Below are 57671 nucleotides of genomic sequence, written 5' to 3'. Positions count from 1 at the left end.
CGACCCCCGCGTGGGCCGCGGGCTACTGCCTACCTTCCACGCCGACTACCGCCTCATGCGCTGGCCCCTCGACCACGTGTTTGTGTCGCCGCACTTCAAAGTAGACGATATGGAACGCCTGCCTTACGTGGGCTCCGACCATTTTCCCATCTACATCAAGCTCAGCTACGAGCCCGACCACAAGGTTATCCAGGAGGAAAACGCGGAGGAAGCTGATGCCAGTGACCACGAAGAAGCCCTGGAGAAAATTCAGGAAGGCTTCGAGGAAGAAAACGAGGAGGAGGAAGATGAAGCCAGCAGCCCCCAGCCCAAGAAGGAACTGACGACGTAGGAAGTGGAGTTGTCATCCTGAGCAAAGCGAAGGATCTTGGTATTGTAGTAAATGATTCTACCACATTACCAAGATCCTTCGCTTTGCTCAGGATGACAGTTCTGGCTCGGCATGACGGATAGTTTGTCCCGGTACCCGCTACTTCAAGGGAAACTTCCATATTGCCTGAACTACTTCGGCTACCTGCGCTTCCGTCATGCCGGGCCAAAGTGGAAGGCTGAGGCTGGTAGAAGCTAGCTGCTCGGCAACAGGGAACAGACCTTGGGAGAAATCCAGATGCTGGTAAGCCGGCTGCAGATGCGGCGGTACCGGGTAATGAACAGCCGTGCCGATTCCGTGGGCCGTGAGGTGCTGCTGCAGGGCATCACGATGCGGCGTTTGCACCACATATAGGTGATAAACGTGCGTGGAATAAGGCAGGCAATACGGCCGCTGCAGCCAGGCAATATCGGCCAGCCCGACATCGTACCAGGCCGCCAACTGCTGGCGCTGTTGCGTCCAGAAAGGCAGTTGGGGTAGCTTCACGCGCAGGACGGCGGCCTGCAGCTCATCCAGCCGGGCGTTCTGGCCAATGACTTCGTTCTGGTATTTCTGGCGGGAGCCGTAGTTACGCAGCACCTGCAGCTGCTCGGCCAGCGCGGCATCGTTCGTGGTAAGGGCGCCGGCGTCGCCGAGGGCACCCAGGTTTTTGGTGGGGTAGAAGCTGGTGACGTTCAGGTGCCCAAAGGAACCGGTAAGCTGGCCGTGGCTGGTGGCACCATGCGCCTGGGCATTGTCTTCCACCACCCAAAGGTTGTGTGCTTGTGCTACCTGCATAATAGCCGCCATATCACAGGCCTGCCCGTAGAGATGCACCGGCATAATAGCGCGGGTCTGCGGCGTAATAGCGGCTGCCAACAACGCCGGGTCAAGGTTGCCGGTAGCTGCGTCGGGTTCTACTGGCACGATGGTGGCCCCCACATACGACACGGCCAGCCAGGTAGCTACGTAAGCGTTGCTGGGTACGAGTACTTCGTCGCCGGGGCCGATGCCCAGGGCCAGCAGTGCCAGGTGCAGGGCCGCAAGGCCACTACTCACGCCCACGCAATGCGCCGTGTGGCTGAAGGCGGCGTACTCCGCTTCAAATGCCCGCACTTCCTCGCCCAGCACGTACCACTCCGAGTCAAACACCCGCGTCATGGCCTCCAGCGTGGCCTCGCGGATGCGGGCATTCTGGGCGGTAAAAGACTGGAAGGGAATACGCATCGGGAAAGGGTAAGACATAGTGCCAGGTAAAGAAACGCGTTGCGGCACGAATAGCTACTCGCCCTCCTCGTAGAGGAAAGCCATCTGCTGCTCGTTCAGGCGGCTGGGCAGGGCGCGCATCACGGCGTTGCGCAGCTTCACCAGCACCGGATTGGTAAGCTGGGCGGCTTTCCCCAGCTGCCACGACTGCGTGACGATGCGCGTGGTACGCGGCCGGCGGCGCTGGTCGAACAGCTGAAAGGCAGCTTCAACCGAAATGGCCGCAGCCAAGCATGACGCCAGCGCAGCGGCATCTTCCACGGCCTGGCCGGCACCCTGGCCCATGTTGGGCGTGGTGGCGTGGGCCGCGTCACCGATAAGCAGCACCCGGCCAAAATGGAACTGGCGGAGCGGTTTCAGGTCCAGAATGTCACCCCAGAGCAGCTGCTCATCAGTAGTCAGGGCCAGTAACTGCGGAATGGGGGCGTGGTAGCGGGCAAACTGCCGCTGCAGATCAGCCACGCGAAAGGCGCGAAAGTGGGCGTTGCGCGCCTCGGGGCTGTTGACGCAGGCAAACCAGTACACCTGCCCGTTCCCCAGCGGTACCATGCCGAAGCGGCCGGCGCGGCCCCAGGTTTCGGTGGTGCGCCCCGCCGGCAGCTGCAACACCGAGGCATCTACCACACCCCGCCAGCAGGTATAGCCCGCGTAGCGCGGCTGACTCCCGGGCAGTAGCTGCCGCCGCACCCGGGAGTTGATGCCGTCGGCGGCCAGCAGCGCATCGGTGGTCAGGTGGCTGCCATCTTCAAAATAGGCGGTGACCTGCGTGGCCGTTTGCTCGAATCTAGCTAGGCGCTTACCCAGCTGCACGGTACCAGCCGGTAATGCCTCCAGCAGCAGGCGCTGTAGCTCGGCGCGGTGAATGGCCAGGTTATCGTAGCCGACCCGCTCGGTAAATGGGCGGGTGTCGATGGCGTTGAGGTCACGGCCGAACTCATCCAGCAGCCCGATGCCCGTTACCGTAAACCCCTGTTGGTGTACTATATCGTGCATTCCCAACCGGTCGAGGGCGCGCATGGCGTTGGCGCCCAGCACCACGCCCGCGCCCACTTCTCGCAGTTCGGTAGCCGCTTCAAATACCTGAACCTGATGATTCTGCTGAAGCAAGGCCTGCGCCGTGGCTAGCCCGGCAATGCCGCCCCCGATGATAAGAAAGTGAGCCATGTAAATCCTGAGAACTGATGCGGCCCAAAGGTAGCGGCGCAGTCCTATTTAGTAAACCGTCATGCTGAGCTTGTCGAAGCATCTCTACCGCTTCGTCTGAATAGAATTGCAACGAAGCGGTAGAGATGCTTCGACTCCGCTCAGCATGGCGTTCTGGAATAAGCAGCTAAACGCAAAAAGGCCCCAACTCTGCAGTCGGGACCTTTTTTAACTTAGATCAGCCGATTACTTCTGGCCGTCTACTTCTTCGTAGTCCACGTCGGTCACGTTGTCGTGGCCGGCGCCTTGCTGGCCGTTGCCGCCAGGTTGGCCGGCACCGCCGAAGGGGTTGCCACCTTCCGCGCCGGGCTGGCCAGCGGGGCCGCTCTGAGCGTACATTTCCTGCGAGGCAGCCTGCCACGCCGCGTTGATGGCGGCCATAGCCGTATCAATCTGACCGAGGCCTTTGCTCTCGTGGGCTTTCTTGAGGTCGGCAAGGGCGCTTTCCACAGCTGTTTTGTTGCCGCCGCTCAGCTTGTCGCCGTACTCCTGCAGCTGCTTTTCGGTCTGGAAGATCATCGAGTCAGCCTGGTTCACCTTCTCGATTTTCTCGCGCTCGGCCTTGTCGGCTTCGGCGTTGGCCTGGGCTTCCTGGCGCATCCGCTCAATGTCGGCATCCGACAGGCCCGAGGAGGCCTCAATGCGGATTTTCTGCTCCTTGCCGGTGCCTTTGTCCTTGGCCGTTACGTGCAGAATGCCGTTGGCATCAATGTCGAAGATTACTTCGATCTGCGGAACGCCGCGGGGGGCTGGCGGAATAGAGTCGAGGTGGAACTTGCCGATGGTGCGGTTCTGCGAAGCCATGGGCCGCTCGCCCTGCAGCACGTGGATTTCGACGGAAGGCTGGTTGTCGGAAGCCGTCGAGAACGTCTCGGACTTCTTGGTTGGGATGGTGGTGTTCGACTCGATGAGCTTGGTCATCACGCCGCCCATCGTTTCGATACCCAGCGAAAGCGGGGTTACGTCGAGCAGGAGCACGTCTTTTACCTCACCGGTCAGTACACCGCCCTGGATGGCAGCGCCCACGGCTACTACTTCGTCGGGGTTCACACCTTTGGAAGGCTTCTTGCCGAAGAACTTCTCTACCTCTTCCTGGATGCGCGGAATGCGGGTAGAGCCACCTACCAGAATCACGTCGTTGATATCGGAAGTGCTCAGGCCGGCGTCCTGCAGAGCCTTTTTCACCGGCTCCATCGACCGGCGGATCAGCGAATCGGCCAGCTGCTCGAACTTGGCGCGGCTCAGCTTCACCACCAGGTGCTTGGGGCCGGAGGCCGTAGCCGTTACGTAGGGCAGGTTGATTTCCGTTTCCGTCGACGACGACAGCTCCACTTTGGCTTTTTCCGCAGCTTCTTTCAGGCGCTGCAGAGCCATAGCATCCTTGCGCAGGTCGAGGCCTTCGTTTTCCGAGGCGAAAGTTTCCGCCAGGAAGTTGATGATAACCTGGTCGAAGTCGTCGCCACCGAGGTGGGTGTCACCGTTGGTGCTCAGTACTTCGAATACGCCGTTGTCAAGCTCCAGAATCGAAATATCAAACGTACCACCGCCGAGGTCATACACGGCTACTTTGTGGTTCGAGTGGTCTTTGTCGAGGCCATAGGCCAGGGCAGCCGCCGTGGGCTCGTTGATGATGCGCTTCACATCAAGGCCAGCAATGGCACCGGCTTCTTTGGTAGCCTGGCGCTGGGCGTCGTTGAAGTAGGCGGGCACCGTAATCACGGCTTCCGTCACGGGCTGGCCGAGGTAATCTTCGGCGGTCTGCTTCATCTTCTGCAGCACCATCGCCGAAATCTCCTGAGGCGTGTACTGCCGGTCGCCGATTTTCACGCCCACCGTGTTGTTGGAGCCACTGCCCAGCGCGTAGGACACGTTCTTGGCTTCTTCGGTTACCTCCGAGAAGTTACGGCCCATGAAACGCTTGATCGACTGGATGGTGTTGTGCGGGTTGGTAATGGCCTGACGCTTAGCCGGGTCACCTACTTTACGCTCGCCTTTACCGTTGTCGAGGAAGGCCACAATCGACGGAGTCGTGCGGCGGCCTTCGCTATTTGGAATCACCACCGGCTCGTTGCCTTCCATTACGGCCACGCAGGAGTTGGTGGTGCCGAGGTCAATACCAATTATTTTTCCCATTGTTCAGGAGTATCGTTAGGGTGTTGAGGTGTCAGGTTCAGGAGCGCCGAAGCACTCACGCCGGGGAATTACAAGACGCGTACCAGCCCGGTTGAGGCCGGTTTTCCGTGACAGATTGTCATTTCTGGATGCTTAATGACGCGGAAACCCGACGGTCTGACTTTTACGGGCGTAAGTGGCTTTGGATACCCTGCCAGGTGGGCAGACCTCAAGCTTAGCCTGAGTAAAGGAAGCAATAGTTACTTTGAGGTCGGTCGTTTCTACAATAGCTGGAAGCATGCTATATTGGGATGCTTTAAGCTATGAATGTTGGTTGGGGTATCGATTATCTTGACATTGGGTGGTAGTTTACAAAGGCGATAAATGGTGAAAGATCAGTTTATAAATGTCACAATTCGTGGGCGATTTTTGTTTGGAGTTTGTTCATTGCAAAAAGCAATTTATCATTTTAATTTTGAAAAATTAGACTGGCAAATGTTGTTTGACTTCCTTTTGGAATATCCAAAAGGAGATGCGGTTAAAGACTTATGCTTATGGTCCGACAAGCAATCTGAATGTATTCCTTTTTGTATTATGGACGACAAGCCATATGAAGAATGCTTATTTGAATTTATAACCAAGCAGCAGTACAACTATTTCAAAAGTATTTATAAACAGGTAAATCAAGAAATTTGTGAAATAATAGATTTAATTGATCAAATTGGCACTTGTTCTTTGTATGGAGGAGTAAGGGACGGTTCACCGATGTCTTTAGAATATTTGAATAGAATAACAAAAATTCTTGATAGTAACAGAATAGAAAAGCCTGAATTAGAAAATTTTAATAATTTTACTTATAAATACGCTAATAATGACAGGGCTGTTTGGGGTGAAAAAATAGATATTAATATAATTGAGCTTATATTAAATAATAATAAAGAAAGTGCGAAACAGCCCATTTGGCGATATAATGCCTGAAATGCTAAATTCAATAAAATATATATATTGGATTGGCATCATATACCAAACAAAAGCTTGTTATTACCTTATAGTTAAGATTAAATTCGGTAAAACGCTCGGGCTTTTGACTTTGCTCTATTCAGAAAAGCGGCCCCAAATTCAACCGAGTTTGGGGCCGCTTCGCTAAATGGAACAGTGTATCATTCCGCTACTTCCTGATACTGCCGCGCCTTGCCGGGCAGTGTCTTTTGCCTTTCCTTACCCAGGGCGGCGGCGGGCTCGGGTACCCAGTGGTGTAGGCCGCCGGCGCGCTCATCGTTGAAGGTGACGGGAATATCATCGGCCTCGGTGCGCTCTTTCCAGGTCTGGTGCTGGGTGCCGTCGTCGCGGCGCTCCATGGTAATGCACTGCTCCACGGGGCACACCAGGGAGCAGAGGTTGCAGCCCACGCAGTTCTCGTCGATGATTTCGGGGATACGCGTGCCCGCGTTGAGTTGGATGGCCTGGTGGGCGCCGTCCTCGCAGGCGGTGTAGCACAGCTGGCAGCCGATGCACTTATCGGGGTTGATGTGGGCGGTGACTTTGTACTTGAGGTTGAGGTCTTCCCAGTGCTTCACGTTGGGCAGGGCGCGGCCCACCATGTCGTCAATGGTGCGGAAGCCTTTTTCGCTCATGTACTGCTCCAGCCCGCTGGTCATTTCCCGGATGATGCCAAAGCCGTAGTGCATGGCCGCCGTGCACACCTGCACCGAGGAGGCTCCGAGCAGAATGTGCTCCACGGCGTCGCGCCAGGTTTCGATGCCGCCGATGCCGGAAATGGGTAGGCGCACGTCGGGGTGCTGGGCGCAATTCTTCACCATGTTCAGGGCAATGGGCTTCACGGCCGGGCCGCAGTAGCCGCCGTTGCTGCCCTTGCCATCCACAATCGGGTAGGGGGCAAACAAATCCAGGTCCACACCCACAATACTCTGGATGGTGTTGATGAGCGAAATGGCGTTGGCGCCCCCGCGCCGCGCGGCCATAGCGGGCTCCGTAATGTCCGAAATGTTGGGCGTGAGCTTCACGATAACCGGGATGCGCGCCACTTCCATCACCCACTCCACAATGGTCTGGAGTACTTCCGGCTCCTGGCCCACGGCCGAGCCCATGCCTCGCTCACACATGCCGTGGGGGCAGCCGAAGTTCAGCTCAATGCCGTCGGAGCCGGCGTTTTCCACGTCGCGCACGATGTCGTGCCACTCCTGCCGGCTTTGCACCATGAGCGAGGCAATGACGGCGTGGTTCGGGAAACGCTTTTTCACTTCCTCAATCTCGCGCAGGTTGTCGGCCAGCGGGCGGTCCGAAATCAGCTCGATATTGTTGAAGCCCATCATGCGCTTGTCGCGGTAGTTCACGCTGCCGTAGCGGCTCGACACGTTCACCACGGGCACGCCCAGGGTTTTCCATACGGCCCCGCCCCAGCCGGCGTCAAAGGCTTTCATCACCTGATAGCCCGAGTTGGTGGGCGGCGCCGAAGCCAGCCAGAACGGATTGGGCGACTTGATGCCGGCAAAATTTATGGAGAGGTCTGGCATGAGGGGGGGAGCTAGGAGTCAGGAGTTAGTAGCTAGGAGAAGCTAGTTCCCCTCCTTTTTTCAAGGAGGGGTGCCCGGAGGGCGGGGTGGTCAGGCTAGAGTTAGAAGATTAACGCTAGTTGGTCGTTCGGGCGGTGGTTTTCTAGTTCTAGCTTACCACCCCGGCCTGCGGCCACCCCTCCTTCAAATAAGGAGGGGAGCTGGTTTTCTAGCTTTTAGTTAAAAAACCGTGGATGCCGTGGGCTGCGGCTTTGCCGTCGGCGGCGGCGTTTACTACTTCGGCGCCGCCGTTGGCCGCGTCGCCGGCGGCGAAGTAGCGCGGGTTGGTGGTCTGGCCGGTATTGGGGTTGAACACGATGCGCCCTTTGCCGTCCACTTGCAGCTCCGGAATGAGGCCGAGGAAGCTGGTTTGCTTGGCTTGGCCGGTGGCCTTAATTACCATGTCGCAGGCCTCCACGAACTCCGAGCCAGGGACAGTTTGCACCTGCCCGTTGAGCGTGGCGGTGCGCACGAACTTCACGCCTTCCACCTTGCCGTTGCCCACGATTTCCAGCGGGGCCACGTTGAAAAGCCCCTGCACGCCCACGCCTTTGGCCAGGTCGTACTCGAACTCGTAAGCCCCCATTTCCTCCTTGCCGCGCCGGTACGCCAGCACCACCCGCTCCGCGCCCAGCCGTGCCGACTCCGAAGCGGCGTCCATGGCAGTGTTGCCGCCGCCCAGCACAATCACCTTGCGGCCCACGGCAGTTTGCTCTTGCCGGATGCGCAGCTGCTCGATGAACTCCACCGCGCCCACGCAGTTTTCCCGCTCCTCGCCCGGCAACCCCAGCGCCGACGTGTGGCCCAGCCCGATACCCAGGAAGATGGCCGAGTACTCTTTTTCCAGCTTTTCCAGGTCGGGGCGGGTGCTGATGGCGTGGTTGTAGTGCACTTGAAAGCCGAACTGCGCTTCCAGGTACGCCATTTCGGCCAGGGTTTCCTCGTTGGTGATTTTGTAGGGAGCTACGCCGTACAGCGTGAGGCCGGAGGGCTGGCTGCGGGCCTCAAACACGTCTACCTCGTGGCCCAGCTTGCGCAACTCGCAGGCGCAGGAAATACCCGCCGGTCCCGCGCCGATAACAGCTACCCGAAATCCGGTAGCCGCGCCCGGCTGAAATAAGTGCTTGCCCTGGTCCATCACCTGGCGCGTGGCGTGGCTCTGCAGCCGCCCGATTTCAATGGGCTTGGCCCCGGTAGCCGTGTACACGCAGGAACCCTCGCAGAGCACCTCCGTAGGGCACACCTTTCCGCAGGCATTGCCGAAGTAATTCGCCTCGTAAATAGTGCGAGCTGCGCCGGTGGCATTACCGGAGTTGATCTGCCGGATAAACAGCGGAATATCGATGCCGGAAGGACACGCCTTGATGCAAGGCGCATCAAAGCAAAACAGGCAGCGCGAGCTTTCCAGCAGGGCCTCAGAGTTGCTCATCAGCGGCTTGAGCTGGGCAAAGTTCCCGGCAAATTCCTGCTCGGTAGTGGGGGTAGCGTATTCGGCCATAAGCGGCGTGAAATGCAGAAGAAAGAAGAGGAAACACGGCAGCCAACGGCTGAGCAGAGCAAAAAACCTTACGCCAGTGAGCCGGTAGGGGGGCCACAGCAAGTTGGGTAGGTGATAAGGCTTTTCACTCCGCTCAGGATGGCTAAGGGCAGGTGCCGCGCAGTAGCTTAGAGCTCTACCAGTTTCTCGTAGGTTTCGGGGCGCCGGTCGCGGAAGAACTGCCAGGTAGCGCGCACTTCGTCAATCATGTCGAGGTCGAATTCGGCGACCAGCAGCTCGTCTTTGTACTCGTCGGCCTCGGCAATGATCTGGCCGCGCGGGTCCACGAAGTAGGAGGTGCCGTAGAAGCGGCCCAGGTTCCAGGGCTTCTCTTCGCCCACGCGGTTGATGCAGCCCATGAAGTAGCCGTTGGCGGCGGCGTGAGCCGGCTGCTCCAGCTTCCAGAGGTACTGCGAGAGGCCGGCTACCGTGGCCGAAGGATTGTACACGATTTCGGCGCCATTTAGACCCAGCACGCGGGCCCCGTCGGGGAAGTGCCGGTCGTAGCAGATGTACACGCCTACTTTGGCGTACTTGGTCTGGAACACGGGGTAGCCCATGTTGCCGGGCTTGAAGAAGAACTTCTCCCAGAAGCCGGAGGTGTGGGGAATGTGGTTTTTGCGGTACTTGCCCAGGTAGGTGCCATCGGCGTCGATGACGGCGGCGGTGTTGTAGAGGAAACCGGCCGATTCCCGCTCGTACACCGGCACGATGATGACCATGTTGTACTTCCTAGCGTACTCGGCCATCCGGTCCGTGGTGGGGCCGGGCACCGACTCGGCGGAGGCGTACCAGGCTTTGTCCTGGCCAGGGCAGAAGTAGGGCGTATTGAAGATTTCCTGCAGACAGAGGATCTGAACGCCCTGGCGGCCGGCTTCCTCAATCAGCGGAATGTGCTTCTGCACCATGGCCTCCTTGATTTCCTCGATGCTGCCTTCGCCTTCCGTCATCGGCAAGCTCATCTGAATCAGGCCGGATTTAACAATTCTGGGCATTTGTGTGGGGTTTCGGGTTGCTTGTATCTGCTATAAATTTCTCGCAGGGTTCCGGAGTGTTTCACGCAGGGTTTCGCGGTGTTTTCTGCGCGACACTGCGCTTTAACACTTGCGGTACCCGGCGTGAAATCGGATGCTAGAACCCCGTTTTTCCGCGCTTGATGAACTGCCCGTAGCCACGGCCGACTTTCGTTTCGCCGGCATCTACGGCTACCTGGCCGCGTAGCAGCACCGTGTCGATTTTTTCCGGTCAGCTCCCAGCCTTCGTAGCCGGAGTAGTCGCAGTTCATGTGGTGGGTTTCGGCCGAGATGGTGTGCTTTTTTCGGGGGTCGATGAGGATGAGGTCGGCGTCGGCGCCGATGCTGATGGTGCCTTTGCGCGGAAACATGCCGAAGATTTTGGCCGCGTTGGTGCTGGTTACTTCCACGAACTTCTGCGGGCTGATGCGGCCCTTCATCACGCCCTCGGAAAACAGCAGCTCCATGCGGTGCTCAATGGCCGGGTGCCCGTTCGGAATCTTCGAGAAGTCGTCGGCGCCCATCTTCTTCTGCTCCAGCATGAAGGGGCAGTGGTCGGTGCCTACTACCTGCACCAGCCCCTGGTTGATGCCGGCCCAGAGCGTGGCCTGGTCCTTTTTCTCCCGCAGCGGCGGCGACATCACCCACTTAGCACCCTCAAAATCGTCGCCGTAGAGCGAGGCATCCAGCAGCAGATACTGAATGCAGGTTTCCACGAACACGCGCTGGTTGCGCTCGGTGGCGCGGCGCACTTGGTTGAGCGCGCCCTCGCAGGTAAGGTGCACGATGTAGGCATTCACGCCGGTGTAGTTGGCAATATCGGCAAAGCGGCCCGAGGCTTCCGACTCGGTTACTTCGGGCTGGGAAAGGTAGTGGTAGCGCGGCGTGAGCTTGCCCGCGGCCCGGTGCTGGGCAATAAGCGTGTCAATCATGTCGCCGTTGGTGGCGTGGGCCGTGACGAGGCCTCCGTGCTTCTTCACCTCCTGCATCAGGCCCACCATCTGCGCGTCGTCAATCATGAGCGCGCCCTTGTAGGCCATAAAGGTCTTGAAGGACGTGATGCCCTCGGCCACCATGTCCTTGATTTCCTCCTTAGTGCTGGGGTTAAAGTCCGTTACGGCCATGTGGAACGAGTAGTCGCCCACGGCCGTGCCGGTGGCCCGGCTTTGCCATTCGGTTAGGGCCTCGCGCAGACTGTGGCCCTGCTTCTGCAGCACGAAATCAATAACCGTAGTAGTGCCGCCGTGCAGGGCCGCGCGGGTGCCGGTTTCGTGTGTGTCGGAGCTGAAGGTGCCCATGAAAGGCATATCCAGGTGCACGTGCGGGTCGATGCCGCCGGGCATCACCAGCTTGCCCGTGGCATCAAGTGTTTCATCGGCCTGCACGGGCAGGTTTTTGCCGATGGCCACGATGGTTTCGCCCTCAATCAGCACGTCGCATACGGCGTCGGAATCAGCGGTTATCACGCGACCATTCTTGATGAGCAAAGACGCCATGCGGAACGAGGAAAGAGGAAGATGTTTAAAAGGAAAATGTACCGCTTCGGCTGCGGAAAAGCAAATAAGCAGCACCAGGCTTTCGCAGAAAAAGCCTTAACGGACAACTACGTACATGAATTGAGTGCGGTACCAGGAGCAGGGTGGGCTGCCGGTGTGCCAGTGGCAGTTCTTGCTACTGCACGTACTCGTCGGCCACGGCAATGGCTTGGGAGATGATGTCCAGCCCTTCGTCCAATTCCTCCTTGGTGATGCTGAGTGGAGGCGCTACGAAAATGTAGTTCCAGCGCACGAAGGTGTACATGCCCAGTTCCTTGATTTTAGCTGCCACCTTGTTCATGATTTCCATCTGCGCGGGGGCGGCATTCCAGGGCGCCATGGGCTCTTTGGTCTGGCGGTTTTTCACCAACTCAATGCAGCCGAACAAACCCGTATTGCGCCAGTCGCCGATGCTAGGGTGCTGGCCCATCAGGTCGCACATACGCGCGTCGAGGTGCTTGCCCAGCGTGACAGTATTTTCGAGCAGGTTATCTTGCTCGTAGATGTCGAGGACGGCTACAGCGGCGGCGCAGGAAACGGGGTGCGCCGAGTAGGTGAGGCCCAGGGGCAGGGGCTTGTCATCGAACGACTTGGCAATGGCTTCATCCACCATCACCGCGCCCAGGGGCAGATAGCCGGCGGTAATGCCTTTGGCCATGCACATCAAATCCACTTTCACGCCGTGGTGGTCGGAGCCAAACCACTTGCCGGTGCGGCCGAAGCCGCTCATTACCTCATCGGCCACCAGCAGGATGCCGTATTTGTCGCAGATGGCGCGCACCCGCTCCCAATAAGTCGGTGGATACTTGATGCAGCCCGAAGTGCCCGACTCGCCTTCCAGAATGATGGCGGCCACGCTGCCCGGGTTTTCATACTGAATGATGCGCTCCATGGCCGCGGCGGCGCGCTCGGCGCACTCTTCCGGCGTGCTGCTGTACCAAGGACAGCGGTAGAAATACGGGTTTTCGACGTGCACCACGCCCGGCATGGCCTGGGAATCGACGGCGAACTTGCGCGGGTCGCCGCCGGCGCTGATGGCCCCGTACGAAGCCCCGTGAAACGACTGGTACAGCGTCACAATCTTGTGGCGCCCCGTGTACACGCGGGCCAGCTTGATGGCGTTTTCAATGGCCTCGGCTCCGCCCAGGGTGAAGAAGGCTTTGGTCAGGTTAGTCGGGGTGATTTCCGCCAGCTTGCGGCCAAGGTCGCCGCGGGCCTTAGTAATCATGCCGGGGTACACGTAGCTCAGCTCCCGCATCTGGGCCGCTACGGCTTCGGTCACGCGCTGGTCGCCGTGGCCGATGTTCACGTTCATCAGCTGCGACGAGAAGTCGATGTAGCGCTTGCCATCCCGGTCCCATAGATACACGCCTTCGGCCCGCTCGGCGCTGATGGGGCTCAGCCCCGCCTGCTTCGACCAGGAAAAGAGCGTATGGTCGAGGTTATCCTGCAGAATCTGGTGCTTATCGGTGTCGAAGGTGGTTTCCATGGTGGGTCTGGTATTTAGAAAGACGTCATGCCGAGCGAAGCCGAGGCATCTCGCGTGCTGATGATATTCTTCCGTTTTCAATCCAATTGCAATGAGCAAAATGGCCTTTGGGAGTAACTCCTAAAGGCTTATTCTTTCGCCAGCAGGCGCAGCCTTTATCTTGGCAATAATTTCTTCGCCGTGCTCAACAGAAGTGCACTAGATGATTATCTTATTCGGGGAATTCTTGATGTGGTTAACAACCGCAAGGTTTCCCGCCATCATCCTCTGAATCTTCAGCGTGCCAATAATTTTTGGACGAACTAGCCACATGCGGTCTAGCTCATCCAGTTCACCCGCGACTCGGGGTTCCAGCTGGTGGTGGTTTTCTTGAGCTGGGTCCAGAACTCGATGGAGCTTTTGCCGGTGATGTCGCAGGCCCCGAACTTCGACTCATTCCAGCCGCCGAAGGAGAATGGTTCCCGGGGCACGGGCACGCCGATGTTCACGCCAATCATGCCGGCGTTGGCGTGGTCCATCACGTAGCGGGCTGAGCTGCCGCTGCTGGTAAATACGGCAGCGGCGTTACCGTAGGGGTTGGCGTTTTCAATGGCTAGGGCCTCGTCCAGGGTGTTGGTGCGCATGATGGCCAGCACCGGCCCGAACACTTCCTCCTGGGCAATGCGCATGTCGGGCGTCACGTAGTCGACCACCGTGGCACCCACGTAATAGCCGTCTTCGTGGCCTTCCACGCGGGCATTGCGGCCGTCGAGCAGGACCTTGGCGCCGGCAGCTTCGGCCTCGCTAATGTGCTGCTCAATGCGTGTTTTGGCCTCTTTGCTGATGACGGAGCCCAGGTTCTGGCCGGGTACAATCTTGCGGGCTTCCTCCACAATCTTGGCCACGATGTCGTCTACTGCGCCCACGCCCACCATGGTGGAGCCGGCCATGCAGCGCTGCCCCGCGCAGCCCGACATGGAAGCGGCCACGTTGGAAGCCGTCATGTCGGGATGAGCGTCGGGCAGCACCATCAGGTGGTTTTTGGCCCCGCCCAGGGCCACGCAGCGCTTGAGGTTGCTGGTAGCCCGGATATAGACGACTTTGGCAATTTTGGTAGAGCCTACAAACGACACGGCCTGAATAGCCGGATGGTCGCAGATGGCTTCCACAATTTCCCGGTCGCCGTGTACGATGTTGAGCACCCCATCAGGCAGGCCGGCTTCCTTGAGCAGTTCGGCAATGCGGCCCGCACTCAGCGGCACCACTTCCGAGGGTTTCAGAATCATGGTGTTGCCCAGCACCAGCGCGTTTGGGATGGTCCAGTGAGGTACCATATTGGGGAAGTTGAAGGGGGCAATGCTGGCCACTACGCCCAGGGGCTTGCGCTCCACGCGGGCTTCCACACCCTTGCTCACTTCCAGAAACTCGCCCTGAATCAGCTGGGGCATGGAGCAGGCAAACTCGGTCAGCTCAATGGCTTTTTCTACTTCGGCGCGGGCCTCATCGTAGGTTTTGCCGTTTTCCTCGCGCACGAGGTCGGCCAGCGCCTTCATGTCGCGCTCCAGCAGGGTCTTGTAACGGTAGAAAATCTGCACCCGCTCCTTGATGGGCGTAGCCGACCACGCCGGGTAAGCGGCCTGCGCGGCCTGCACAGCAGCGTCGAGGGCCGCCGCCGTACTCAAGGGCACCGACGAAATGACGGCTCCGGTAAGCGGACTATACACATCAAGCGAAGAGGCCGGGCTGTCATCTACAAAACGGCCTCCCACATAATTGCGGATAGCTGGGTATTTTACAGTTTCTACTTCCATGTTACGGTAATGTTGCGTAGTGGCAAGTAACCGTTTTTTCAGAAATAACCAATCTGTCAGCAGAACTTTTTGCTGGCAGTTCTGAAAAGAAAAGAAGCTTTGGCTGCGGGTATCAGCGTGAAAAACCGTTTTTGTTAAGAAAAACGAAGAATTTTCAGGTAGTACATGCCGGATATACAAAGCCAGCGCACGTACAGCCGCTGCCTGTGCCGGCAGGAGTTGTATGCTCTGTGATAATAGGAATAATACTATTGGTCCAGAAGGAACTCCCGAATCCGCTGCTGCCAGAGCGCTGGGTGCTTGCGCCAGTACGGCTCGTGACCGGAACCGGCGAAATCCTGGCGCTGCTTGGGGCCGCGCAGGTTTTGGAAGATGGCGTCGGTTTCGGCGCGGGTAACACGCGGGTCGGCCTCGCCCCACATGAGCAGGGTAGCCGTGCTGATGCGGGACGCAAACTCCTTGGCATCCAGATCAAACGCCCAGAAGCCATTCTGTACACCTCCCCAGAATACCAGCAGGTTGGCCAACGGGAAGTCCGGCACCCGCAGCGCGGCAAACCGGTTGCGGGCCGTCTGAAGCATGCTGCCATAGGGACACTCCACGAGGTTGGCGGCAGGCCGAACGCCCAGCTCACTCTCGGCCCGCAGAATGGCCTCGGCGCCCATGCTCACACCGTAGAGCACGATACGCTGCCCGGATTGCTGATGCTGCAGCCACTGGAATACGGTGCGCACGTCCTCGGCCTCCCGGTAACCCACGGTGCACCGGTTGCCCTCGGAGCCGCCGTTGCCCGCAAAGTCGGTAAGCAGAACGGAGTAGCCCAGCTGGCGGAAATAGGCCGCCTCGATGAGCTGCGCGGCTTTGCTGCTGGTGTAGCCATGAAACAGCGCCACCGTGCCCCGCGCATTCTTCACCGGCGCGTACCAGGTTTCCAGGCGGCCGTTGGGGCTACGCAGCAATACAGTTTGGTAGAGGAAGGCTGGCTTACTTCGGTTAACCGGCTTGGGGTTGGATACACCCGTGAGCAGCACGCCCAGCTTGCGCCAGCCCGTCAGCCGCTCCGGGTGGCCGGTGCGCGGCCCGGCTGCCAGGGAGAAATGCGTGAAGCGCCACGCATGAAAAAACGCCACCGCATTCAGCCCCAGAAAAGCCAGCAGGGCCGTCAGCAGCCAAACGTTGCGCCGCCGCATCTTACCGGCCGCGCTTACCAGCCGGCCGGCCCGGCCCCGACTTCGGTCCGGCGCCGGGCCGGGTACCAGCGCCACCTTGGGGTGGCTTGCCGGTGGCTTTGCGCTGGCCGCTGGCCGCGGCATTCTTACCGCCGCCAGCGACGGGAGTGCGGGCGGATTTTTGCCCTACAGCTTTTAAGGCCTTGGCGGAGGGCGGTACGCCGCCGGGCCAGAATTCGGCGCCTTTGCCGGGCGTTTTGAAGGTGCCGGCCGCCACCGTTTGGGCCGCCATGTCCTCGCGCAGGGCCTGCACCTCGGCGATAGTCAGCTCGCGCCACTGACCGGGCTGCAGCTGCTCCACCCGCAGGTCGGCAATGCTGACGCGTACCAGGCGCAAAGTGGGAAAGCCGACGGCTGCCGTCATCTTGCGCACCTGCCGGTTCATGCCCTGGGAAATGCGAATCTGCACCCAGCTGGTGGGAATATTGGCCCGGAAGCGCACCGGCTTGCTTCGTTCCCAAAGCTCCGGTGCCTCGGGCAGCAGCTCCACCTCGGCAGGGGAGGAGTAGCCGGTTTTCAGGTCTACACCGCGCCGCAGGTTTTCCAGGGCGGCCTCGGTGGGCACACCTTCTACCTGCGCCCAGTAGGTTTTTGGCACCTTAAAGCGCGGCTCCGACAAACGGTGCTGTAGCTGCTTGTCGTCGGTAAGCAGTACGAGGCCCTCGGAGTCGAAGTCGAGGCGGCCGACGGGGTAGATGTTGGGAATCTGCACGAAATCCTTGAGCGTTTGCCGGCCGGTTTCGTCGGTAAACTGCGTGAGGACTTCGTAGGGTTTGTTGAGCAGGACGTAGCGCATGGTGCAAAGGTACCAAGTGATAGATCAACTCGATAGGGAAAGTGGCACTTGAACCGTCATGCAGCGCTTGTCGAAGCATCTCTACCGCTTCGTTGAGTTACTACCACAATAAAGCGGTAGAGATGCTTCGACAAGCGCTGCATGACAGTCTAACCATCCCGCCGCTATATCCCGCCGGAATACTTGCGCGCCGCCCATTCGGCCGTGACCAAAGCCAGCAGCAGGAAAAACAGCCACTTCAGGTTGATGAGCTCCTTCAGATCTTCCTGCTCGTAGATGACGGGTTTGTAGTTTGCCTTCAGAATATCCTGCCCCAGTCGGGTTAGCTGCTGGGGATAGTAAAGGTGGGAGCCGCTGCGGCGGGCCAGCTGGTAGAGCAGGTTGTGGTCGGCGCGGGCGTCCAGGGCTTCGAGCTGCTGCTCCTGCACCAGCAGCTCACCCTGGTCCTGATGAGGCTGGCCGCCCAGGGTAGCGCGGGCCTGGTAGCGGTAGAGGCCCCCGGCCAGCGGACCGAGGTGCAGCGGAGCCCCGTCCTCGGTAGGCACAAAGCGGAAGGTGCGCGTCTGCTTATGCTCATCCGTGAGGGTAAGCGTGACGGGCTGCCCGTACACCCGCTCAAACACGGCATTGTAGGTTTCGGCGCCCAGCGTCACGTCGTCCTGGGTAGTGAAGTTGTCCTGCGTGGGGTACACGTCGAGGCGCTTTTTGTTGGCATTCTGGGTAAGCAGCTGTAGGGTGCGGATGATAAGCCGGTCGTAGGCCTCGGGCTGGGCGTCGTGCTCCACGGCTTCCTGCAGGCGCCACTGCCAGCTGCCATCGGTTAGTAACGTAGCATGCTTTTGCTGGGGCATGCCGCCAAACACCAGTAACGGCCGCTGGGTTTTCAGTCGCCCCACTTGCTGCAGCAAAGCAGCTTCGGCGCCCCCGCTCAAGCTGAACTGCCCAAATGGCACCGGCGCGGGCGGGTACTCGGCAAAGCGGCGCAGGGCGTCTTCCTCAAACGTGAAGCGGGCAAACGCCGGGTTGGGCACGGGCGTCACCTCGTCGGTCTGACTGCCGCGGGGCTGCACCGTGAGGCCGGTGCCCAGGCGGTTGTAGGCCGCCAGGTCCGACTGCGCCCCCAGCACGAACAGGGCCGGCACGCGGCGGCTGCGCACCTGGGCCAGCAGCTCGGCGCCCAACCCGCCCTGGGCCGGCAGTTGGTGCAAGATGGCCACGTCGTAGGTAGGCGCGGGCAGGGCGCCAATGCCGGGCAGGTACGTCGTCAGGTCGAAGTTGTCGTTGCGCAGGATGGCGGCGCGCAGGGCTTTCAGGTCGGGGTGCGGCGCGGCCCCGGCCAGCAGTACCCGCAGCTTGCCCTTCACCACGTCCACGTAAGCCGTTTTCTGGTTGTTGAGGGGCGTAAACTCGCCGGGCTGCCGCTCGATCAGCACCTCGTAGCGGCGCTTGCCGGGCGCGGGGGCCGTGAGCAGAAAGGTGGTCTTGGTGCGGCGGCTGCCGGCGGGCAGCGCCACGCGGCGGGTTTGCAATACCCGGCCGTTTTCGCGCACCTGCACCGTGGCCGCCCCGCTGAAGCCCTCGTAGCCGATTTCAGCTTCTAATGGGAAGCGGTTACCGCTGAAGGCGACGCGGTTGTAGGTAAGTGTAGCCAGGCTGAGGTCTTTCTTGGGCAGGGTGTCGCCCACACCCACGGCATAGATCGGGAAGCGGTACTCGGAGTACACCGGGGAGCGGCCCTGGTTTACAATGCCATCCGACACGAGTACCACGCCGGCCAGGTTGCGGCCCTCGTAGGCCTCGCTCACGGTGGAGAGCAACCCGTCGAGGTTGGAGGTTGCAGCTGTAAAGCGCAGCGAGTCGGGCGGAGTGAGGCGGGTGGGCTGGCTGAGCGGACGGGTTTCCACCTGAAAGCCGCGCTCCGTGAGGGTCTGGGTGAGCTGCTGCAGGCCGGTGGTGGTTTGGGAAAGCACCGCGCCCGGCGTAAACAGCCCTACCGACTGCGAGTCGTCCACGGCCAGCACCACGGTGGGTTTTTCGGTGGTGGAAGTAGTGGTTTTGAGAAAGGGCGAGAGCAGCAGAAAGCACAGAAAGCTCACCACCGCAAAGCGGATGAAGGCCAGCGCGTAGTTCAGCGGCCGGCTCCAGGGGGCCTTGGCCGAGTACAGCAAAGCAGCATAGCCCGCGCCAACCAGCAGGCACACCAACAGAAACCAGGGAGAAGCAGAGAAGATCAACAGCGGAAGGGAATAGCAGCTGCCCCAAGAACCCCAGGCAGCGCCGCAGGGTTGCGCGGCGGGTCGCGCAGGCAGGAGCGAAGGTAGGAAGATGAAGGCGGAGAAGCAGGCAAAAAAGAATTGCTTACTTAGCCAGGCGTTATTTAATTGAAGCCGGCCCGGCTAAACTCTTCCTATGCCCCAGTATCTGACTACCGCTTTGCTTGCCCTGAGCCTGACCGGCCCGGCCACCTACGGCACCGCCCGCCAACCTACTGTTATAGTCGCCGATGAGTCGGCGCCGACCTTGTATCAGCAGGCCCGCACTGCTGCCCGGCAGGGCAACTCCCAGGCGGCGCTGCGGCTCCTGAAACGGGCAATAGCTACCGGCTACTATTCTCCCGAAGCGCTGCAGGAAGAAGATGACTTCGCTGGCCTAACCGCCCAGGCTGCCTGGCCCCGGCTGCTGGCCCAGGCCCGCACTCGCCAACAGCGCTACGAGGCCCAATTCAACCAGCCACTGCTGACGCTTATCCGGCAAATCGGCTTTCAGGACCAGCAGTACCGGCGCATAGCCGCCGAGGCTGACCGCACTTACGGCCCCGACTCGCCGCAGCTGCGGGCCGCCATGCAGCAGCAAGGCAAGCTGGACAACCGCCTCATCCGGCAGGTCGACAGCCTGATTACCGTCCATGGCTACCCCGGCAAATCGTTGGTGGGGGAGTATCAGCAGTCGGTGACTTTTCTCGTGATTCAGCACAACCCCGACGAAAAGTACCTGCCCCTGCTCACGGCCGCCGCCGATAAGGGCGAGTTGCGCTGGTCGTCGCTGGCTTTGCTGGTTGATCGGCTGAGAGTTGCCAGAGGCGAAAAGCAGCTATATGGCTCCCAGCTTGGCCCCGCCGTCAACGGCCACTACCAGCTCCAGCCTATCGAAGACGAGCCCAACGTGAACAACCGGCGGGCGAAAATCGGGCTGGAGCCGCTGGAGCAGTACCTTAAGCACTGGTCTATTGCCTACCAGGTGCCCACGGCCAGTCATAACCCTAATCCGCCGGCCCTGTACGTGGCGCCGCGCCCAGCCGCGGAGGAGGAAAAGTCGCCGGTAGAGCTAGTTGGCGGCTACGAGGCGCTGTATGCGCAGCTGCAATACCCAGCCGCGGCCCGGCAGCAGCACATTACGGGGCGCGTTACACTGGAGCTGCGCATCGACGGGCAGGGCGTACCCCAGGATGTGACGGTGGTGAAAAGCCTCGGTGGCGGCTGCGACGAGGAAGCCCTGCGCGTGATGCGGGCCGCGCGCTTCACCAACCAAGCTGGCAAAGACCACGAAATCCGGGTTAGTTTGCCGTTTCCTTATGAGAAGGTAAGCAAATAGCTGTACTCAATGAATACTTACATAAAAGCCATAATCATAATTAGCTCACTGATAGTAGCAGTTTTTATAGGCTATGTAGTGTATTGGCTAATGATTTTAAATGCTTTTGGCTCATTTGATAAGGACTATACTCGTCAGGATTTGATTACTAGCTATTCTGAGCACCATGAGGCTATCCAAGGTGCAATTGGCTTTTACACATCGATAGTGCCTATAGGAAAAGAAGTCGAAATTGAATTCGAAGATGAGGCTATTAGTCGAATAGTGGTAAAAGCTGGGCCGAGTAAAAACCCAACTTATACCCATGCTTGGAATCACGAACCAGCCAAAATAGATAGCATAGTTTCCAGCTTAGGTTGGAGTGAACCTATGCTTGATAAGCTTCAGGAGAAACTAGAGGCAGCCGATTGTATCTCGATCCAAAATGGAGAGCCGGCAATCTTGGGATTTAAGAGAAGTGGAATGGGTATATATTCTTTTAACGTATTTAAGAAACCCATTCCAGATAGCCTGCGCGAACAATATGCTCGTAGCTGTACATACCTAATTCAAACAGAGGAGTTAGTGCTTGAGTATGGTGGAGGAGCAATGGGTCCTCAATGCTTTCCGCCAAACTATTGAGCTTCCTCACCGCTCCACCACCGTCACCAGCTCCGGGCTTTCCAGCATCTGCACCGGCGAAATCACCCGCTCATCCAGCGGCAGCCGGCGGCCGTACCGCTCGCGCATTTTGGCTTGCACGGCAGGGTGGGAGAGGTCGAAGTCGCGCAGGTGCTGAAGCTTCCCGATTTCGCGGCCGGTGGCCTGCTGGTACATCTTCCAGAGCAGCTCGGAGCAGTATATCCGCTCATCCGACCAGCCGAAGTACAGGTCGTAGTTTTTGCCGCGGTACTGCTGGCCGGCGCGTTTGAGACGGCGCAGGGCCGCGGGCGTGAGTACCTGCTCGGCGTCGCGCAGGCGCTTCACCACGAAGTGCCCGCCCTTGCCGCGCGTAATCCACTTTTCCATGGGCGTGACGCCCACCGGCTGCACGGCCTCCAGCACCTGCCACTCGCCGCCCTGCCGAAACAGCATACCGCAGTGGCTGTACGGGGAGTGAGTGGCCAGCTGAATAGCCCGGCTCTGTGCCGACTGCGACGTGTGGAAGATTAGGTCTCCTTCGTTCAGCTTCAGCGAGATAAATAGCGTGGTTAGTTCAGCCCGCCGCTCCCGCCCGAAATACCCCGGGCGCTGCTTCCAGCGCGGAAATACAACCAGGAACAAGGCAACCAGCCCCAGAAACAATAAAACACCGAAAACGCGTCGCATACGAGGGAGATATCAGCTACTGATCGGTACTGGCTAGAGCAACAGAGCCGGTCGGCTGATTGGCAAGGTACAACTGCGTGCGCCCGATGCTGCACAAATAGTCAGGACAGATAATTAACGTGAAGTACAATCCAGTATGGTATAAAAATTATTTTTTATTACTTCTTGATGATTGATAACCGTGCGTGGATACCTTCGCACGCCCCTTATAATCTCATACCAACTTATTTATGAAGACTTCGATTACGCATGCATTACCCCTCGGCCTACTGTTGGCAGGGATTCCGCTGGGTGTAATGGCGCAGGCGCCCTGCAACAGCATCACCAACGGGGACTTCGACACGCAGCTTACTACGCCAGCTGGCTTCATCAGCAACGTGAAAAGCAGTATTGGAAGTGCCAATGAACTGGCTAGCTGGGAAGCCACCAACTACACCACCCCCGATTACTACGCGACCAACGCCCCGAACGGCACCGAGACGAACCCGCTAACCGTTGATGGGTCGGGCTTACCGCAGTTTACGCCCTACAACTATAACCCAGCGCCTACGGCCAACAACGGAGCCATCGGTTTGTACACATACAATACCGGCGTGTATGGTACGCAGACCTACCTGGAGTACGTCACGCAGAAAGTGCAGCTACAGGCCGGCAAAGAGTACTATGCCACCATGCAGGTGGCCCTGAGCCGCAAGTCGAACACGGCTACGCACGTGGGAATGCAGCTCACGCCCACTTCACCGCGCAACGACGCCTACACCGTGGCGCCCAACTCCTCGGGGTACACGCCCAGGCTGTATTACGCCACTGCGCCCGCCAATCTGAGCATTCACAGTAGCGCGCCGGTGAGCAGCACCCAGTGGACGCGCATCAACGGCCTGATTACGCCGCCGGCTACCACCTCGGGGCTGGTAGATTACTACGTGAACATCGGCAACTTTCAGCAGTCCACGCCCATGTCTTCCCCCAGCGGGCCCCGGCCGCTGTCCTATCATTTCATTGATGCCGTAGGCATCTACGAAATTGCTACGGCGGGCCCCGGCAAAACCACTTGTCCTTACTCACCCGTGACCATTGGCTCGGGTTGCCGGATTCCGGAGGCTACCTATACCTGGAGCCTGGCGGGGAGTGACGTGGAATTTCCCAACAGCCCGCAGATAACCGTGCAGCCCACCACCACTACCACGTATACGCTCACCGTCACGCTGCCTACGTCGCCGGCCACGGTGCGCACCAGTTCGGTAACGGTGACGGTGCAGCCGGCTCAGCTGATAGCTTACCCAACGAGCAACAACACCTGCTCGAAGACGATTACCTATCAGATTATGAACTTCAACCCGGCGTATACCTATACCCTTTCCAACATCAGCAACGGCCTGTCTCTGCAGCAGGCCAATCCGCTTACTTCTTCTTTCTTCACCTTGCAGGGCGCCAGCAACTCAAGCGGGGGCAGCTTTACGCTCACGCTGAGCGGTTGCGGTACGGTGTCCAATAACTACCAGGTAAACTTTGCCACGCCGGCGCCCACGGGGTATTTCAACTGCGGCTACTCCCCGGGCTACGGCAGCCCCGTTTCGCTCAATACCTATCAGTCCTTGGGTATTACCAACGCGCAAGGGGCCGACGTGAGCGTGTTTGTTACCAATCCTTCCTACAGGTATAGCATCACCCTGGATAATCCGGCCATCCACATAACCAACACGACGAGCTCAAGCATTCATTTCATCCTGAAGCCCGGGCAAGGCACCCAGATTACGGCCACCGCCCTCAATTCACCTTGCCCTATAGTAGGCCGCTACGCCTTTTATGCGCCCAGCTCGCCGTATGGCTACCGGTACAGCGTGTCGCCCAACCCAGTGAGCTCCGAGCTGACGGTTACTTCCGGGGATGAGGGAGCCAGCGCCGCGCCCTTCAGTGCCGAGCTCTACGACAGCCTCGGGCACAAAGTGAAAGCGCAATCCAGCAACCGGGGCAAAGCGGTTCTGGATGTGCGCAAGCTGCCGGCGGGCCTCTACACGCTGCGGTCTGGCAGCGGCAAGAACGTGCAGTCAGAGCGTATTCAGATAACGCACTAAAGGGGGCGTTTTAGAAGCATAAAAGCGAAGAGGGGAAGAGCGGTGCCTCTAGCAGCACCGCTCTTCTCCTCTTCGCTTTTAATGTAGTTTGTTTCGGTTGATGCTCCTAGGTGAGCATGCCACCGTCCACCTGCAGCACTTGGCCGCTGATGTAGCTGCTGTCGTCGGAGGCCAGGAAGGCGGTGGCTTTGGCTACGTCCTCGGGGGTGCCGCCGCGACGCAGCGGAATAGCCTTGCGCCACTCATCTACCTGCTTGGGGTCGAGGGCATCGGTCATTTCCGTTTCAATAAAGCCCGGCGCAATGGCGTTGCAGCGGATGTTGCGGGAGCCCAGCTCCAGCGCCACCGACTTGGTGAAGCCGATGATACCAGCCTTGGAAGCGGCGTAGTTGCTCTGGCCCGCATTGCCCTTGATGCCTACCACCGAGGTCATGTTCACGATGGAGCCGGCTTTGGCGCGCATCATGGGCTTGGTAGCGGCTTTGGTGAGGTTGAATACCGATTTCAGGTTTACGGCCAGCACCTGGTCCCACTGCTGCTCGCTCATGCGCATGAGCAGCCCGTCTTGGGTGATACCCGCGTTATTTACCAGAATATCCAGTTTGCCAAACTCCGCCACTACGTCTTCCACCAGCTTTTCGGCCTGGGCGTAGTCGGAGGCGTCGGAGCGGAAACCTTTCACCTTGGTGCCGTGGGCACTCAGCTCCGTTTCCAGCTGCTGGCCCTTCTCCACGCTGGAGAGGTAGGTGAAAGCTACCTGCGCGCCCAGCTGGGCAAAATGCACCGCAATAGCGCGGCCGATTCCTTTGGAAGCGCCCGTTATGAGGGCCACTTTTCCTTCGAGCGTTTTTGTCATGGAGCGAAGGTAGCCGAAGCGCGGGAACGCGCCAACTCCCCGCCCCGGCAAAAGGCCCTTGGGTTAGTCTTTGGCGTACTTGCGCAGGCTTTTCACGGCCGCCGGGTTCAGCTTCACCGCTTTTTCCAGGTCGCGGCGAGCTTCCTTGGGCTTGTAGAGCGAGGCGTAGCTGATGCCGCGGTATTCGTAGGCATCGGCGTAGAGCGAGTCAACGGCCAAGGCACGGGTGAAGTCGGGAATGGCGCCGCGGTAGTTGGCCATCTGCAGGCGGGCCACGCCCCGGCTGAAAAAGGCTTCCTTATCGTTGGGGTTGTAGCGCAGGGACTTGGAGAAGTCGGCAATGGCGGGCGTGTACTGATCGAGGCGCAGGCGGGTGAGGCCCCGGTTGAAGTAGGCCTCAGCGTTGGCAGGCTCCAGCTTAACCACGGCATTGTAATCAGCCAGGGCCAGCGTGTAGTTTTTCAGCTGACTGTGGGCTTTGGCGCGGCGCAGCAAGGCTTTGGCATCCTTCGGCATGGTTTTCAGCCGGATATCCGCCGATTTCACCTGGGCCTTGTACTCAGCGGGAGTAAGGCGTTTTTCGGCGGGAGCGGCCGGGGCTGTTGCGGTTGCCGTGGGGGCTGTAGCCTCCGGTACCGGAGTGGTGGGGGCCACGGCAGCATCGGCCGCCGGGGCCGGCGCCGGGGTTACGGGAGCCGCTGTGGTGGGTATGGAGCGGCTGTTGGGGTTTTCCGTTTCGGTGGTGGTGGCGCACTGGGTGGCCAGGGCCAGCAAGCCTGCAGCCAGGCCCAGGCGGCGTAAAAAAGTCTGCATCCTATGTAAGCGTAAAGTCTATTCGCAGGAAATGAAGGGGTTGGGCCTTGTACGGCTACTGCGCGCAAATAGCTGCCTTCTTTTGACGATGGCAGCCCGATAAACCCGCGAACTGCCGGCCGCCGAAACCCTGTACCTTCGCCGGCAGCAATTTCTGGTATGAGCGACGTTGACATTTGTATACTAGGCGCGGGGCCCGGCGGCACTACGGCAGCCCTGCACCTGGCCCGGGCCGGGCACCGCTGCCTGCTGCTCGACCGAGCCACTTTCCCGCGCGACAAAGTGTGCGGCGACGCGCTTAGCGGCAAAGTGCTAAGTGAGCTGCGCCGGATTGATGAAGCCCTGCCTGCCCAGCTGGCCGCCGAGCCCGCGCAGCTCCCCAGCTGGGGCATCGACTTTTACGCCCCTAATGGCCGCCGCCTGGCCGTGCCTTTCAAGCCGCGCTATAACCCGGCCACCGACCGGCCCGCCGGCCACATCAGCAAGCGCATCGACTTCGACAACTTTCTGGTGGAGCAGGTGCGCCGGCAGCCGCTCATTGAGCTGCACGAAAACACCGACGTAGCCCGCCACGAGCAGCTGCCCGATGGCCGTTGGCGCCTGCTTTCGGCCGATGGTACCGTGCTGGCTACTACGCGGCTGCTGCTGGTAGCTAATGGCGCGCAGTCGGCGTTTGCGCGGCAGATTGGCGGCCACCAGCTGGAGCCGGCTCACCATTGCGCCGGCCTGCGCGCCTACTACCAGGGCGTGCAGGGCCTGCACCCCGACAACTTCATCGAGCTGCATTTCATCAAGGAGTTTCTGCCGGGCTACCTATGGGTGTTTCCGCTGCCCAACGGGCAGGCCAACGTGGGCGTGGGCATGCTCACCGAAGCCGTGTCGAAGAAGAAAGTGAAGCTGCGCGAGCGGCTGGACGAAATCCTGGCCACGCATCCGGCCCTGAAAGACCGGTTTGCTACGGCCGAGCGCCTGGGGCCGGTGCGCGGCTTCGGGCTGCCGCTGGGCTCCAAGCGCCGCTCGCTTTCCGGCTCTGGCTACCTGCTGCTCGGCGACGCCGGCTCCCTGATTGACCCGTTCAGCGGCGAAGGCATCAGTCACGCTATGGTATCGGGCCGCCACGCCGCCGACTGGGCCGCCCGGGCACTGGCGGCGGACGACGTTTCTGCCGGCTTTCTGAAAGGCTACGATGAAGCCGTGTACCACCGCCTCTGGCAGGAGCTGCGCCTGAGCCGGGCCATGCAGCGGCTGCTGCAGTACCCGTGGCTGTTCAACTTTGTGGCCAACCGCGCTGCCAGCAACCCCACCCTGGCCGAAACCATCAGCAATATGTTCCTGGACCTGGATCTACGGGAGCGGCTGCGCCAGCCCGGCTTCTACCTCAAGCTCCTACTGGGAAAGTAAAGGGGGTTAATGCTTGGTCATGCAGAGCGTAGCGAAGTATCTCGGCTGATGAAGCTGTGGATTCATTCCAAACCTAGCCAGATGCTTCATTGCGCTCTGCATGACAGTGTGGACGCATTCAGGTACTTCACGAAACCACCACACAGCAAAAAGGCCTGCCTTAAGAGGCAGGCCTTTTTGTTTTTCTAACCTGACTACTCAGCCAGATAAGAGTTAACTCTTACTTCTTGCCGTATTTACGGAGACTCTTAGCGGCTTCCGGGTTCAAAGAAACGGCCTTTTCCAGGTCGCGCTGGGCTTCCTTGGATTTGTTGATGTTGGCGTAGCAGATGCCGCGGTACTCGTAGGCATCAGCGTAGTTGGGGTCCAGCGCAATGGTCTTGGTAAAGTCGCCGAGGGCCGACTTAAAGTTGCTTACCTGCAGCTTGGCCACGCCGCGGGCAAAGAAGGCTTCCTTGTCCTCGGGGCGCAGGCGTATCGTGGCCGTCAGGTCGTTGGTGGCCAGCTTCTGATCTTCGTTTTTCAGGTAAGCCAAGCCACGGTTATACAACGCATCCGCATTAGTGGGCTGCAGCTTAAGAACGGCGGTATAGTCCTTGATGGCCTCGTCGTAGGCTTTCAGCTGCAGATGCGCCTTGGCCCGCGTCATCAGCGCCTCCACGTTCTTGGGGTCGGCCGTAATGACTTTCGTGGAGGTGACTACCTGGGCTTTGTAGTCCGAGGAGGTGAGCTTTTTGGCGGGCAATACGGCCGGATCGACCTTGGCCGCCCCGCCGCCAGCTACTGCCGTCGGCGCAGACATTGCTTGGGCAACGGGCGCGGGTGCCTGCGCCTGGGTCGAGAAAGAGAGCAAACCAACCAGCGCACTGGTCAGGAACAGTGGTAGACAGTGTTTCATGTGGCGAAAATACAAAAAAACCGTGAAAGTTGTATTAATTGAAGGAATGCGCCGGGATGCATTTTTTATGCCAGCTATTTGCCGCCGCGGGAGCTTAGCCGGATAACTTTCCCTCTTTATCTTTACCCCCGGTTGCGAAAGCAAGGGCTTTCGGCCAGTTGTCTGCCTTTTTTCGACAGGGCAGTTTTCATCAAAACTACGGCAAGAAAGTCTTCTTCCGCAAGCAAATTTCCAACATATGGCATTGCAATTCGACGTGGTCGTGATTGGCAGCGGCCCCGGGGGCTACGTAGCCGCTATCCGGGCTTCGCAGCTGGGTTTGAAGGTAGGTGTGGTGGAGCGGGAGTCGCTCGGCGGCATCTGCCTCAACTGGGGCTGTATTCCTACCAAAGCGCTGCTGAAAAGCGCCCAGGTGTTTGAATACCTCAACCACGCCAAAGACTACGGGCTGAAGGCCGACGGCGTAGGCTACGACTTCGGGGCCGTGATTCAGCGCAGCCGCGGTGTGGCCGACGGCATGAGCAAGGGCATCAACTTCCTGTTCAAGAAAAACAAGATTGAGGTGGTATCCGGCTCCGGCAAAGTGCTGGCTCCCGGCAAAGTAGAAGTAACCAAGGAAGGCGGCGCCAAGGAAACCGTGGAGGCCAAGCACATTATTCTGGCCACTGGAGCCCGCTCGCGCGAGCTGCCGGCCCTACCCATCGACGGCAAGAAAATCATCGGCTACCGCCAGGCCATGGTGCTGCCCGAGCTGCCCAAACGCCTCGTGGTAGTGGGTTCCGGCGCCATCGGCGTGGAGTTTGCCTACTTCTACCGCACCATGGGCTCGGAGGTAACGCTGGTGGAATACCTGCCGCGCATCGTGCCTGTGGAAGATGAAGAGGTGTCGCGCCAGATGGAGAAGTCCTTCAAGAAAATCGGCGTGAACGTGCTGACTTCGGCCGAGGTAACCAAGGTAGACACCAGCGGCGCCGGCTGCACCGTGACGGTGAAAACCGCCAAAGGCGACCAGCAGATTGCCTGCGACATGGTGCTGAGCGCCGCCGGCGTGGTTACCAACCTCGAAAACATCGGCATTGAGGAGCTGGGCATCAAGGTGGAGAAAGGCCGCGTTATCGTCGACGACTTCTACCAGACCAATGTGCCCGGCGTGTACGCCATCGGCGACATCGTGCCCGGCCCGGCGCTGGCCCACGTGGCCTCGGCGGAAGGCATCATCTGCGTGGAGAAAATTGCCGGCCATCATCCCGAGCCGCTCAACTACCAGAACATTCCCGGCTGCACCTACGCTTCCCCGGAAATTGCCTCGGTGGGCCTCACCGAGGAAGAAGCCAAAAAGCAGGGCTACGACATTCTGGTGGGTAAATTTCCGTTCTCGGCTTCGGGCAAAGCATCCGCCAGTGGCGCGAAGGACGGCTTCGTGAAAGTTATCTTCGATAAGAAGTACGGCGAGTGGCTGGGCGCCCACATGATTGGCTCCAACGTGACGGAAATGATTGCCGAGGTGGTGGTAGCCCGCAAGCTCGAAACCACCGGCCACGAAATCATCAAGGCCGTACACCCGCACCCCACCATGTCGGAAGCCATTATGGAAGCCGCTGCCGCCGCGTATGGCGAGGTGATTCACCTGTAGGTTCAAGACACGTAAAATTCTGTCTTTGGTTTGTGCTGAGCTTGGTTACAATATCTTAGCCGTTTTTTGGAGTCGATTATCCAAACGGTAGAGATGATGTGATTAAGCTCAGTACAACCATTTAGGGCAGTGGTAAAATAGTAGGTGATTAGGCCTGTGCTTCTATGCGCCGATTGTGTTCGTCGATGACGAGTTGGATGCGGACTCGGTGCATCAAGGGAGAGCGGCTAAACGAACAGGTTTTGCGGACGAGCACGGCGCATTTTTGTCGCAGCGAGCAATTGATGGCCTCCACGATACTGGTCTGCCCACTCCCCTTGGCACTGGGCCGATGCGCCAGTGCAGGCAAGACGTTTCGATAGGCTTCCCATTCGTCCGTGTAGTACCAGGTGCCCGTGCGGTAGTGGGCCGGCAGTTGCTGCCAGAGGCGGCGTGCCGTCGCCGTGCCCCGCGTGCCTAGCACCCAGGCCACGATACGTCGCGTATGTCGCTCCACGGCCAGCCAGAGCCACATCTTGTGCTTCTTACGCCCCACAAAGGTCCACATCTCATCCAGTTCCAGCATCCGTGGCCGGCTCGGCGGATGGCAGGACGGAAGTGTGCGCTGCGCTTTTTTTGCCAGTTTGACAATGGTGGGGCGCGAGACGCCGGTCAGACGCACAATGGCCCGTTGCGAAACGCGCTCGACCAGTAGCTTTTCCACCTGTGCGTATTGAGCAGCTTTGCGCGCCGCTGCCGGCGTAAACACAGCCTGGTAGCGACAGGTCGTACACTGATATTTGGGCTGGCCTTTCAGGCTGCCGTTCTTGCGCAGGGCCGCGCTGCCGCACTTCTTGCAGGTGAGAGTTCTCTGAAGCATGCTCCAAAATAACAATCACCAGCTATTTTACCATCGCCCCATTTAGATATGGTGCAAGCAAAGTGCGGGTAGAATGTAATTGTTTTAAAGTTATGAATAAATGAAATATATTTTACTATTATTTTATTTTCTTGTACTTTGTTCAATCGAAACAATTGGGCAGAGTATTGATGGATATGTAATAAATATTTATAGTAAAGAGCATAATAACATTGAGAATAGTTTATTGCTTTCTCAACAGTATTTTAGAAATTCTTCTGAAATTTCAGTTGATAATACAATATGGTATGCCGCAATTTTGAAAAAAGAAACAAGTGGGATTGAATTAATGAATTGTTGCAGAGGTCTTAATATGTATAAGGAATATGCGGGGAGAGATAGTAGTGAATTAGCAATATACAAAAATAATAATTACATTAATTGTAATTTTAAAAAATATTGCGCGGTAGATGAAAATATAAAGAAATCTATCTTCAATATTAGGTTTGGTTTAGAAATTTATTTTGTCACTTTTTTTAAATTTGAAGGAGATGTTTGTTCATGCTACCAGCACGTACGGGCATCTGTGTATTCTTCAACCAAGAGAAAAGCTCTTAGAAGTGAAAAATCAGTAAAGAAAATTATCAGGAGTGATTTTGTTGTAATAAATACCATTAATACTTACGACCTTCTGTACAAGCATGATAAGGTAATATATAAATTGAAAAGGTACGTCAGAAAGTATTATGATGAAATTAGTGCTTATAGCAATAATTAATAAGTTTTGGATTTTTTTAATAAAAAGGAATATAAACTTAAATGTTAATCATGAAATATAAAGCCAATTGTTTGAAATATAGCTTGATGTTTTTAATAATAGCTACGGCATTAAATGCAAAATGTCAGAATAATCATGCGAAATATTTTCCTTATTATTTTGATCATAAAATAATCAAATATTATCAGGATAGTTTGAAAAATGTTAAAGAATATTATTTAACTTTAGCTTTATTAACAAAAAAACAAGGTAAAGAAATAACATATTTTATTTGGATAGAAAATAACAAAATGAATGTGATTCAGATAACGGATTCCACTATATCAAAACCTATATTGGGGACTGAGCAAAATTTTATTAGTAAAACAGATTTTTTAAAAATATTTATTCGAGAGTCTGAAGATAATTTGAAATTTATGCCGCCGGCCAATCCATTAATTGCGGATATAGCCTTTGTTGAATTCAATAAAAAGATGTATGTAGTTGAAAGTGTGGAGGGTATTCATTATGCATTAGATAAATCAAATAACAAGGCTCGGGCAGCATTCTTTGCAGTCTTATTAAAAGACTTAGAGCCGTTGCAAGAAAAATGGCTAGTATACAAGCCTTATAAAAGGCTGCCTAAACACTAGAGGTTTTTAGCCTTAGCAAATATTGACGATCAGCCTCTTTGCCATAGAATGACCATCGTTTAGATTGTGCAAACTATCTACTGCGTCTGATACTTCTGCTTGATAAAATCGAGCATTTCGCGTACGTTCTCGTCGGTTTTGTTGGCTTCGATTTTCCAGAGAGCTTCTACCAGGATCAGCAGGAGCTTGGCTTCTTTTTCGGGGTCGGGGTAGCCTAGCCTGCCGAACGCCTGCCGCAGCAGGGCCGGCACGGGGCGCATAAACCGCTCGTGCTGCTGACGGGCCATTTCGGAGTCGGCGAGGCGGTACTGCAGCTTCCAGAAGAAGGGTTCATCCTTCACCAGCTTGTAGGGCAGCTCAATTACGCTGTGGATGAAAGTAAGCGGATCCGGCTCGTTCAGGCCACCGCGGTTGTCCTCGATAATGCGCTTGTAGCCATTCTTCACGACAAACTCCAGCAGCTGGTCCTTGGAGCCAAAATGCTTGAAAATAAGTGCTTCCGAGACGCCGGCGGCCTTCGCAATCAGTTGCGTAGAGGTATTCTCGTAGCCCTTTTCTCCAAATAGGTGCAAGGCCACCTGAGCAATATGCTGTTTGCGGGTGCTCATGGAAAAATTCAGGTTAAGGAAACGTGGGGCGCAAGCATTGCCGAAACGCTACGGGTTGCAGTAAGCCCGCAAGTTCGGGCTTATGCGCTAAATACGCTGGTTTTTTTGCGCCGCCAGCCGGAAAATTACCGGAATTGGCCTAACGCGCCAACTAAGCGGCTAGTACAATTGCTGCCGGCCATTCAGCCGAATACCTGCTTTGCTTTCCTAGTAGTTTTACGATTGCGCAGAAGCAAGTAATCGGCTCCCGGCCTGGAACCGCGCCACCTTCGCCCGGATTTCCTCCAATCCCAGGTTATGCACGCTGCCCAGATGAGTGGTCTGAAATTGCTTGTGCGGCACGTAGGAGCCATCCTCCACGGCGCGGCCCACCTGCTTGTAAGCTTCACGGAAGGGTACCCCGGCCTGAATAAGCTGGTTGATGTTTTCGACGGTAAACACGGCGTCGTACTTGGGCTGGTTGAGCAGGTCGGGCTTGATACGCAGCTGGGGCAACGCAAACAGCACGATGTCCAGAATATTAAGAAACTGTGTCATCGGCTCGAAGAGGATTTCCTTCAGAATCTGGAAGTCGCGGTGGTAGCCGCTGGGCAGGTTACCAGTGGCCAGCATCAGCGTGTTGGGCAAAGCCTGCAGAGCGTTGCAGCGGGCCCGTATCAGCTCGAACACGTCGGGGTTTTTCTTGTGCGGCATGATGCTGGAGCCTGTCGTGAAAGCCGCTGGCAGCTCCACGAAGGCCATGTCCTGCCCGTTGTAGAGTACCAGGTCGTAGGCCATCTTGCTGAGCGTAGCCGCCATGCCGGCTAGGGCGAAGGCCACGGTTTTCTCGGTTTTGCCGCGCAGCATCTGGGCGCCTACGCTGCTCACGGCTAAGCTGCCGAAGCCCATTTCCTGGGTGGTCTGGAGCCGGTCGATAGGGAAGGACGAGCCGAAGCCCGCCCCTGAGCCCAGCGGGTTCTGGTCGGCTACGGTGTGGGCGGCTTCGAACAGAGCTAAGTCCAGCAACAGGTGCTCGGCGTAGGCCGAAAACCACAGCCCAAAGGAGCTGGGCATGGCCGCCTGAAAGTGGGTGTAGCCCGGCATCAGGTCGGTTTTGTGGGCTTCGGCTTTCTGCAGCAGCACCTCCACCAGCTCCAGGGTGCGGGCGGCGGCACGCTGGGTGTAGTCCTTGAGAAATAGCTGAATGGCAGTCAACACTTGGTCATTGCGGGAGCGGGCGGTATGGATTTTCTTGCCCGCGTCGCCGTAGTGTTCGGTCAGGTAGGACTCGATTTTGGAGTGTACATCCTCAAAGTCCTCGTCGATGGTGAACGTGCCGGCTTCCAGTTGGGCGGCCAGCTCCTGCAGGCCCTGCTGCAACTGCTGGTTTTCCTCCCCGGAAATCAAACCCGCGCCGGCCAGCATATTCGCCTGGGCCTTGGAGGCCTGCACATCGAACTGCGCCAGGTACATATCCAGCTCCCGGTCGCGGCCCACGGTGAATTGTTCAATCTTCTTATCGACGGCAATGCCTTTATCCCAGATTTTCATGCGCTGACTTATGATGTTTCCGGCCTCGGCCGGGAATGGGTACTACGTGTGGCGGCAGGAGCTGCCAGGAGCTACTGCCTCGCAAACTGCCTGTTTTTTGTCGTTTTCGGCCTCGTATCAGGGTGGGGCGGCTCCCTACCTTTACTTCAGTTCTTAGCAACTCTCCAGCCGCCATGCAGAAAATAACCACGTTCCTGACTTTCAACGACCAGGCCGAAGAAGCGGCGCAGCTCTACACCAGCCTTTTCCCGGAGTCAAAAATCACCCGCCTGACGCACTACACCGCCGGAACATACATGCCGGTCGGCAACGTAATGACGGTTGAGTTTGAACTGGCCGGGCAAAAGTACGTGGCCCTGAACGGAGGACCATACTTCACGTTCAGTACCGGCATCTCGCTATCGGTAAGCTGTGCCGACCAAGCCGAAATCGATACGCTCTGGGACAAGCTCACGGCCGATGGCGGGGAGCCCGGCGACTGTGGCTGGCTGAAAGACCGGTTTGGCGTCTCCTGGCAAATCACGCCGGCCAATATGCTCCAACTCCTGCGCAGCTCCGACCCGGCCCAGATGCAGCGCAAGATGGCCGCCATGATGCAGATGCACAAAATCGACATAGCAGCCCTCGAAAACGCCTAAACGGTCAACTCAAGGCCCGCTAGCAACTCCACGTAGCCCCGTACGCCCGCCCGGATTTCGCTGAGCAGAATGTACTCATCTGGGGTATGGGAGCGTGCCGAGTCGCCGGGGCCGATTTTGACGGTGGTGAAGGGCATCATCGACTGGTCGGACAGCGTGACGGAGCCGAACGTGCGGCAACCCAGGGCTAGTCCGCGCTGCACCAGCGGGTGCGTGAGCGGGATGCGCGAGGAGTTGAGGTGGGTGGAGCGTGGGGTAACGTCGGCCCCGATCAGGCCTCGCACAATGTCCGCCACCTCCGGGTTGGTGTACAGCTCGTTGGTGCGCACATCCACCACGAAGCTGCACCGGTCGGGCACAACGTTGTGCTGGGTACCGGCCTGCATCTGCGTGACGGTCGTCTTCACCGGGCCCAGCAGCTCCGACACCCGCTCAAACTGGAATTCGCGCAGGCGCTGCACATCGTCAAGGGCTTTGTAGAGGGCGTTTTCACCTTCCTCCCGGGCGGCGTGCCCGGTGCGGCCGTGCGCTACGCAGTCGAGCACGACCAGGCCTTTTTCGGCCACGGCCAGATCCATCTGCGTCGGCTCACCTACAATGCCCAGGTCAATCTTCGGCAGCAGCGGCAGTAGCCGGCGGATACCATTCGTGCCCGATACTTCTTCCTCGGCCGTGATAGCGCAGATCAGGTTGAAGGGCGGTGCAGTTTCCTGTTGCTCGAAATAAAGAAACGTAGCCAGCAAACTCACCGCCGAAGCCCCCGCGTCATTGCTTCCCAGGCCGGTCAGCCGGTCACCCTCCACTAAGGCCCCGAAAGGGTCGTAGGTCCAGGAAGCGCCGGGCTTCACGGTGTCGTGGTGGGAGTTAAGCAGGATGGTCGGCTTAGCGGCGTCAAACCGTTTCGACACTGCCCACACGTTGTTGGCGTCGCGCTGGGGCTTGGCGCCATTATGCCGCAGAAAATTCACCAGCAAATCGGCGGTGCGGTCTTCCTCCCGCGAAAAGGAAGGCGTGCGAATAAGCTGTTGCAGCAGCGCAATGGCTTCTTCGGTCAGCGGGTCGGTTAGCTCCGGCATAGAATCGTTTTTACCGGCTCGTTGATGCGTAGCGCGTTTTCGATGACCACCCGCTCGACGCCGGCTTCCAGGGCGGCAAAGGCACTGTCGAGCTTGGGCACCATGCCGGCTGCAATGACGCCCTCGGCTTTGAGCTGCTGATACTCGGCGGCGGTGATTTGCGGAATGACGGAGGCTTCGTCTTTGATATCCCGCAGCACGCCGTCTTTCTCGAAGCAGAAGTGCAGCTCCACCTCGTACTGCACGGCCAAAGCTTGAGCCAGGGTGCTGGCAATGGTGTCGGCGTTGGTATTGAGCAGCTGGCCCGCGCCGTCGTGAGTAATGGCGCAGAACACAGGCGTGAGGTGCATTTCCAGCAATTGGCCTATCAATTCTGCGTTTACCGCATCGACGGGCAGGTCGCCCACAAAGCCATAGTCAATGTCCTTGACGGGGCGCTTGACAGCCCGGATGGCGTTGCCATCGGCGCCGGAAAGGCCGAGGGCATTTACGCCTTCCGCTTGCAGCAGGCTCACCACCTGCTTGTTGGTTTTGCCGGCGTAGAACATGGTTACAATGTCGAGCGTGGCCGCGTCGGTGATGCGGCGGCCTTCTACCATCTGGGGCTCGATGCCCAGGTCGCGGAGCATCTGGCTGGCACCTTTGCCGCCGCCATGTACCAGCAGCTTGCGGCCCGGCACCTGGGCCAGCTCCCGCAGAAACTGCCGCAGCTGGCGTTCATCGTCAATGATGCCACCGCCGATTTTAAAAATTTTCAGGCCTTCACGCATACAGTAGGAGAGAGGAAAAAATGGCCTTAGCGATGCCAGGATGGGCTAAATGGATGGCCGCCCGTGAGCAGGTTTCCGGGAAATGCCGCCGGTAGGAATAATCTTTTTGGGCTGGAAGCGGTAAAGTTTCAAAAAAAACATCTAGTATTGCAACGAATTCGCGGTTTAAACGATTTAAACCGCGAAACACTCCCTCGCCGCCCCGCGGCAACCGTCATGATTCAACTCTCTTCTATTGCGCTTCTGCGACGACCTTGTCTGGTCGTGCGAATCATGCCAGCTTAACCGCTGGCTGCAATAGTACGTCCGGTTTCCGCCTCTACCGCGAACCGACGCCGGGCTTTCCTCTGGAGCCCCACCCAAGAGACACTTCACGAATCAACCGACCCCTAGTCCGAGTGTAATTTCCCGTGTGACTTCTTCCGGCCCTCAGCCGGAACGCCCCGCTCCCCGGCCTGACCGGCCCACCGCACTTCCGGGTTTTTACCTGCTTCCGGCCCTGCCGCCGAAGCCTCCAGCAGCCTCGTCTGTATCCTCTTTTTTCGTCTTTCCGAGTCTGTAGCCGTATAAACCCGGCCACTAACCGAGTCCTGACCATGATTTTACGAGTCGCCAATGCTGCCGATGCGCAGTATGTGGAAACCCTCTGTCAATGGTATGCCGAGTCCGCCAAAGCGCGGGGAGTGGGCATTGCCAAGCGTGACCCCAACTATCTGATCAAGAAGATGGAAAAGGGCGACGCCATCATCGCCTTTATTGAGGAGCAGCTGGCGGGCTTCTGCTACATCGAAACCTTCGAGGACAACAAATTTGTGGTCAACTCGGGGTTGATTGTGAACACCGAGCTGCGCAAGGAGGGCCTGGGCCGCGCCATCAAGCACCGCGTGTTCGAGCTGTCCCGCACCAAGTATCCGCAGGCCAAGATCTTCGGCATCACCACCTCCGCGGCCGTGATGAAGATCAACAACGAGCTGGGCTACCGCCCCGTCACGTTCCCGGAGCTTACCCAGTCCGACGACTTCTGGAAGGGCTGCTCCAGCTGCAAAAACTACGGCATCCTGATGGAGAATGAGCGCAAGATGTGCCTCTGCACCGGCATGGTGTACGACAACCTGGACGACAGTTTCAGCCAGCATACCATCGAAATCCTGGCGCAGGAGCGGTAGAGAACCTAGAAGTGAGAAGGTAGAGCTTAGCGTTGTGCTAACAGAATTCTCTCAGCTCACTTCTTCCTGCCAAATACTGCTTTCTAAGCTCTAACATCTCAGTTCTAAGTTCTCATTTAATGAAAAAAGTAGTTCTCGCTTACAGCGGCGGTTTGGATACGTCCTATTGCGTTGTGTATCTGACGAAAGAGCTGGGCCTGGAAGTCCACACGGTCATCGTCAACTCGGGTGGCTTCTCGCAGGAGGAGCTGGCCGGCATCGAAAAGCGTGCCTACGAAATGGGCTCCAAGCGCCACGAGGTAATCGACGTAACCGAGCGGTTCTACCAGGAGTGTCTGCGCTACCTGCTGGCGGGAAATATTCTGAAGAACGACACGTACCCGCTGAGCGTGAGTGCGGAGCGCATGTTCCAGAGCCTGGCCCTGGCAGAGTACGCCCGCGAAAACAAGGCTGACTACATTGCCCACGGCAGCACCGGGGCCGGCAACGACCAAGTACGTTTCGATGTAGCTTTCTCGGTGATTTCACCCGATACGGAAATCATTACGCCCATCCGCGACCTGGGCCTTTCGCGCCAGCAGGAAATTGAGTACCTGCAGCAGAATGGGGTGGAAATGAGCTGGGAAAAGGCCAAATACTCCATCAACAAGGGTATCTGGGGCACCAGCGTGGGTGGCGTAGAAACCCTGACTTCGCGCCAGGGTTTGCCGGAATCGGCTTGGCCTACGCAGCTCAGCAAAACCGAGCCCCAGGAAATCAGCATCACCTTTGAAGAAGGCGAGCCGGTGGCCCTGAATGGTGCGCAAATGCAGCCGGTGGATTTGATTATTGCCCTTAACGAGCTGGCCGGTCAGTACGCCATCGGCCGCGACACCCACGTGGGCGACACGATTCTGGGCATCAAGGGCCGCGTGGGCTTCGAGGCGCCCGCGCCGCTGATCCTCATCAAAGGCCACCACTTGCTGGAGAAGCACGTTTCCTCGCGCTGGCAGCTGCTACACAAGGACTATATCGCCAACTGGTATGGCACACTGCTGCATGAGGCCCAATACCTCGACCCGGTGATGCGCGACATGGAGGCGTTTCTGGAGTCGTCGCAGGCGCGCGTGTCGGGCACGGTGTACGTCACGCTGAAGCCTTACCAGTTTGAATTGGTGGGTATTGAGTCGGACTTCGACATGATGCAGTCGAAGGTGGCTACCTACGGCGAGGAAAACAATGCCTGGGACTCGCGTGATGCGAAAGGCTTCATCAAGATCTTCAGCAACCAGCTGCGGATTCACGGCTCGTTCAACGATGAAAATTAAGGTTGGTATCGTCGGCGGGGCCGGCTACACGGCGGGGGAGCTACTGCGGATTCTGCTGCACCACGAATCCGCGGAGCTAGGCGCCATCGTCAGCTCTTCCAACGCGGGCAACCCCATCTACCAGGTTCACGACGACCTGGTAGGGGAGACGGATCTGGTATTTGCCTCGGAGCTGGCCGGTGATGAGGATGTGGTGTTCCTGTGCCTGGGCCACGGCAACTCCAAGGCGTGGCTTGAGAAACACGAACTACCCGAAACGACGCACATCATCGACCTCAGCAACGACTTCCGCCTGGAAGCCGATGCGGAGTTTGCGGGTCGAGAGTTTGTGTACGGGCTGCCGGAGCTGAACCGAAGCCGCATCCAGCAAGCGCAGAGCATTGCCAATCCGGGCTGCTTTGCCACCGCTATTCAGCTGGCCTTGCTGCCGCTGGCGCAGGCGGGCAAGCTGACCGACGATGTGCATGTGTCGGCCATTACGGGGAGCACGGGCGCGGGCCAGAGCTTGACGGAGACGGTGCACTTCTCGTGGCGCACCAACAACGTGTCCATCTACAAGCCCTTCACGCACCAGCACCTCGGCGAAATCGGGGAGAGCCTGGCGCAGCTCCAGCATGAGCTGGATGTAGCTATTCACTTCATTCCCTACCGCGGCAACTTCTCGCGGGGCATCTTCGCCAGCGTCTACACGCCGTCGGATTTGACCCAGGAGGAGGCGCGGGAGCTGTACCAGAAGTTCTACGCCGATGCGCCGTTCACCACGGTTTCGGACCAGGAAATTCATCTGAAGCAGGTGGTTAACACCAATAAGTGCCTGCTGCACGTGCAGAAATTCGGCAAGCAGCTGCTTATCACCTCGGTTATTGATAATCTGGTGAAAGGCGCTTCCGGCCAGGCAGTGCAGAATATGAACTTGCTGTTCGGGCTGCCTGAAACGACTGGATTGGGCCTGAAGGCCGGGCTATTCTGATACAACATCAGAACTGTCATGCTGAGCTTGCCGAAGCATCTCTACCGCTTCGTTAGGTGAAAATCGTTCGGTAGAGATGCTTCGGCAAGCTCAGCATGACCTCCTTGCAGGATGTTCATAAGGCTTGATCTAAGTTCTAACTTCTCAGCTCTCACTTCTACATCATGGAGCTTTTCAACGTATATCCGCTCGTCAACATCACGCCGGTAAAGGCGCTGGGAGCGAAACTCTGGGACGACAAGGGCCAGGAGTACCTGGATTTCTACGGGGGCCACGCCGTTATTTCCATCGGCCACAGCCACCCGCACTACGTGCAGCGCCTCACCGGGCAGCTGCAGAACATCGGCTTCTACTCCAACTCGGTGCAGATTCCGATTCAGCGGGAGCTGGCGCAAAAGCTGGGTCAGGTGTCGGGCTACGAGGACTACTCGCTGTTCCTGTGCAACTCCGGCGCTGAGGCTAACGAGAATGCCCTGAAGTTGGCTTCCTTCCACACCGGCAAGAAACGCGTGGTAGCCTTCAAGGGTGCTTTCCACGGTCGTACCAGCGGCGCGGTGGCGGCTACCGATAACCCGAAAATCGTGGCTCCCTTCAACGCCGACCACGCCATTTCCTTCGTGGAATACGACTTAGCGGCGGTGGAGCAGGTGCTACAAGTTGGCGACGTGTGCGCGGCCATCATCGAGCCGATTCAGGGCGTAGGCGGCATTATCAGGCCCTCCGATGAGTTCCTGACTGGCCTGGCGGCGCTGTGCAAGCAGTACGGTGCGCTGCTGATTGCCGACGAGGTGCAGAGCGGCTACGGCCGCAGCGGCAGGTTCTTTGCCCACCAGCACGCCGGCATTCGGCCCGATGTTATTTCGGTGGCCAAAGGCATGGGCAACGGCTTCCCCATCGGTGGCATTCTGATTGCGCCGGAGCTAAAAGCGTCCTATGGTCTGCTGGGGACTACGTTCGGCGGCAACCACCTGGCCTGCGCCGCCGCCCTGGCAGTGCTGGAAGTTATTGAGCAGGAAGATTTACTTGCCCACGCCACCGAGCTGGGCGCTTATCTGCGGCAGGAGCTGGAAGCCAACGCCGGTGCCGAGGAAATCCGCGGCCGGGGCCTGATGGTGGGCATCAAGTACGACTTCCCCATCAAAGATGTGCGCGACAAGCTGCTCTCGGATTTCCACATATTCGTAGGCAACGCCTCCGACCCGACGGTGCTCCGCCTGCTGCCCCCATTGAATATCACCAGGGCGGAGGTTGACCGGTTCCTACAGGCGCTGTATGCGCTGGTGGCCGTCTCGGCCCCTGACCAACTGGCCAAAGCAGCCGGGTAGCTACCGTAGGATGCCTGACTTTCCGACCTAAACACCAGCAGCCAGTTCCCATTTGGCAGCAGAAGGGAGCCAGGGGGTAAGCATACGACAAAAAGCGTCCTGTCAGGTGGAATAACCCGGAGCAGCCGCGCCGATTGGCCCGGTCGCCGGATTGCCGAAACACCGGTGGGGAATACCGCAGAAAAAGCACCGCATTTAGCCAGACAGGATAGCAGGACAAGTTGAGCAAAGCGGGGCGAAAAAAATAGCCTCGCCGGTATGTTGCCGAACGTAACAATACCGTAGCTTTGCAGCATGCTTCAAGCAAACAACTTGTTGATGAAGCGCGGAACCTTGCTCGACGAGGAACCGCGAGTGGGCCGCAAGGTCTTCAAGACCATCGGTTTTCCTGATTTTGCCTCTGGCGTTTTCGTTGTTTTTCCTGGGTATTTCCCCGCCACCGTTTCGGATTTCGAAACGGTTTTTTTATGCTTACTGCGCCCGTCGGCTAATCCACTGTCCTGGCCCGTTGCGTCCCTGCCTCGCCGTGCTTTATCTGGCGTCCGCTTGCCGAAGCATCTCTTCCGCTTCGGTGCCAGAACCCAAATGAAGCAGCACAAGCAGCACGAAATACCTGGACAAGCTCAGCATAACGACCCAAATGACTATGCTGTCCAAACGTGGTTTCAGGCCTGAAACCACATCTTTTGACCACCTGGGAATACCCTGTTCCCTGCCAAGATTTATACATGAGTACCCTGCCCCCCTCTGATACCTCCGCTCCCGACAAGCCCCTGGTTGGCGTCGTCATGGGTTCCAGCAGCGACTGGGAAACCATGAAGCACGCCGTGCAGCTGCTCACGCAGTTTGACGTACCCCACGAGGCCCGCGTAGTATCGGCCCACCGCATGCCCGATGACTTGTTTGCCTACGCCGAACAGGCTGGTCCGCGGGGCTTGCAGGTCATCATTGCCGGTGCGGGTGGCGCTGCTCACTTGCCGGGGATGCTGGCGGCCAAAACCACGGTGCCCGTGCTGGGCGTGCCCGTGGCCAGCCGCCATCTGCAGGGGGTTGATTCGCTGCACAGCATCGTGCAGATGCCCAAAGGGGTGCCCGTGGCCACATTTGCCATCGGCGACGCGGGGGCGGCCAACGCGGCGCTGTTTGCCATAAGCATGCTGGCCCTTCACGATGCCCGCCTGGCTGCCCAACTGCACACCTTCCGGGCCGAACAAACCGAAGCGGCCCGGGCCATGACGCTGCCAGTATGAGCGACCACACGCACGCTGTAATCAGGCTTCCGGTCTTCCCGGACCAGGCGGATGCCGCGGGCCGGCCGGCCACGCTGGGGGTGTTGGGCGGCGGCCAGTTGGGCCGCATGTTTGTGCACGCCGCTCAGCGCCTGGGTTACCGCACCGCCGTGCTGGAGCCCGACCCGCAAAGCCCGGCCGGGCTGGTGAGCCACCACCACATCCGGACCGACTACAATGACCCGGCTGGGTTGGCGCAACTAGCAGACTTGTGCCAGGCCATCACTACCGAGTTTGAAAACGTGCCCGCCGAGGTGTTGCACACGCTGGCCCAGGCCCGACCCGTGGCCCCGACCGCGGCTGCGGTGGGCATTGCCCAGGACCGCATCGAGGAAAAAGCCCACTTTACGGCCTGCGCGGCCGTGTCGGGGGTGATGTGCGCGCCCTACGCGGTAATTACCACACCCGACGAGCTGCGGGCCGTGGCGGCCGGGCGGTCAGACCTGTTGCCCGGCATCCTGAAAACGGCGCGCCTGGGCTACGACGGCAAGGGGCAGATTCGCGTCCGGACGGCCGCGGAACTGACCGCCGCTTGGGCGGAGCTGGGGGGCGTAGCCTGCGTGCTGGAAAAAATGCTGCCGCTCACGGCCGAGTGCTCAGTGCTGGTGGCGCGCGGCTGGGATGGACAGGTGGTGAGCTTCGCACCGCAGCGCAACGTGCACGTGGCCGGCATTCTGGCCGTAACGCACGCCTATGAAGGGGCGTTGCCGCCCGCCCTGGCCGAGCAGGCCCGCGCCGCGGCCGTTTCCATTGCCGGGCACATCGGCTACGTGGGGGTGTTGTGCGTGGAGTTTTTTGTGGTGGCCGACGGCAGCGAGCACGGCGGCCTAGTGGTGAATGAAATGGCCCCGCGCCCGCACAACAGCGGCCACTATACCCTGGACGCCTGCAACGCGTCGCAGTTCGACCTGCAGGTCCACGCCATGGCAGGCTTACCCTTGCTACAGCCGCGCCAGCATTCCCCGGCCATCATGCTCAACCTGCTGGGGGATGTATGGCTTGACGCCAGCGGCGAGCGGCGGGAACCGAACTGGCCCGCCGTGTTAAGCCTACCGGGCACGCACCTGCACCTGTATGGCAAGGCGGAAGCGCGCGCCGGTCGCAAAATGGGCCACCTGAACATCACCGGTCCGGATGTGGCCAGCGTCAAAACCGTGGCGCGCCGGGTGGCGGCGCTGCTCGGCTTGCCGGGGCTGGATGCCATTTAGAAGCCATGCCTGCCATTGCCCAAAGCCAGACCTCGCTGGTGCCACTTGTGGAACCTATTCGAAAAACAAAGAAGCTAAAAAAGAGCAGTATGCTTCAATAAGTAGCCACCAGCCAGCACATGAGCGTTTTAGCGTTTTTAGACACAGTCTAACACGATGTAGAGCCGCACTAGTTTGCGTCTCGTCATGGAACAGCGGGCACCAGAAAGCCCCGGTAAAAAATAACGTCAGCAACGATTGAGACGCAAACTACTGCGGCTCTACAATCAGAACGATAGATGTCCCAAACAGTAAAACTCATCCTCGAAGACGGCACCGAAATCGAGGGTACTTCTTTCGGTGCATTTACCTCCTCCGCAGGCGAGGTAGTATTTAGCACGGCCATGACGGGCTACCCCGAAAACCTGACGGACCCGTCCTTTGCCGGCCAGATTTTGGTGCTGACTTACCCCATGGTAGGCAATTACGGCGTGCCCGGCGAGGAATTGTACGAGTCGATTTCCAGGATTTTCGAGTCGGACAAGATTCACATTGCCGGCCTTGTGGTGAACTACTACTCCGAGGAGCACAGCCACTGGAACGCCGCCAAGAGCCTCGGCGACTGGCTCAAGGAGTACAACATCCCCGGCATCTTTGGGGTGGACACCCGCATGCTCACCAAAATTCTGCGGGAGAAGGGCGCCATGCTGGGCAAAATAATGGCCGAGGAAGACGTGCCCCTGCACGACCCTAACCTGGAAAACCTGGTGGCCCAGGTGAGTCCCGCCGAGGTGAAACGCTACGGCCACGGCCAGCACAAAATCGTGCTCGTCGACTGCGGCACCAAGACCAACATCATCCGCTGCTTTCTGGAGCGCGACGTGGAGCTGATTCGCGTGCCCTGGGACTACGACTTCACCCAGCTCGACTACGACGGCCTGTTCCTCAGCAATGGCCCCGGCGACCCGAAGATGTGTAGCGCTACTATCCAGCACCTGCAAACCGCGCTGGGCCAGGACAAGCCCATTTTCGGCATCTGCCTGGGCTCCCAGCTCATGGGCCTGGCGGCAGGCGGCGACACATTTAAGCTCAAGTACGGCCACCGCAGCCACAACCAGCCGGTGAAGCTTACGGGCACCCAGCGCAGCTACATCACCAGCCAGAACCACGGCTTCGCCGTTGACACCGCCACGCTGCCCGCCGAGTGGACCATGCTGTTCGAGAACCTGAACGACGGCACCTGCGAAGGCATCAAGCACAAGACCAAGCCGTTCTTCTCCACTCAGTTTCACCCCGAAGCCGCCGGTGGCCCCGAGGATACCGAGTATCTGTTCGACGACTTTTTGAAAGCCGTGGCGGAGTATAAGGAAGGAAAGTAGAACAAGCAGAACGAACAGAAAAGAACGTCATGCGGAGCGTAGCATCTTGCTCGCTTCGCCTGCATAAATGACCAGCACAAATGGCCGATAGTGAAAACTCAGTAATTAGCCGAATAATCAATTCTGAAGTTGTTCTTCAGCATTTTGGATATTGGCCGAGCTTTCACGACGCTGAAGTCACTAAGACAACTTTTGAAACTCATCCAACTGGGCGCTACTCAGTCACCTTTGTATTTGCCGCTTTCGAGATGACAAGCGAAGTTGATGAAAGGGGTTATTATAAACTAATAAAGCACTGTAACTTAGAGCTTCAATTTATTGGAATAGAAGAAATTGACTTCAATTATTTCAGTTTTCAAAATATCCTTTTTGGCTTAGAATTCGAAGAAGCTGGCAGTAATATCAGATGCATATTCAATGCTAGTGTTGGCTTGGAAGCTGTTATAGCTGCTGAAGAAGTGCTGGTAATTAGCTTAACGCCAACTGTTCCAATTCCAGACGAGTCACTCGAAGAAACAGACCTGAACGAACCAATGGATGCAAAGAATATATTCATTTCGAGCGAGCATCGGCTACGGAATTTCGACTGGTCAGAAATGATTTATATCGGCTTAGACCACGAGCAGGCGAATGAATACCAAGCTGATAAAGTAGCTAAATACGCTCACTCGCTATTTGACGAACCAGAAGTGTATGTGGTGATTGGTCGTCACGATTCTCACCTATCAACCTTGGAGGAAGCGCTGAAAAAGGTAAGTACTCTCTTGAAAACGACAGACGTGAAACTGTGCAATACGTTGTTCACAAAGGCAATGAAATTCAACAAGATTGGCGTGATGTCTTACGGTCAAAAACGCAATTAGCATTCTCAACGAAATTGGCAAGATGCTTCGCTGCGCTCTGCATGACGTTCTTTTTTAACATGACTGTTTCAACCAACGGTCTGTTACCCAACCCTTAGAATGAACAAACCCAACAAAGTTCTCATCCTCGGTTCCGGCGCGCTCAAGATTGGGGAGGCCGGTGAGTTCGATTACTCCGGTTCTCAGGCCCTCAAGGCGCTGAAAGAGGAAGGCATCCGCACCATCCTCATCAACCCCAACATTGCCACCGTGCAGACGTCGGAAAACATGGCCGACGACGTGTACTTCCTACCCGTGACACCCTTCTTCGTGGAGGAAGTTATCAAGAAGGAGCAGCCCGATGGTATTCTGGTGGCGTTTGGCGGCCAGACGGCCCTGAACTGCGCCGTGGCGTTGTTTCGCGGCGGGGTGTTTGAGAAGTATGGCGTGAAAGTGCTCGGCACGCCCGTGCAAAGCATCATCGACACCGAAGACCGGGATATTTTCAAAGAGAAGCTCGAGCAGATTGGGGTGCTTTCGGCCCGCAGCGTGGCCGTGACAACCATGGAAGACGCGCTGGCCGCAGCCGAGAAAATCGGCTTCCCGATTATCGTGCGGGCGGCGTTTGCGCTGGGCGGCCTGGGCAGCGGCTTTGCCAACAACATGGACGAGCTGCGGACGCTAGCCCAGAAATCCTTCACGACTTCTGATCAGATTCTAGTGGAGGAGTCGTTGAAGGGCTGGAAGGAAGTGGAGTATGAAGTGGTACGCGACCAGTATGATAACTGCATCACGGTCTGCAACATGGAGAACTTCGACCCCATCGGGATTCACACCGGGGAGAGCATCGTGGTGGCCCCGTCGCAGACCTTGAGCAACCGGGAGTACCACAAGCTGCGCAGCATCGGCATCAAAACCATTCGCCACCTCGGCATCGTGGGCGAGTGCAACATTCAGTACGCCCTCGACCCCGTATCGGAAGACTACCGCGTGATTGAGGTGAATGCCCGCTTGTCGCGCTCTTCGGCGTTGGCTTCCAAAGCTACCGGCTACCCGCTGGCGTTTGTGGCAGCCAAGCTGAGTTTGGGCTACTCGCTGTCGGAACTGAAAAACAGCGTAACGCAGACCACTTCGGCCTTCTTTGAGCCGGCCCTGGACTACGTGGTAGTAAAGCTGCCGCGCTGGGACTTGGGCAAGTTTGAGGGCGTGAACCGGCAGATTGGCTCGGCCATGAAGAGTGTGGGCGAGGTCATGGCCATCGGCAAATCCTTCGAGGAAGCCATCCAGAAAGGCCTGCGGATGCTGGATACCGGCAAGCGCGGGTTCGTGGCCAACAAGCCCGAAGCCGTTGATAACGCCACGATTGACAAGCTGCTGAGTGAGCCGAACGAGGAGCGCATCTTCGCTATTAACCTGGCGTTTGAGACGGGCTACACCATTGGGCAGGTGCACGACCTGACCCAGATCGACCTATGGTTTCTGCAGCGCCTGCTGACCATTTTCGAGCTGAGCAAGAAGCTAGCTGAGCGTCGCGGCAGTGGCCTGGATGCCCTAGAAACTGTCCTACTGCGCGAAGCCAAGAAAGCTGGCTTCTCGGACCAGCAGATTGCCGTGAAGGTGCTGGGCGAAGGCGACGTGAAAGCCGACGAGCTGCTGGTGCGGGCCCGCCGCAAAGCGCTGGGCGTATTACCCGTCATCAAGCAGATTGACACGCTGGCCGCCGAATTTCCGGCGAAAACCAACTACCTCTACAGCACCTACCACGGCACCGAAAACGACCTCGCGCCGGAAACCGATAAGTCGATTGTGGTGCTGGGCTCGGGCGTGTACCGCATCGGTAGCTCTGTGGAGTTCGACTGGTGCGGCGTGAATGCCGTGCAGACGGCCGCCGAAGAGGGCTACAAAACCATTATTATCAACTACAACCCCGAAACCGTAAGCACTGACTACGACGTTTCGGACCGGTTGTACTTCGAAGAGCTGAGCTTCGAGCGGGTGATGGATATCCTGGAGTTTGAGCAGCCTACCGGCGTGATTCTGAGCACCGGTGGCCAGATTCCGAACAACCTGGCTACCCGCTTAGCTGATGCCAATGCGCCTATCTTGGGCACGGCGCCGGCCCGCATTGATGAGGCTGAGAACCGCCACAAGTTCAGCAGCATCATGGACGAGTTGGGTATTGCCCAGCCCCGCTGGAAAGAGCTGACTTCGCTGGCTGCCATGTTTGAGTTCGTGGGCGAGGTAGGCTACCCCGTCCTGATCCGTCCGAGCTACGTGTTGTCGGGGGCGGCAATGAACGTGGTTTCCAACGCGTTTGAAATGGAGTCGTTTCTGAAAGCGGCTGCCGAGGTAAGTGCCGAATATCCAGTGGTGGTGTCGGAGTTTATCCAGGAAGCCAAGGAAATTGAGCTGGACGCGGTGGCCGACAAGGGCGAAATCGTGAGCTACGCCATTTCCGAGCACGTGGAGTTTGCCGGCGTACACTCCGGCGACGCCACCATGTACTACCCGCCCCAGCGCGTGTACGTGGGCACGGTGCGCAAGCTCAAAATCATTGCCGAGAAGATTGCCAAGCGCTACGAAATCAGCGGTCCGTTCAACATCCAGTTTCTGGAGAAAAACCGCGAAATCCGGGTGATTGAGTGCAATATTCGCGCTTCCCGCTCCTTCCCGTTCGTGTCCAAAGTCTCGGGCCACAACCTCATCCGCAAGGCCACCCAGGTGCTGCTAGGCAAGAAAGTGGAGCGCGACGCGAGCGAGCTGGTCTACGACCTGCCCTTCGTGGGCGTGAAGGCCCCGCAGTTCTCTTTCACCCGCCTGCCCGGCGCTGATCCGGTCCTGCGCGTGGACATGGTGAGCACCGGCGAGGTAGGCTGCCTGGGCGATACGGCCGAGGAAGCCCTGCTGAAATCGATGCTGAGCGTGGGCTACAAGATTCCGCAGAAGTCGGTGCTGATTTCCAGCGGCCCCATTATCTCCAAGATAGCGCTGCTGGAATCGGCGCGGCTGCTGGTGCAAAGCGGCTACAGCATCTACGCCACGCAGGGCACGCACCGTTTCTTTGCCGAACACAACGTGCCCAGCTCCCTCGTTTTCTGGCCCGACGACCACCAGGAGCCCAACGTGCTGACCTACCTCAAGGAGAAGAAAATCGACCTGGTTATCAATATCCCCAAGAACCTGTCGAAGGGCGAGCTGGACAACGACTACAAAATCCGCCGCACCGCCATCGACTTTGGCGTGGGCTTGCTGACGAATGCCCGCCTGGCCAAGGCCTTCATCCAAGCCTTCTGCACCCTGGAAATGAAGGACCTCAAGATCAAGAGCTGGAACGAGTACAAGGCGATGTAATTGGCTGGTAATAGATCCAGAGTACTCAACAAAAGAACGTCATGCTGAGCGGAGCCGAAGCATCTCTACTGAACGTCCTGTACGAACGAAGCGGTAGAGATGCTTCGACAAGCTTAGCATGACGCTCTAATAAATACCACCCCACATGAAAAATTTCACCTCCTTCGCCGATGCGGGCGACTATAGAGCCCTGTTGCGGCAAGCCCTGGAAATCAAGGCGAATCCGTTTGGCTACCAGTACATCGGGCGCAATAAAACCGTGGGGCTGATTTTCTTCAACCCCAGCCTGCGCACCCGGCTGAGCTCCGTGAAGGCGGCCTACAACCTGGGCGCTCAAGCCTGGGTGCTCAACGCTGGCGCCGATTCCTGGACCCTGGAAATGGCTGATGGCGCGGTGATGAACGGCGGCACGCAGGAGCACATCAAGGACGCCATTGCCGTGATGAGCCAGTACTGCGACGTGCTGGGCGTGCGCACCTTCCCCACGCTCAAGGACAAGGCGGAGGACTACGGCGAAGTGGTATTCAACAAGATTCTGCAGTACGCTACCGTGCCCGTCATCAGCCTGGAAAGCGCCACGCTGCACCCGCTGCAGTCGTTTGCCGATTTGATTACGGTAGCGGAGCACAAGCAGCAGGAGCGCGTGAAAGTGGTGCTGACCTGGGCCCCGCACGTGCGCGCCCTGCCCCAGTGCGTGCCCAACTCGTTTTGCGACTGGTTCTCGGAAATCGACTGGGTCGACTTCGTCATCACTCACCCCGAGGGCTACGAACTGGACCCCAGGTTCACGAAGGGTGCCCGCATTGAGCACGACCAGATCAAAGCCCTGGAAGGCGCCGACTTCGTGCAGGCCAAGAACTGGAGCAGCTACCAGAACTACGGCCAGGTTATCAGCAGCGACCCGAGCTGGATGCTGACGCCTGAGCACCTGGCCGGCACCCACGACGCCAAGTTCCTGCACTGCCTGCCGGTGCGCCGCAACGTGGAAGTGTCGGATGCCATTCTGGATTCACCGAATTCATTAGTGATTCAGGAAGCCGGCAACCGAGTGTTTTCTATGCAAACGGTGCTGCACGAGCTGCTGAAATAAATCAGCCAGTGGCTACCAACGCAAAGGCCGTTCCCAAAGGAGCGGCCTTTTTGCTTAGCCGGCAGCGGCAGCAACGGTTGAAGGAACAATATCCAGCCGCAGAATTTTCTGCCTGTACTCGTCGGGAAGCAGGCTGGCGCGCGCCCATTTGCTGAAGCGTAGGTGCTGCGTGTAGCGGTAGATAAGCAGCGCCGGCCGCAGCCAGGGCGTACGGCCAAGGCGCAATAACTGCCTTACCTGAAGTGGGGCCACGACCCGCTGGGCCTGCAGCAACAGGCGGTAGCGGACGGGCCCTAAGTGCCGCGCGTATTGCTGGTATAAATCGGCGGTGAACGTGCTGTACTCCAGGTGCTGGGCCAAATGTTCCTCTCTGGTTTGAAGCCACTCCGCGTGCGAGGACGGCAACTCGGGAATGCCCATGCGCTGGCCTACGCGGGTAAAGACCGCAAAAACTTCCTGCTTTTCCGCCGGGCTGAGTGGCCGCTCCAGCGTTTCGAAGGCGCGAATGGAGTAATCGATGAGCATGAAGAGCACGTCGCGGTAGGCCCAGGCCGGAATAACCATGCCGCGCTTGGCCTCCACGGCCGCGTGGATAGCCGTAATGGTATCAATGGCCTGCTCAGCACCGGCGCGTTCGGCAAATACAATCTGGCGGGCGTATTCCACGGTGGAGAAGAGGCGCGCCAGCGGATCGGCGGGCAGGCGGCCGGTGAAATAAAGCCAGTCCACGGCCTTATTGAGGGCAAACTCGGCGGCGGCCCCGGCAAAAATAAACAGAACCGTATCAGCCTTGCCCCAGATGCTGCGCACCACGGAGCCTGGAGCTACAAAATATTTTTGATACTGTGACATAACATGATGAAAGGATACTGCGCAACACATAGCCCATGGGAAAATTTCCAAGAGGCGTAACAGGTATGCAAATATATCAAAGAACTTTGTAATTCAAAGTTTAGATTGCTTTGCCACTACGTTGTTTAGGCCTGTTAAATGCTATGGCATCATGCAACTGCTTCTATACCCCTGAAAAAGCCCTTTGCCAATTGTCTGGCAAGGGGCTTTAACACACTTCTTAGCAGTGGGGTGCTAGGCTAAACTATGTACGGCCGCCAGAGCCTTGTCTACTTCCTCCTCCGTGTTGATAATGCCAGGGGTGAAGCGGGCGTAGTTGTAGTAAGTATAAGGCGCTTTGGTAGCCACAATTCCCTGGGCTTTCAGCTTCTCAATTACCTCGTCGGTATTGTAGCCGCGCACTTCAAACGAGGTAATGCCCGACGACAGCTCACTGGAAAGGGGCGTGTGCAGCGTGACGTGGGGCATAGCGGCCAGGCCTTCTTTGCACTGGCGATTAAGCTGGTGTACCCGCGCGCAAACCCGCTCACGGCCCAGGCTTTCTATAAACTCAAAGGCCGCGGTGAAAGCCCAGCGGTGCTCCAGGGAATGAAAGCCGCCGGGAGTCATTTGCTTACCGTCCATGTGGTCGGGCCGCTCGTTTTCCTCAATGATAACGTCCATGGCCTCGGTGTAGCTTGGGATGATGGGGGACACTTGCTGCCAGGCCGCGTGCGTGGCCGCTACCAGCCCCGTACCACGAGGGCCATACAGCCACTTGTGGCCGCTGGTGATGAAAAAGTCGCAGCCCAACTCGGGAAACGTATCCAGCTCAATGCCGAAGCCATGCACGCCGTCCACGAGCAGTAACACCCGGTCGGCCTCGTCGCGGCGGCGGTTGATATCGGCAATGGCCCGGGCAATCTGGGCAACGGGTGTTTTGAGGCCGGTGCTGGAGTGTACCCAGGTGATGCCGACCATGCGGGTTTCGGGTCGCACGGCCTTGGCAATGGATTCCACCATTTCCTCCTGGGTTACGTGGTTCAGACGGTCGTACATGCGCACCTTACGCCAGCTGGCCCCAGTGCGGGCCGTGGCCTGGCGGATGGATTCATGCTGAGAATAGTGGTCGTGCTCGGTGGTGAGGATTTCCTGGCCCGGTTTCAGGTTCAGGCCAGTATAGATGGTGCCCAAACCCATGGTGGTGCTGTCGGTCAGGGCAATGTGGTCGGGGTTGTCTATGCGCAGATAGCGGGCGGCGGCTTTGCGCACTTTCTGCATTTCCTCGTTTTCAAGCTCCAGCGTGTTGAAAACGGGGTTGGCATCCAGCAGTTGGCGGTAGTGCGCAATGGCCTCGCGCACAGGCTGGGGGTGGGTGGCTATAAACTGAGAAGCGCCCAGATGCAGAAATTCGGGTGAGAGGTTGAACAGGGCGCGTACCTCGTCCCAGGATTGCGTTGAGCGGTGGGGGGGGATTTTTTTGATAGAGCATGCGGGTGATAAATAGTGACGCTGGTTAACCGGTGGGCAGAAGCTCTTGATACGCGTCTTAAAATGGCCTGTTCGCCCAAAAAACACGGAAAAGGTTGTCCGTGAAAACCGCTTTTCTTCTCCGATATACCGGTCACTGCTGCGGGCTGGAATTGCATGGTGGCAGCAGTGGCAAGAGTCTGCGAACATAACCTCGGCACTGAAGTTCCGTTAAAGGCTAGTCAAAAGCCTATATAATCCGGCTTTTGTATCGTTCACCTTACCCTGAAAGCATGAAAAAGCTATTTGTCCTCGCTGCCCTCTTCGTAACCGGTGCCACTGCCGCTTCGGCCCAAACCAGCACCACAACCACTACGACAACCCCGCAGCCGACGCAAAGCACCACCGTGCAAACCCAGACCGGTACAACCGTACCAGCTACTACGGGCACCGTAAATACCACCGTAACGACCACGCCTGGCGCGCCTGCTCCGGCCACCTCTACTACGGTAGAAACTCAGTCGGGCACAGGCGTAACGCAGGCTGGCACCACGATGACCGATAAGCCGGCTGATGTGAAAGCCAAAGACAAAAAGAAAAAGTCGAAGGTGAAAGTCGATTAGTCGGCTAAACCGCTTCATTCCTCATCAGCCTAACTGCCACCCGGTAGTTGGGCTGATTGTTTCAGGGCCTCTTTAAAACAGAAAGGCCAGCTGTTTGCCGGCCGCTTCTTCTTCCGTTTCCAGGCTCGACAGCGTAACGCCCAGCAGACGCACGCCTTTGGACAAAGGCAGCAGCCCGGCCAGCAGTTCGCTGCTCACTTGCTCCAATGCTGCCTGGGAACTGATAGGCCCAAGCAGGGTACGGCTGCGCGTAATCTGCTGAAAGTCGGCGTACTTTACTTTTAACGTCACGGTCCGGCCCCGCACGTCGGCGCGCTGGCAGTAGCCCCACACCGATTCCAGGCAGGGCTGCAAGCCAGTTCTCAGCTCTTCCGGCGTGGTCAGGTCCTGCTCGAACGTGGTTTCGGAGCCGACGGACTTGCGCTGACGGTCGGGGCGCACGGGGCGGTGGTCGATGGCGCGGGCAATGTGGTAATAATAGGAGCCAGCCTTGCCGAAGTGCTGGCGCAGAAAAGCTTCCGTCTGCTGGCGCAGGTCGAGGCCCGAGAAGATGCCCAGCCCGTTGAGCCGCGCCGCCGTGGCCGGCCCAATTCCGTGAAACTCGCCCACTCGCAGCTGCTCCACAAACGCCAGCCCCTGCGCCGGCTTTATCACAAACTGTCCGTTAGGCTTGCGGTAATCGGAGGCCAGCTTAGCCAGAAACTTATTGTAGCTGATGCCCGCCGAAGCCGTCAGTTGGGTTTGGCGCAGAATCTCGGCCCGGATTTCGGTGGCAATCTGCGTGGCGGATGCCAGGCCCCGCAGGTTGTCGGTCACGTCGAGGTAGGCCTCGTCCAAGGACAGCGGCTCGATGAGTGGGGTGTACTGAGCGAAAATCTCGCGGATCTGCCGGGAAACGGCTTTATAGACCTCAAACCGGGGCTTTACGAAAATCAACTCGGGGCATTTGCGCAGCGCGGTAGTAGACGGCATAGCCGAGCGTACTCCAAACTGGCGGGCCTCGTAGCTGGCCGCCGCAACCACGCCCCGCTGCCGGGCGCCGCCCACCGCCACAGGCTTGCCGCGCAGGGCGGGGTTGTCGCGCTGCTCCACGGAGGCGTAAAACGCGTCCATGTCGAGGTGAATGATTTTGCGGGTTTCGGCCGGGTCCACGGAGTAGGGGAGAAGGAGCCGCAAAGGTCGGTGCCCCGGCGCTGGCCGTAAAGTATACAGGCCGGAAATTCGTCGAGAAACAGGGGAGCGGGTGCTGCCTGGCGTAACCGGCTTGCTACTTTTTTCTGCTTTATGAATCCACCCGGCAACCAACCCATTGGCTACTGGCTGAAAAAGCTGGATGAGCTGCTAACCCGCCGCATTCAGGAAGCCCAATACCAGGCGGGCCTTACGCGGCTGGGCTGGCAGCTTTTGCAAACAGTCAGTCAAACTTCCCTGGCACCCTTCGAGGCGCTGGCGGCGGCGCTTGCACCTTTTGCTTCACCTCCCGAAATCCAACAACTATTGGAGGAGTTTCGAGCGAAAGGTTGGCTGCAGAAAGCCCAGGCAAGCTATGCGCTTACAGCCGCCGGGCAACAGCTCTACCAGCAGTGCCTGGAGGCGCAGCAACGGGTGCGGGAGCGGGTGATGCGGGGTATTTCGGCTGAAGAATACGCCCTGACGCTAGCCGTATTGCAGCGGATGGCACAAAATCTGGCAGAGCCTGAGGCGCCTCAACCCTAATCCTGCGCCGGCTCCAGAGGCACGGCCTCAGGCGTGGGGCGCGGCTTCTGGCTCACCAGGAACACGCCCCCGAAAATAAGCAGGGCCTGCAGGGCTTTGGTGAGCGTGAGGGTGTCTTTGCCCAGGGCCACGGCTATGCCCACTGCCAAGGCTGGCTGCAGGTAGATGTAGGCGCCCAGCAGGGCGGGGGAGGCGTACTTCAAGGCCCAGTTGTTGAGCAGGTAGGCTAGAATAGTAAGGCAGACAACCATGTAGGCAATGGCTGCCCAGATACCCGGCGGAAAGCTGGCATAGTCGGGAGCCAGCACCTGCTGCCAGCCGGCAGGCACTGCTATGAACGTGCCCACCAGAAATATGCGCGCCAGCACCGTGAAGGGGTGGTACTTGCGCATCAGCGGCATTACGATAACCAGGTAAATGCCGAAAGCCGTGGCATTGAGCAAGATAAACACATTGCCCAGCAGCCCGTCCTGCCCGCCGGCCGCTACGGGGCCCCGGCTCAGGATAATGCTGGCCGCCCCGGCCGCCGCCAACCCAATGCCCAGCAGCCGCGGGAACGTAATCTTCTCGCCCAGCAGCACCACCGAGGCCAGCACCGTAACTACCGGCGCAATGGTCTGGATAAGGGAGGCATTAATGGGCGAGGTCAGATTCAGGCCTGAGAAAAACAGCAGCTGATTCAGCCCGATGCCCAGGATGCCGCTGGCCACAGCCCGCAGGTGGTCGGCCCGGCCCCGGATGCGGTCCTGCGGCGCTACCAGGCGGCTGAGTACCCCAAAAAACACGGCCGCGCCCACAATGCGCAGCACCACCAGCCCAAACGGCCCCATGTAGCGCGGCATCACATCTTTGCTGATACTGTAGTTGGCGGCGTAAATGAGGGCCACCACAAACAAGGCCGCGTGGACCTTACCAGAATTCTTCATTGCACGGCGAAGGTAGTAGCCCAAACGGTAGCTTTGCTGACTTTCAGGGGCCATTCGCGTATAGTGGGCTGAAGGCATCGGCCGGGTGCGGTCCGTCCGCTACCGCCAAAAGCCCCGAAAGTTACCGTTTGCGCTTATCCTGTTTTCTATGGCCACTGGCTCTTTGTTTGAACCCGATTCCCCGTCACCCGCGCAGCCCAACGAGCCCCGGCCCGGCGCCCCGCTGGCGGAACGCATGCGCCCGCGCACCCTCGACAACTACGCCGGGCAGGAGCACCTGATTGGGCCGGAAGGCGTGCTGCGGCGCTATTTGCAGGCCGGGCGTTTGCCCAGCCTCATCCTGTGGGGGCCGCCCGGGGTAGGCAAAACCACTTTGGCTAACCTGCTGGCCCAGGAGCTGGGCAAGCCCTTCGCCTCCCTGAGTGCCGTGAATGCCGGTGTGAAGGACGTACGCGAGGTGATAGAGCGAGCCAAAAAGCAGCGCGGCACCGTGCTGTTTATCGATGAAATTCACCGCTTCAGCAAAAGCCAGCAGGACGCCTTGCTGGGCGCCGTGGAACAAGGCATCGTCACGCTTATAGGGGCCACCACCGAAAACCCCTCGTTTGAGGTAATTCCGGCCGTGCTCAGCCGCGCCCAGGTATACGTGCTGGAGTCCCTGGGCAAGGATATCCTAATTGGCATTGTGGATAAAGCCCTGGCCGAAGACGAGGTGCTCAAGCAACGGAACGTACGGATGCAGGACTACGGCGCCCTGCTCACCATTTCCGGGGGCGATGCGCGCAAGCTGCTCAACCTACTGGAAATTGTGGTGGAAGCCAGCCGCCCCAACCCCGAAACCGGGGAAATTGTCATTACCGACGAGGTGGTGCAGCAGCTGGCCCAGCAGCACCTGGCGCGCTACGACAAAGGCGGGGAGATGCACTACGACGTCATTTCGGCCTTTATCAAAAGCATCCGTGGCTCCGACCCCAACGCGGCCCTCTACTACCTGGCCATCATGCTGGAAGGCGGGGAGGACCCCAAGTTCATTGCCCGTCGCCTGCTTATTCTCTCCTCCGAAGATGTGGGCCTGGCCAACCCTAATGCCCTGATGCTGGCCCAGAGTTGCTTTCAGGCCGTGGCCGTGATTGGCATGCCTGAGTCGGACATCATTCTGGGGCAAACGGTGGTGTACCTGGCTTCCTCGCCCAAGAGCAACGCCAGCTACAAGGCCATTCGGGAGGCCCGCGCCTTTGTGCGCCAGCACGGCCCCCAGCCGGTACCCATCCCGCTACGTAATGCGCCCACCAAGCTGATGAAGGAGCTGGGCTACGGCAACGAATACCAATACTCCCACGACTATCCCGGCAACTTCGCCTTCCAGGAGTTTCTGCCCGAAGCCATTAGCGGCCGCCGCTTCTACGAGCCCGGCCACAACCCCGCTGAAGCCAAAGCCCAGGAGCGCCTGCGCCAGCTCTGGGGCGAGAAGTATGGTTATTGAGTGAGGCGGCCAGGGCTTGGGCGATTCAGAAGATAGCCAGCAAAGCGGGCGCATCTGTCCGTCGAAGGATAGAAGCCAGTGTCCTGCCTGGCGGCCGTGCGACGGCCATACGGCACCGCACCAAGCTACCCCCATACCGCGCCGTCCACCCCCGGTGGCGCGGGGGAGGCCCGTGTTGAGCCGCCGAAACGGCCCGTTGGTTGATTAGCCGGCATCGGCTCCGGAAAGCCTTTACTTTTGTTAGCATCCCTCACCCGTTAGACTTTTCTGATGAGACAGTTTTTCAAGTACGTACTGGCCACGCTCACCGGCCTCGTACTGTTTGCCTTCGTGGGCGTTGTGCTGATGATCGGCTTTATCGTAGCCGCCGCTTCCACCG

General features: G+C 58.3%; 50 protein-coding genes (2 of these 50 running past the window's edge). 25 read left to right on the top strand and 25 right to left on the bottom strand.

Translation table 11 applies throughout. The features are described from left to right. Positions 1 to 331, top strand: partial view of an endonuclease/exonuclease/phosphatase family protein gene (locus LRS06_RS03665; protein ID WP_257870233.1) — the 3' end only. Its footprint begins 821 nt before the window's first position; only the last 331 of its 1152 coding nucleotides appear in the window; its start codon lies off the left edge, out of view; the stop codon is at positions 329 to 331. A gap of 138 nt (positions 332 to 469) precedes the next feature. Here the strand turns inward: LRS06_RS03665 and LRS06_RS03660 are convergent, their stop codons facing one another. From LRS06_RS03660 to dnaK, 3 genes are all read right to left on the bottom strand, one after another. Continuing rightward, a complete protein-coding gene (locus LRS06_RS03660) occupies positions 470 to 1594 on the bottom strand; it encodes a DegT/DnrJ/EryC1/StrS aminotransferase family protein (protein ID WP_257870232.1) in 1125 nt (374 codons plus the stop codon). A 36-nt stretch (positions 1595 to 1630) separates the two neighbouring features. After that, positions 1631 to 2779 (bottom strand): FAD-dependent monooxygenase, encoded by a 1149-nt coding sequence (locus LRS06_RS03655; protein ID WP_257870231.1) that lies wholly within the window; start codon positions 2777 to 2779, stop codon positions 1631 to 1633. A gap of 225 nt (positions 2780 to 3004) precedes the next feature. Further along, the gene (gene dnaK / locus LRS06_RS03650; protein ID WP_257870230.1) at positions 3005 to 4951 is read right to left on the bottom strand and encodes a molecular chaperone DnaK; all 1947 of its coding nucleotides are present in this window, start codon (positions 4949 to 4951) and stop codon (positions 3005 to 3007) included. 363 nt (positions 4952 to 5314) lie between these two features. On the opposite strand from dnaK, the gene LRS06_RS03645 reads away from it, so the two are divergent. Then, on the top strand, positions 5315 to 5908 hold the full coding sequence (locus tag LRS06_RS03645) for a hypothetical protein (RefSeq protein WP_257870229.1): 594 nt from the start codon (positions 5315 to 5317) through the stop codon (positions 5906 to 5908). A gap of 182 nt (positions 5909 to 6090) precedes the next feature. Here the strand turns inward: LRS06_RS03645 and preA are convergent, their stop codons facing one another. From preA to LRS06_RS03600, 9 genes are all read right to left on the bottom strand, one after another. Continuing rightward, on the bottom strand, positions 6091 to 7464 hold the full coding sequence (gene preA / locus LRS06_RS03640) for an NAD-dependent dihydropyrimidine dehydrogenase subunit PreA (RefSeq protein ID WP_257870228.1): 1374 nt from the start codon (positions 7462 to 7464) through the stop codon (positions 6091 to 6093). Positions 7465 to 7672: 208 nt separating this feature from the next. Beyond that, a complete protein-coding gene (locus LRS06_RS03635) occupies positions 7673 to 9001 on the bottom strand; it encodes an FAD-dependent oxidoreductase (protein WP_257870227.1) in 1329 nt (442 codons plus the stop codon). 167 nt (positions 9002 to 9168) lie between these two features. Beyond that, positions 9169 to 10035 (bottom strand): nitrilase-related carbon-nitrogen hydrolase, encoded by an 867-nt coding sequence (locus LRS06_RS03630; RefSeq protein ID WP_257870226.1) that lies wholly within the window; start codon positions 10033 to 10035, stop codon positions 9169 to 9171. Further along, positions 10008 to 11549, bottom strand: a complete 1542-nt coding sequence (gene hydA / locus LRS06_RS03625) for a dihydropyrimidinase (protein WP_257870225.1) — start codon at positions 11547 to 11549, stop codon at positions 10008 to 10010. Before hydA ends, LRS06_RS03630 begins: the two co-directional genes overlap by 28 nt. Positions 11550 to 11724: 175 nt before the next feature. Further along, entirely contained in the window at positions 11725 to 13077 is a 1353-nt protein-coding gene (locus tag LRS06_RS03620) for an aminotransferase class III-fold pyridoxal phosphate-dependent enzyme (protein WP_257870224.1), read from the bottom strand. A 317-nt stretch (positions 13078 to 13394) separates the two neighbouring features. Then, entirely contained in the window at positions 13395 to 14867 is a 1473-nt protein-coding gene (locus LRS06_RS03615) for a CoA-acylating methylmalonate-semialdehyde dehydrogenase (protein ID WP_257870223.1), read from the bottom strand. 248 nt (positions 14868 to 15115) lie between these two features. Next, positions 15116 to 16132: an alpha/beta hydrolase gene (locus LRS06_RS03610; protein ID WP_257870222.1), complete on the bottom strand. Its 1017-nt coding sequence runs from the start codon at positions 16130 to 16132 to the stop codon at positions 15116 to 15118. Further along, positions 16059 to 16892, bottom strand: coding sequence for a pseudouridine synthase (locus LRS06_RS03605; RefSeq protein WP_257870221.1), 834 nt, complete (start codon positions 16890 to 16892; stop codon positions 16059 to 16061). The genes LRS06_RS03610 and LRS06_RS03605 overlap by 74 nt, the downstream gene beginning before the upstream one ends. A 164-nt stretch (positions 16893 to 17056) precedes the next feature. Further along, a complete protein-coding gene (locus tag LRS06_RS03600; RefSeq protein ID WP_257870220.1) occupies positions 17057 to 19126 on the bottom strand; it encodes a VWA domain-containing protein in 2070 nt (689 codons plus the stop codon). 175 nt (positions 19127 to 19301) lie between these two features. On the opposite strand from LRS06_RS03600, the gene LRS06_RS03595 reads away from it, so the two are divergent. Both LRS06_RS03595 and LRS06_RS03590 read left to right on the top strand, forming a co-directional pair. Beyond that, complete coding sequence (locus LRS06_RS03595; RefSeq protein ID WP_257870219.1) at positions 19302 to 20483, top strand: TonB family protein; 1182 nt, start codon at positions 19302 to 19304, stop codon at positions 20481 to 20483. Between the two features lie 9 nt (positions 20484 to 20492). Further along, positions 20493 to 21104, top strand: coding sequence for a hypothetical protein (locus LRS06_RS03590; protein WP_257870218.1), 612 nt, complete (start codon positions 20493 to 20495; stop codon positions 21102 to 21104). Between the two features lie 6 nt (positions 21105 to 21110). Here LRS06_RS03590 and LRS06_RS03585 read toward each other — a convergent pair whose 3' ends face one another. Beyond that, complete coding sequence (locus tag LRS06_RS03585; protein ID WP_257870217.1) at positions 21111 to 21791, bottom strand: YiiX family permuted papain-like enzyme; 681 nt, start codon at positions 21789 to 21791, stop codon at positions 21111 to 21113. A 230-nt stretch (positions 21792 to 22021) separates the two neighbouring features. Here LRS06_RS03585 and LRS06_RS03580 point away from each other — a divergent pair, with 230 nt between their 5' ends. Next, on the top strand, positions 22022 to 23866 hold the full coding sequence (locus tag LRS06_RS03580; RefSeq protein WP_257870216.1) for a T9SS type A sorting domain-containing protein: 1845 nt from the start codon (positions 22022 to 22024) through the stop codon (positions 23864 to 23866). 106 nt (positions 23867 to 23972) lie between these two features. Here the strand turns inward: LRS06_RS03580 and fabG are convergent, their stop codons facing one another. Then, positions 23973 to 24722, bottom strand: a complete 750-nt coding sequence (gene fabG, locus LRS06_RS03575; RefSeq protein ID WP_257870215.1) for a 3-oxoacyl-[acyl-carrier-protein] reductase — start codon at positions 24720 to 24722, stop codon at positions 23973 to 23975. 63 nt (positions 24723 to 24785) lie between these two features. Beyond that, on the bottom strand, positions 24786 to 25535 hold the full coding sequence (locus tag LRS06_RS03570; protein ID WP_257870214.1) for a tetratricopeptide repeat protein: 750 nt from the start codon (positions 25533 to 25535) through the stop codon (positions 24786 to 24788). 159 nt (positions 25536 to 25694) lie between these two features. Between LRS06_RS03570 and LRS06_RS03565 the strand changes: the two genes are divergently transcribed. Further along, positions 25695 to 26936: a geranylgeranyl reductase family protein gene (locus LRS06_RS03565; protein ID WP_257870213.1), complete on the top strand. Its 1242-nt coding sequence runs from the start codon at positions 25695 to 25697 to the stop codon at positions 26934 to 26936. Positions 26937 to 27156: 220 nt separating this feature from the next. Here the strand turns inward: LRS06_RS03565 and LRS06_RS03560 are convergent, their stop codons facing one another. Next, positions 27157 to 27834, bottom strand: coding sequence for a tetratricopeptide repeat protein (locus tag LRS06_RS03560; protein ID WP_257870212.1), 678 nt, complete (start codon positions 27832 to 27834; stop codon positions 27157 to 27159). A gap of 238 nt (positions 27835 to 28072) precedes the next feature. Between LRS06_RS03560 and lpdA the strand changes: the two genes are divergently transcribed. Continuing rightward, complete coding sequence (gene lpdA / locus LRS06_RS03555) at positions 28073 to 29467, top strand: dihydrolipoyl dehydrogenase (RefSeq protein WP_257870211.1); 1395 nt, start codon at positions 28073 to 28075, stop codon at positions 29465 to 29467. Positions 29468 to 29615: 148 nt separating this feature from the next. Here the strand turns inward: lpdA and LRS06_RS03550 are convergent, their stop codons facing one another. Further along, positions 29616 to 30326 (bottom strand): IS1 family transposase, encoded by a 711-nt coding sequence (locus LRS06_RS03550; RefSeq protein WP_257870210.1) that lies wholly within the window; start codon positions 30324 to 30326, stop codon positions 29616 to 29618. A 100-nt stretch (positions 30327 to 30426) separates the two neighbouring features. Between LRS06_RS03550 and LRS06_RS03545 the strand changes: the two genes are divergently transcribed. After that, a complete protein-coding gene (locus LRS06_RS03545) occupies positions 30427 to 31083 on the top strand; it encodes a hypothetical protein (RefSeq protein WP_257870209.1) in 657 nt (218 codons plus the stop codon). A gap of 50 nt (positions 31084 to 31133) precedes the next feature. After that, on the top strand, positions 31134 to 31715 hold the full coding sequence (locus LRS06_RS03540) for a hypothetical protein (RefSeq protein WP_257870208.1): 582 nt from the start codon (positions 31134 to 31136) through the stop codon (positions 31713 to 31715). Between the two features lie 77 nt (positions 31716 to 31792). On the opposite strand, the gene LRS06_RS03535 is transcribed toward LRS06_RS03540, so the two are convergent. Together LRS06_RS03535 and argH are read right to left on the bottom strand one after the other, a co-directional pair. Continuing rightward, entirely contained in the window at positions 31793 to 32323 is a 531-nt protein-coding gene (locus LRS06_RS03535) for a TetR/AcrR family transcriptional regulator (RefSeq protein WP_257870207.1), read from the bottom strand. A gap of 216 nt (positions 32324 to 32539) precedes the next feature. After that, positions 32540 to 33853: an argininosuccinate lyase gene (argH, locus tag LRS06_RS03530; protein ID WP_257870206.1), complete on the bottom strand. Its 1314-nt coding sequence runs from the start codon at positions 33851 to 33853 to the stop codon at positions 32540 to 32542. A 173-nt stretch (positions 33854 to 34026) separates the two neighbouring features. Between argH and LRS06_RS03525 the strand changes: the two genes are divergently transcribed. Then, positions 34027 to 34491, top strand: a complete 465-nt coding sequence (locus tag LRS06_RS03525) for a VOC family protein (protein ID WP_257870205.1) — start codon at positions 34027 to 34029, stop codon at positions 34489 to 34491. On the opposite strand, the gene LRS06_RS03520 is transcribed toward LRS06_RS03525, so the two are convergent. Together LRS06_RS03520 and argB are read right to left on the bottom strand one after the other, a co-directional pair. After that, on the bottom strand, positions 34488 to 35567 hold the full coding sequence (locus tag LRS06_RS03520) for a M20 family metallo-hydrolase (RefSeq protein ID WP_257870204.1): 1080 nt from the start codon (positions 35565 to 35567) through the stop codon (positions 34488 to 34490). The two genes, LRS06_RS03525 and LRS06_RS03520, sit on opposite strands and share 4 nt — an antisense overlap. After that, positions 35555 to 36337, bottom strand: a complete 783-nt coding sequence (gene argB, locus LRS06_RS03515) for an acetylglutamate kinase (RefSeq protein ID WP_257870203.1) — start codon at positions 36335 to 36337, stop codon at positions 35555 to 35557. The genes LRS06_RS03520 and argB overlap by 13 nt, the downstream gene beginning before the upstream one ends. Before the next feature lie 596 nt (positions 36338 to 36933). Between argB and LRS06_RS03510 the strand changes: the two genes are divergently transcribed. The 11 genes from LRS06_RS03510 to LRS06_RS03460 all read left to right on the top strand — a co-directional run bounded on the left by LRS06_RS03510 (position 36934) and on the right by LRS06_RS03460 (position 50243). Then, positions 36934 to 37503, top strand: a complete 570-nt coding sequence (locus LRS06_RS03510) for a GNAT family N-acetyltransferase (RefSeq protein ID WP_257870202.1) — start codon at positions 36934 to 36936, stop codon at positions 37501 to 37503. A 119-nt stretch (positions 37504 to 37622) separates the two neighbouring features. Further along, positions 37623 to 38810: an argininosuccinate synthase gene (gene argG / locus LRS06_RS03505; RefSeq protein WP_257870201.1), complete on the top strand. Its 1188-nt coding sequence runs from the start codon at positions 37623 to 37625 to the stop codon at positions 38808 to 38810. Then, positions 38800 to 39780, top strand: a complete 981-nt coding sequence (gene argC / locus LRS06_RS03500; RefSeq protein ID WP_257870200.1) for an N-acetyl-gamma-glutamyl-phosphate reductase — start codon at positions 38800 to 38802, stop codon at positions 39778 to 39780. Before argG ends, argC begins: the two co-directional genes overlap by 11 nt. Before the next feature lie 164 nt (positions 39781 to 39944). After that, positions 39945 to 41105, top strand: a complete 1161-nt coding sequence (locus LRS06_RS03495) for an aspartate aminotransferase family protein (protein WP_257870199.1) — start codon at positions 39945 to 39947, stop codon at positions 41103 to 41105. Between the two features lie 294 nt (positions 41106 to 41399). Beyond that, entirely contained in the window at positions 41400 to 41780 is a 381-nt protein-coding gene (locus LRS06_RS03490; protein ID WP_257870198.1) for a hypothetical protein, read from the top strand. 53 nt (positions 41781 to 41833) lie between these two features. After that, on the top strand, positions 41834 to 42355 hold the full coding sequence (gene purE / locus LRS06_RS03485) for a 5-(carboxyamino)imidazole ribonucleotide mutase (RefSeq protein ID WP_257870197.1): 522 nt from the start codon (positions 41834 to 41836) through the stop codon (positions 42353 to 42355). Then, positions 42352 to 43602, top strand: a complete 1251-nt coding sequence (locus LRS06_RS03480; protein WP_257870196.1) for a 5-(carboxyamino)imidazole ribonucleotide synthase — start codon at positions 42352 to 42354, stop codon at positions 43600 to 43602. The genes purE and LRS06_RS03480 overlap by 4 nt, the downstream gene beginning before the upstream one ends. 278 nt (positions 43603 to 43880) lie before the next feature. Continuing rightward, complete coding sequence (gene carA, locus LRS06_RS03475) at positions 43881 to 44960, top strand: glutamine-hydrolyzing carbamoyl-phosphate synthase small subunit (protein WP_257870195.1); 1080 nt, start codon at positions 43881 to 43883, stop codon at positions 44958 to 44960. An 80-nt stretch (positions 44961 to 45040) separates the two neighbouring features. Further along, the gene (locus LRS06_RS03470) at positions 45041 to 45823 is read left to right on the top strand and encodes an immunity 50 family protein (RefSeq protein WP_257870194.1); all 783 of its coding nucleotides are present in this window, start codon (positions 45041 to 45043) and stop codon (positions 45821 to 45823) included. A 99-nt stretch (positions 45824 to 45922) separates the two neighbouring features. Next, entirely contained in the window at positions 45923 to 49153 is a 3231-nt protein-coding gene (gene carB, locus LRS06_RS03465) for a carbamoyl-phosphate synthase (glutamine-hydrolyzing) large subunit (protein ID WP_257870193.1), read from the top strand. A 145-nt stretch (positions 49154 to 49298) separates the two neighbouring features. After that, the gene (locus LRS06_RS03460; RefSeq protein ID WP_257870192.1) at positions 49299 to 50243 is read left to right on the top strand and encodes an acetylornithine carbamoyltransferase; all 945 of its coding nucleotides are present in this window, start codon (positions 49299 to 49301) and stop codon (positions 50241 to 50243) included. A gap of 54 nt (positions 50244 to 50297) precedes the next feature. Here the strand turns inward: LRS06_RS03460 and LRS06_RS03455 are convergent, their stop codons facing one another. Both LRS06_RS03455 and LRS06_RS03450 read right to left on the bottom strand, forming a co-directional pair. Further along, on the bottom strand, positions 50298 to 51095 hold the full coding sequence (locus tag LRS06_RS03455) for an oxygenase MpaB family protein (protein ID WP_257870191.1): 798 nt from the start codon (positions 51093 to 51095) through the stop codon (positions 50298 to 50300). Between the two features lie 234 nt (positions 51096 to 51329). Further along, the gene (locus tag LRS06_RS03450; protein ID WP_257870190.1) at positions 51330 to 52754 is read right to left on the bottom strand and encodes an aminotransferase class V-fold PLP-dependent enzyme; all 1425 of its coding nucleotides are present in this window, start codon (positions 52752 to 52754) and stop codon (positions 51330 to 51332) included. Positions 52755 to 52837: 83 nt separating this feature from the next. Here LRS06_RS03450 and LRS06_RS03445 point away from each other — a divergent pair, with 83 nt between their 5' ends. Continuing rightward, positions 52838 to 53167, top strand: coding sequence for a hypothetical protein (locus LRS06_RS03445; RefSeq protein ID WP_257870189.1), 330 nt, complete (start codon positions 52838 to 52840; stop codon positions 53165 to 53167). Positions 53168 to 53239: 72 nt separating this feature from the next. Here the strand turns inward: LRS06_RS03445 and dinB are convergent, their stop codons facing one another. Continuing rightward, positions 53240 to 54319 (bottom strand): DNA polymerase IV, encoded by a 1080-nt coding sequence (dinB, locus tag LRS06_RS03440; RefSeq protein WP_374679440.1) that lies wholly within the window; start codon positions 54317 to 54319, stop codon positions 53240 to 53242. Positions 54320 to 54451: 132 nt separating this feature from the next. Here dinB and LRS06_RS03435 point away from each other — a divergent pair, with 132 nt between their 5' ends. Further along, positions 54452 to 54883: a hypothetical protein gene (locus LRS06_RS03435; RefSeq protein WP_257870187.1), complete on the top strand. Its 432-nt coding sequence runs from the start codon at positions 54452 to 54454 to the stop codon at positions 54881 to 54883. On the opposite strand, the gene LRS06_RS03430 is transcribed toward LRS06_RS03435, so the two are convergent. Then, positions 54880 to 55809: a DMT family transporter gene (locus tag LRS06_RS03430; protein WP_257870186.1), complete on the bottom strand. Its 930-nt coding sequence runs from the start codon at positions 55807 to 55809 to the stop codon at positions 54880 to 54882. The genes LRS06_RS03435 and LRS06_RS03430 overlap by 4 nt on opposite strands. A 235-nt stretch (positions 55810 to 56044) precedes the next feature. On the opposite strand from LRS06_RS03430, the gene LRS06_RS03425 reads away from it, so the two are divergent. Next, positions 56045 to 57292 (top strand): replication-associated recombination protein A, encoded by a 1248-nt coding sequence (locus tag LRS06_RS03425; protein WP_257873371.1) that lies wholly within the window; start codon positions 56045 to 56047, stop codon positions 57290 to 57292. A 270-nt stretch (positions 57293 to 57562) separates the two neighbouring features. Continuing rightward, on the top strand, positions 57563 to 57671 hold the beginning of the coding sequence (gene sppA / locus LRS06_RS03420) for a signal peptide peptidase SppA (RefSeq protein WP_257870185.1). 1646 nt of this gene lie beyond the right edge of the window; 109 of the gene's 1755 nt are visible here — the first part of the coding sequence; its start codon is at positions 57563 to 57565; its stop codon lies off the right edge, out of view.

The organism is Hymenobacter sp. J193 (assembly GCF_024700075.1).
Lineage (GTDB): Bacteria > Bacteroidota > Bacteroidia > Cytophagales > Hymenobacteraceae > Hymenobacter.
This window is presented reverse-complemented; position numbering and strand designations above follow the sequence as displayed.

Bases quoted from the DNA above. Each gene is read 5' to 3' on its own strand.
- LRS06_RS03660 (WP_257870232.1), bottom strand. From the start codon at position 1,594: ATGTCTTACCCTTTCCCGATGCGTATTCCCTTCCAGTCTTTTACCGCC.
- LRS06_RS03655 (WP_257870231.1), bottom strand. From the start codon at position 2,779: ATGGCTCACTTTCTTATCATCGGGGGCGGCATTGCCGGGCTAGCCACG.
- dnaK (WP_257870230.1), bottom strand. From the start codon at position 4,951: ATGGGAAAAATAATTGGTATTGACCTCGGCACCACCAACTCCTGCGTG.
- LRS06_RS03645 (WP_257870229.1), top strand. From the start codon at position 5,315: ATGGTGAAAGATCAGTTTATAAATGTCACAATTCGTGGGCGATTTTTG.
- preA (WP_257870228.1), bottom strand. From the start codon at position 7,464: ATGCCAGACCTCTCCATAAATTTTGCCGGCATCAAGTCGCCCAATCCG.
- LRS06_RS03635 (WP_257870227.1), bottom strand. From the start codon at position 9,001: ATGGCCGAATACGCTACCCCCACTACCGAGCAGGAATTTGCCGGGAAC.
- LRS06_RS03630 (WP_257870226.1), bottom strand. From the start codon at position 10,035: ATGCCCAGAATTGTTAAATCCGGCCTGATTCAGATGAGCTTGCCGATG.
- hydA (WP_257870225.1), bottom strand. From the start codon at position 11,549: ATGGCGTCTTTGCTCATCAAGAATGGTCGCGTGATAACCGCTGATTCC.
- LRS06_RS03620 (WP_257870224.1), bottom strand. From the start codon at position 13,077: ATGGAAACCACCTTCGACACCGATAAGCACCAGATTCTGCAGGATAAC.
- LRS06_RS03615 (WP_257870223.1), bottom strand. From the start codon at position 14,867: ATGGAAGTAGAAACTGTAAAATACCCAGCTATCCGCAATTATGTGGGA.
- LRS06_RS03605 (WP_257870221.1), bottom strand. From the start codon at position 16,892: ATGCGCTACGTCCTGCTCAACAAACCCTACGAAGTCCTCACGCAGTTT.
- LRS06_RS03595 (WP_257870219.1), top strand. From the start codon at position 19,302: ATGCCCCAGTATCTGACTACCGCTTTGCTTGCCCTGAGCCTGACCGGC.
- LRS06_RS03590 (WP_257870218.1), top strand. From the start codon at position 20,493: ATGAATACTTACATAAAAGCCATAATCATAATTAGCTCACTGATAGTA.
- LRS06_RS03585 (WP_257870217.1), bottom strand. From the start codon at position 21,791: ATGCGACGCGTTTTCGGTGTTTTATTGTTTCTGGGGCTGGTTGCCTTG.
- LRS06_RS03580 (WP_257870216.1), top strand. From the start codon at position 22,022: ATGAAGACTTCGATTACGCATGCATTACCCCTCGGCCTACTGTTGGCA.
- fabG (WP_257870215.1), bottom strand. From the start codon at position 24,722: ATGACAAAAACGCTCGAAGGAAAAGTGGCCCTCATAACGGGCGCTTCC.
- LRS06_RS03570 (WP_257870214.1), bottom strand. From the start codon at position 25,535: ATGCAGACTTTTTTACGCCGCCTGGGCCTGGCTGCAGGCTTGCTGGCC.
- LRS06_RS03565 (WP_257870213.1), top strand. From the start codon at position 25,695: ATGAGCGACGTTGACATTTGTATACTAGGCGCGGGGCCCGGCGGCACT.
- LRS06_RS03560 (WP_257870212.1), bottom strand. From the start codon at position 27,834: ATGAAACACTGTCTACCACTGTTCCTGACCAGTGCGCTGGTTGGTTTG.
- lpdA (WP_257870211.1), top strand. From the start codon at position 28,073: ATGGCATTGCAATTCGACGTGGTCGTGATTGGCAGCGGCCCCGGGGGC.
- LRS06_RS03550 (WP_257870210.1), bottom strand. From the start codon at position 30,326: ATGCTTCAGAGAACTCTCACCTGCAAGAAGTGCGGCAGCGCGGCCCTG.
- LRS06_RS03545 (WP_257870209.1), top strand. From the start codon at position 30,427: ATGAAATATATTTTACTATTATTTTATTTTCTTGTACTTTGTTCAATC.
- LRS06_RS03540 (WP_257870208.1), top strand. From the start codon at position 31,134: ATGAAATATAAAGCCAATTGTTTGAAATATAGCTTGATGTTTTTAATA.
- LRS06_RS03535 (WP_257870207.1), bottom strand. From the start codon at position 32,323: ATGAGCACCCGCAAACAGCATATTGCTCAGGTGGCCTTGCACCTATTT.
- argH (WP_257870206.1), bottom strand. From the start codon at position 33,853: ATGAAAATCTGGGATAAAGGCATTGCCGTCGATAAGAAGATTGAACAA.
- LRS06_RS03525 (WP_257870205.1), top strand. From the start codon at position 34,027: ATGCAGAAAATAACCACGTTCCTGACTTTCAACGACCAGGCCGAAGAA.
- LRS06_RS03520 (WP_257870204.1), bottom strand. From the start codon at position 35,567: ATGCCGGAGCTAACCGACCCGCTGACCGAAGAAGCCATTGCGCTGCTG.
- argB (WP_257870203.1), bottom strand. From the start codon at position 36,337: ATGCGTGAAGGCCTGAAAATTTTTAAAATCGGCGGTGGCATCATTGAC.
- LRS06_RS03510 (WP_257870202.1), top strand. From the start codon at position 36,934: ATGATTTTACGAGTCGCCAATGCTGCCGATGCGCAGTATGTGGAAACC.
- argG (WP_257870201.1), top strand. From the start codon at position 37,623: ATGAAAAAAGTAGTTCTCGCTTACAGCGGCGGTTTGGATACGTCCTAT.
- argC (WP_257870200.1), top strand. From the start codon at position 38,800: ATGAAAATTAAGGTTGGTATCGTCGGCGGGGCCGGCTACACGGCGGGG.
- LRS06_RS03495 (WP_257870199.1), top strand. From the start codon at position 39,945: ATGGAGCTTTTCAACGTATATCCGCTCGTCAACATCACGCCGGTAAAG.
- LRS06_RS03490 (WP_257870198.1), top strand. From the start codon at position 41,400: ATGCTTCAAGCAAACAACTTGTTGATGAAGCGCGGAACCTTGCTCGAC.
- purE (WP_257870197.1), top strand. From the start codon at position 41,834: ATGAGTACCCTGCCCCCCTCTGATACCTCCGCTCCCGACAAGCCCCTG.
- LRS06_RS03480 (WP_257870196.1), top strand. From the start codon at position 42,352: ATGAGCGACCACACGCACGCTGTAATCAGGCTTCCGGTCTTCCCGGAC.
- carA (WP_257870195.1), top strand. From the start codon at position 43,881: ATGTCCCAAACAGTAAAACTCATCCTCGAAGACGGCACCGAAATCGAG.
- LRS06_RS03470 (WP_257870194.1), top strand. From the start codon at position 45,041: ATGGCCGATAGTGAAAACTCAGTAATTAGCCGAATAATCAATTCTGAA.
- carB (WP_257870193.1), top strand. From the start codon at position 45,923: ATGAACAAACCCAACAAAGTTCTCATCCTCGGTTCCGGCGCGCTCAAG.
- LRS06_RS03460 (WP_257870192.1), top strand. From the start codon at position 49,299: ATGAAAAATTTCACCTCCTTCGCCGATGCGGGCGACTATAGAGCCCTG.
- LRS06_RS03455 (WP_257870191.1), bottom strand. From the start codon at position 51,095: ATGTCACAGTATCAAAAATATTTTGTAGCTCCAGGCTCCGTGGTGCGC.
- LRS06_RS03450 (WP_257870190.1), bottom strand. From the start codon at position 52,754: ATGTTCGCAGACTCTTGCCACTGCTGCCACCATGCAATTCCAGCCCGC.
- LRS06_RS03445 (WP_257870189.1), top strand. From the start codon at position 52,838: ATGAAAAAGCTATTTGTCCTCGCTGCCCTCTTCGTAACCGGTGCCACT.
- LRS06_RS03435 (WP_257870187.1), top strand. From the start codon at position 54,452: ATGAATCCACCCGGCAACCAACCCATTGGCTACTGGCTGAAAAAGCTG.
- LRS06_RS03430 (WP_257870186.1), bottom strand. From the start codon at position 55,809: ATGAAGAATTCTGGTAAGGTCCACGCGGCCTTGTTTGTGGTGGCCCTC.
- LRS06_RS03425 (WP_257873371.1), top strand. From the start codon at position 56,045: ATGCGCCCGCGCACCCTCGACAACTACGCCGGGCAGGAGCACCTGATT.